Origin of the sequence: Rhodococcus sp. 114MFTsu3.1 (assembly GCF_000383555.1) — a bacterium.
GTDB classification, from domain to species: Bacteria; Actinomycetota; Actinomycetes; order Mycobacteriales; family Mycobacteriaceae; genus Rhodococcoides; species Rhodococcoides fascians_E.
The window spans coordinates 1-57302 of sequence record NZ_KB911557.1 but is presented as its reverse complement, the minus strand read 5'-3'; the positions used below and the strand labels follow the sequence as shown (position 1 = coordinate 57302).

The 57302-nt window shown below is 64.0% G+C and carries 57 protein-coding genes and 1 rRNA gene (1 of these 58 running past the window's edge); 33 read left to right on the top strand and 25 right to left on the bottom strand.

Annotated elements, in window-relative coordinates; genetic code table 11:
- Positions 1-634, top strand: partial view of a GolD/DthD family dehydrogenase gene (locus tag H292_RS0121730; RefSeq protein WP_020112714.1) — the 3' portion only. Its footprint begins 125 nt before the window's first position; the window shows 634 of its 759 coding nt (coding positions 126-759); its start codon lies off the left edge, out of view; it ends in the stop codon at positions 632-634.
- 18 nt (positions 635-652) lie between these two features.
- On the opposite strand, the gene sigJ is transcribed toward H292_RS0121730, so the two are convergent.
- The 4 genes from sigJ to H292_RS0121710 form a co-directional block, all read right to left on the bottom strand.
- Entirely contained in the window at positions 653-1570 is a 918-nt protein-coding gene (sigJ, locus tag H292_RS0121725; RefSeq protein ID WP_020112713.1) for an RNA polymerase sigma factor SigJ, read from the bottom strand.
- A 7-nt stretch (positions 1571-1577) separates the two neighbouring features.
- Positions 1578-2915 (bottom strand): NAD(P)/FAD-dependent oxidoreductase, encoded by a 1338-nt coding sequence (locus tag H292_RS0121720; protein ID WP_020112712.1) that lies wholly within the window; start codon positions 2913-2915, stop codon positions 1578-1580.
- An 83-nt stretch (positions 2916-2998) separates the two neighbouring features.
- Positions 2999-4228 (bottom strand): DUF4185 domain-containing protein, encoded by a 1230-nt coding sequence (locus H292_RS0121715; RefSeq protein ID WP_027498971.1) that lies wholly within the window; start codon positions 4226-4228, stop codon positions 2999-3001.
- 237 nt (positions 4229-4465) lie between these two features.
- Positions 4466-5221: a DUF559 domain-containing protein gene (locus H292_RS0121710; RefSeq protein ID WP_020112710.1), complete on the bottom strand. Its 756-nt coding sequence runs from the start codon at positions 5219-5221 to the stop codon at positions 4466-4468.
- Between the two features lie 240 nt (positions 5222-5461).
- Between H292_RS0121710 and H292_RS0121705 the strand changes: the two genes are divergently transcribed.
- Entirely contained in the window at positions 5462-6118 is a 657-nt protein-coding gene (locus H292_RS0121705) for a hypothetical protein (protein WP_020112709.1), read from the top strand.
- 12 nt (positions 6119-6130) lie between these two features.
- Complete coding sequence (locus tag H292_RS0121700) at positions 6131-7057, top strand: ABC transporter substrate-binding protein (RefSeq protein ID WP_020112708.1); 927 nt, start codon at positions 6131-6133, stop codon at positions 7055-7057.
- On the opposite strand, the gene H292_RS0121695 is transcribed toward H292_RS0121700, so the two are convergent.
- From H292_RS0121695 to H292_RS27305, 10 genes are read right to left on the bottom strand one after another with little or no spacing between them, the layout of a single operon-like run.
- Entirely contained in the window at positions 7054-9117 is a 2064-nt protein-coding gene (locus tag H292_RS0121695; RefSeq protein WP_027498969.1) for a helicase-associated domain-containing protein, read from the bottom strand. The two genes, H292_RS0121700 and H292_RS0121695, sit on opposite strands and share 4 nt — an antisense overlap.
- Before the next feature lie 46 nt (positions 9118-9163).
- Entirely contained in the window at positions 9164-10354 is a 1191-nt protein-coding gene (locus tag H292_RS0121690) for a CaiB/BaiF CoA transferase family protein (protein ID WP_020112706.1), read from the bottom strand.
- A complete protein-coding gene (locus H292_RS0121685; protein WP_020112705.1) occupies positions 10351-11814 on the bottom strand; it encodes a dihydroorotase in 1464 nt (487 codons plus the stop codon). The genes H292_RS0121690 and H292_RS0121685 overlap by 4 nt, the downstream gene beginning before the upstream one ends.
- Positions 11815-11838: 24 nt before the next feature.
- A complete protein-coding gene (locus tag H292_RS0121680) occupies positions 11839-13182 on the bottom strand; it encodes an FAD-dependent oxidoreductase (protein ID WP_020112704.1) in 1344 nt (447 codons plus the stop codon).
- The gene (locus H292_RS0121675; RefSeq protein ID WP_020112703.1) at positions 13179-13811 is read right to left on the bottom strand and encodes a hypothetical protein; all 633 of its coding nucleotides are present in this window, start codon (positions 13809-13811) and stop codon (positions 13179-13181) included. The genes H292_RS0121680 and H292_RS0121675 overlap by 4 nt, the downstream gene beginning before the upstream one ends.
- Before the next feature lie 13 nt (positions 13812-13824).
- Complete coding sequence (locus H292_RS0121670; protein ID WP_020112702.1) at positions 13825-14529, bottom strand: ABC transporter ATP-binding protein; 705 nt, start codon at positions 14527-14529, stop codon at positions 13825-13827.
- Positions 14526-15248, bottom strand: coding sequence for an ABC transporter ATP-binding protein (locus tag H292_RS0121665; protein ID WP_020112701.1), 723 nt, complete (start codon positions 15246-15248; stop codon positions 14526-14528). Before H292_RS0121665 ends, H292_RS0121670 begins: the two co-directional genes overlap by 4 nt.
- A complete protein-coding gene (locus tag H292_RS0121660) occupies positions 15245-16288 on the bottom strand; it encodes a branched-chain amino acid ABC transporter permease (RefSeq protein WP_037138575.1) in 1044 nt (347 codons plus the stop codon). Before H292_RS0121660 ends, H292_RS0121665 begins: the two co-directional genes overlap by 4 nt.
- A complete protein-coding gene (locus H292_RS0121655) occupies positions 16285-17274 on the bottom strand; it encodes a branched-chain amino acid ABC transporter permease (RefSeq protein WP_020112699.1) in 990 nt (329 codons plus the stop codon). The genes H292_RS0121660 and H292_RS0121655 overlap by 4 nt, the downstream gene beginning before the upstream one ends.
- Entirely contained in the window at positions 17271-18491 is a 1221-nt protein-coding gene (locus tag H292_RS27305; RefSeq protein WP_037138952.1) for an ABC transporter substrate-binding protein, read from the bottom strand. Before H292_RS27305 ends, H292_RS0121655 begins: the two co-directional genes overlap by 4 nt.
- A gap of 163 nt (positions 18492-18654) precedes the next feature.
- On the opposite strand from H292_RS27305, the gene H292_RS0121645 reads away from it, so the two are divergent.
- Together H292_RS0121645 and H292_RS0121640 are read left to right on the top strand one after the other, a co-directional pair.
- The gene (locus H292_RS0121645; RefSeq protein ID WP_331271175.1) at positions 18655-19554 is read left to right on the top strand and encodes an IclR family transcriptional regulator; all 900 of its coding nucleotides are present in this window, start codon (positions 18655-18657) and stop codon (positions 19552-19554) included.
- Positions 19551-20390 carry an HpcH/HpaI aldolase/citrate lyase family protein gene (locus tag H292_RS0121640; RefSeq protein WP_020112696.1) on the top strand — a complete coding sequence of 280 codons (840 nt, stop codon included), beginning with the start codon at positions 19551-19553 and terminating at the stop codon, positions 20388-20390. The genes H292_RS0121645 and H292_RS0121640 overlap by 4 nt, the downstream gene beginning before the upstream one ends.
- 42 nt (positions 20391-20432) lie before the next feature.
- Here the strand turns inward: H292_RS0121640 and H292_RS27300 are convergent, their stop codons facing one another.
- Both H292_RS27300 and H292_RS0121630 read right to left on the bottom strand, forming a co-directional pair.
- Positions 20433-21845, bottom strand: a complete 1413-nt coding sequence (locus H292_RS27300) for an MmgE/PrpD family protein (RefSeq protein ID WP_020112695.1) — start codon at positions 21843-21845, stop codon at positions 20433-20435.
- Positions 21842-22654 carry a cyclase family protein gene (locus H292_RS0121630; RefSeq protein ID WP_020112694.1) on the bottom strand — a complete coding sequence of 271 codons (813 nt, stop codon included), beginning with the start codon at positions 22652-22654 and terminating at the stop codon, positions 21842-21844. The genes H292_RS27300 and H292_RS0121630 overlap by 4 nt, the downstream gene beginning before the upstream one ends.
- Before the next feature lie 146 nt (positions 22655-22800).
- Between H292_RS0121630 and H292_RS27295 the strand changes: the two genes are divergently transcribed.
- A complete protein-coding gene (locus H292_RS27295; RefSeq protein WP_020112693.1) occupies positions 22801-24168 on the top strand; it encodes an MmgE/PrpD family protein in 1368 nt (455 codons plus the stop codon).
- Positions 24169-24176: 8 nt separating this feature from the next.
- Here the strand turns inward: H292_RS27295 and galK are convergent, their stop codons facing one another.
- The 3 genes from galK to H292_RS0121610 are packed head-to-tail and all read right to left on the bottom strand — an operon-like array spanning position 24177 to position 27132.
- Entirely contained in the window at positions 24177-25271 is a 1095-nt protein-coding gene (gene galK, locus H292_RS0121620; protein ID WP_020112692.1) for a galactokinase, read from the bottom strand.
- A complete protein-coding gene (galT, locus tag H292_RS0121615) occupies positions 25268-26353 on the bottom strand; it encodes a galactose-1-phosphate uridylyltransferase (protein WP_020112691.1) in 1086 nt (361 codons plus the stop codon). Before galT ends, galK begins: the two co-directional genes overlap by 4 nt.
- Entirely contained in the window at positions 26350-27132 is a 783-nt protein-coding gene (locus H292_RS0121610) for a DeoR/GlpR family DNA-binding transcription regulator (protein ID WP_019667681.1), read from the bottom strand. Before H292_RS0121610 ends, galT begins: the two co-directional genes overlap by 4 nt.
- A gap of 186 nt (positions 27133-27318) precedes the next feature.
- Here H292_RS0121610 and H292_RS0121605 point away from each other — a divergent pair, with 186 nt between their 5' ends.
- Together H292_RS0121605 and H292_RS0121600 are read left to right on the top strand one after the other, a co-directional pair.
- Positions 27319-29025 (top strand): sodium:solute symporter family protein, encoded by a 1707-nt coding sequence (locus tag H292_RS0121605; protein ID WP_371828052.1) that lies wholly within the window; start codon positions 27319-27321, stop codon positions 29023-29025.
- A 13-nt stretch (positions 29026-29038) separates the two neighbouring features.
- Entirely contained in the window at positions 29039-29326 is a 288-nt protein-coding gene (locus H292_RS0121600) for a hypothetical protein (RefSeq protein WP_020112690.1), read from the top strand.
- Between the two features lie 56 nt (positions 29327-29382).
- Here the strand turns inward: H292_RS0121600 and H292_RS28230 are convergent, their stop codons facing one another.
- Positions 29383-30183 carry an IclR family transcriptional regulator gene (locus tag H292_RS28230; protein ID WP_020112689.1) on the bottom strand — a complete coding sequence of 267 codons (801 nt, stop codon included), beginning with the start codon at positions 30181-30183 and terminating at the stop codon, positions 29383-29385.
- Positions 30180-31679 carry an APC family permease gene (locus H292_RS28225; RefSeq protein ID WP_027498966.1) on the bottom strand — a complete coding sequence of 500 codons (1500 nt, stop codon included), beginning with the start codon at positions 31677-31679 and terminating at the stop codon, positions 30180-30182. The genes H292_RS28230 and H292_RS28225 overlap by 4 nt, the downstream gene beginning before the upstream one ends.
- A gap of 321 nt (positions 31680-32000) precedes the next feature.
- Between H292_RS28225 and H292_RS0121585 the strand changes: the two genes are divergently transcribed.
- The 22 genes from H292_RS0121585 to H292_RS0121480 all read left to right on the top strand — a co-directional run bounded on the left by H292_RS0121585 (position 32001) and on the right by H292_RS0121480 (position 49975).
- Positions 32001-32582 (top strand): MauE/DoxX family redox-associated membrane protein, encoded by a 582-nt coding sequence (locus H292_RS0121585; RefSeq protein WP_020112687.1) that lies wholly within the window; start codon positions 32001-32003, stop codon positions 32580-32582.
- Positions 32583-32610: 28 nt separating this feature from the next.
- On the top strand, positions 32611-33222 hold the full coding sequence (locus H292_RS0121580) for a redoxin domain-containing protein (protein ID WP_020112686.1): 612 nt from the start codon (positions 32611-32613) through the stop codon (positions 33220-33222).
- A gap of 32 nt (positions 33223-33254) precedes the next feature.
- Positions 33255-33953, top strand: coding sequence for a methylamine dehydrogenase light chain (locus H292_RS0121575; protein ID WP_020112685.1), 699 nt, complete (start codon positions 33255-33257; stop codon positions 33951-33953).
- Positions 33950-35263: a hypothetical protein gene (locus tag H292_RS0121570; RefSeq protein ID WP_020112684.1), complete on the top strand. Its 1314-nt coding sequence runs from the start codon at positions 33950-33952 to the stop codon at positions 35261-35263. The genes H292_RS0121575 and H292_RS0121570 overlap by 4 nt, the downstream gene beginning before the upstream one ends.
- A gap of 20 nt (positions 35264-35283) precedes the next feature.
- Complete coding sequence (locus H292_RS0121565; protein WP_020112683.1) at positions 35284-36849, top strand: multicopper oxidase family protein; 1566 nt, start codon at positions 35284-35286, stop codon at positions 36847-36849.
- Positions 36850-36859: 10 nt separating this feature from the next.
- The gene (locus H292_RS0121560) at positions 36860-37198 is read left to right on the top strand and encodes a plastocyanin/azurin family copper-binding protein (protein ID WP_020112682.1); all 339 of its coding nucleotides are present in this window, start codon (positions 36860-36862) and stop codon (positions 37196-37198) included.
- A gap of 106 nt (positions 37199-37304) precedes the next feature.
- The gene (locus tag H292_RS27290) at positions 37305-37502 is read left to right on the top strand and encodes a hypothetical protein (RefSeq protein WP_331271174.1); all 198 of its coding nucleotides are present in this window, start codon (positions 37305-37307) and stop codon (positions 37500-37502) included.
- Positions 37503-37530: 28 nt separating this feature from the next.
- On the top strand, positions 37531-38367 hold the full coding sequence (locus tag H292_RS0121550; protein WP_020112680.1) for a hypothetical protein: 837 nt from the start codon (positions 37531-37533) through the stop codon (positions 38365-38367).
- A gap of 82 nt (positions 38368-38449) precedes the next feature.
- Positions 38450-38704 (top strand): hypothetical protein, encoded by a 255-nt coding sequence (locus H292_RS0121545; protein WP_019667678.1) that lies wholly within the window; start codon positions 38450-38452, stop codon positions 38702-38704.
- 5 nt (positions 38705-38709) lie between these two features.
- Entirely contained in the window at positions 38710-39960 is a 1251-nt protein-coding gene (locus H292_RS0121540; RefSeq protein WP_020112679.1) for a cupin domain-containing protein, read from the top strand.
- A gap of 27 nt (positions 39961-39987) precedes the next feature.
- Positions 39988-41112 (top strand): YbfB/YjiJ family MFS transporter, encoded by a 1125-nt coding sequence (locus H292_RS0121535; protein ID WP_020112678.1) that lies wholly within the window; start codon positions 39988-39990, stop codon positions 41110-41112.
- A 130-nt stretch (positions 41113-41242) separates the two neighbouring features.
- The gene (locus H292_RS0121530) at positions 41243-42229 is read left to right on the top strand and encodes a tripartite tricarboxylate transporter substrate binding protein (protein ID WP_230620844.1); all 987 of its coding nucleotides are present in this window, start codon (positions 41243-41245) and stop codon (positions 42227-42229) included.
- Positions 42226-42735 (top strand): tripartite tricarboxylate transporter TctB family protein, encoded by a 510-nt coding sequence (locus H292_RS0121525; RefSeq protein WP_020112677.1) that lies wholly within the window; start codon positions 42226-42228, stop codon positions 42733-42735. Before H292_RS0121530 ends, H292_RS0121525 begins: the two co-directional genes overlap by 4 nt.
- The gene (locus tag H292_RS0121520) at positions 42732-44237 is read left to right on the top strand and encodes a tripartite tricarboxylate transporter permease (protein ID WP_019667673.1); all 1506 of its coding nucleotides are present in this window, start codon (positions 42732-42734) and stop codon (positions 44235-44237) included. The genes H292_RS0121525 and H292_RS0121520 overlap by 4 nt, the downstream gene beginning before the upstream one ends.
- Positions 44230-45138 (top strand): sugar kinase, encoded by a 909-nt coding sequence (locus tag H292_RS0121515; protein WP_019667672.1) that lies wholly within the window; start codon positions 44230-44232, stop codon positions 45136-45138. The genes H292_RS0121520 and H292_RS0121515 overlap by 8 nt, the downstream gene beginning before the upstream one ends.
- A 26-nt stretch (positions 45139-45164) precedes the next feature.
- Positions 45165-45908 (top strand): IclR family transcriptional regulator, encoded by a 744-nt coding sequence (locus H292_RS0121510; RefSeq protein ID WP_019667671.1) that lies wholly within the window; start codon positions 45165-45167, stop codon positions 45906-45908.
- A complete protein-coding gene (locus H292_RS0121505; protein WP_019667670.1) occupies positions 45896-46507 on the top strand; it encodes a bifunctional 4-hydroxy-2-oxoglutarate aldolase/2-dehydro-3-deoxy-phosphogluconate aldolase in 612 nt (203 codons plus the stop codon). The genes H292_RS0121510 and H292_RS0121505 overlap by 13 nt, the downstream gene beginning before the upstream one ends.
- Before the next feature lie 13 nt (positions 46508-46520).
- Positions 46521-47573 carry an L-glyceraldehyde 3-phosphate reductase gene (mgrA, locus tag H292_RS0121500; protein ID WP_019667669.1) on the top strand — a complete coding sequence of 351 codons (1053 nt, stop codon included), beginning with the start codon at positions 46521-46523 and terminating at the stop codon, positions 47571-47573.
- The gene (locus H292_RS0121495; protein ID WP_230595454.1) at positions 47570-48037 is read left to right on the top strand and encodes a heme-degrading domain-containing protein; all 468 of its coding nucleotides are present in this window, start codon (positions 47570-47572) and stop codon (positions 48035-48037) included. The genes mgrA and H292_RS0121495 overlap by 4 nt, the downstream gene beginning before the upstream one ends.
- 49 nt (positions 48038-48086) lie before the next feature.
- The gene (locus H292_RS0121490; protein ID WP_020112676.1) at positions 48087-48509 is read left to right on the top strand and encodes a DoxX family protein; all 423 of its coding nucleotides are present in this window, start codon (positions 48087-48089) and stop codon (positions 48507-48509) included.
- A complete protein-coding gene (locus tag H292_RS0121485; protein WP_020112675.1) occupies positions 48479-48886 on the top strand; it encodes a CoA-binding protein in 408 nt (135 codons plus the stop codon). Before H292_RS0121490 ends, H292_RS0121485 begins: the two co-directional genes overlap by 31 nt.
- A gap of 93 nt (positions 48887-48979) precedes the next feature.
- Positions 48980-49975, top strand: a complete 996-nt coding sequence (locus H292_RS0121480) for an MBL fold metallo-hydrolase (RefSeq protein WP_020112674.1) — start codon at positions 48980-48982, stop codon at positions 49973-49975.
- Here H292_RS0121480 and H292_RS0121475 read toward each other — a convergent pair.
- On the bottom strand, positions 49949-51022 hold the full coding sequence (locus H292_RS0121475) for a DNA polymerase IV (protein WP_026348231.1): 1074 nt from the start codon (positions 51020-51022) through the stop codon (positions 49949-49951). The genes H292_RS0121480 and H292_RS0121475 overlap by 27 nt on opposite strands.
- A gap of 126 nt (positions 51023-51148) precedes the next feature.
- Between H292_RS0121475 and H292_RS0121470 the strand changes: the two genes are divergently transcribed.
- A complete protein-coding gene (locus tag H292_RS0121470; RefSeq protein WP_020112673.1) occupies positions 51149-51814 on the top strand; it encodes an SIMPL domain-containing protein in 666 nt (221 codons plus the stop codon).
- A 46-nt stretch (positions 51815-51860) separates the two neighbouring features.
- Here the strand turns inward: H292_RS0121470 and H292_RS0121465 are convergent, their stop codons facing one another.
- Positions 51861-52535, bottom strand: coding sequence for a GntR family transcriptional regulator (locus H292_RS0121465; protein ID WP_019667662.1), 675 nt, complete (start codon positions 52533-52535; stop codon positions 51861-51863).
- Positions 52536-52797: 262 nt separating this feature from the next.
- Here H292_RS0121465 and H292_RS0121460 point away from each other — a divergent pair, with 262 nt between their 5' ends.
- Together H292_RS0121460 and H292_RS0121455 are read left to right on the top strand one after the other, a co-directional pair.
- On the top strand, positions 52798-54213 hold the full coding sequence (locus H292_RS0121460) for an MFS transporter (RefSeq protein ID WP_019667661.1): 1416 nt from the start codon (positions 52798-52800) through the stop codon (positions 54211-54213).
- 3 nt (positions 54214-54216) lie between these two features.
- Positions 54217-54939 (top strand): aspartate/glutamate racemase family protein, encoded by a 723-nt coding sequence (locus tag H292_RS0121455; protein ID WP_020112672.1) that lies wholly within the window; start codon positions 54217-54219, stop codon positions 54937-54939.
- Here the strand turns inward: H292_RS0121455 and H292_RS0121450 are convergent.
- Together H292_RS0121450 and rrf are read right to left on the bottom strand one after the other, a co-directional pair.
- Positions 54894-56633: a metallophosphoesterase gene (locus H292_RS0121450; protein WP_442978574.1), complete on the bottom strand. Its 1740-nt coding sequence runs from the start codon at positions 56631-56633 to the stop codon at positions 54894-54896. The two genes, H292_RS0121455 and H292_RS0121450, sit on opposite strands and share 46 nt — an antisense overlap.
- A gap of 388 nt (positions 56634-57021) precedes the next feature.
- Positions 57022-57138, bottom strand: a 5S ribosomal RNA gene (rrf, locus tag H292_RS0121445).
- Positions 57139-57302: the final 164 nt, after the last annotated feature.

Sequence of the window (57302 nt, the reverse complement as noted above, 5' to 3'; positions counted from 1 at the left end):
CCTGCTCGATCGCGACGGAGATGCGGCAGCGAAGCAGGCCGCCGACATCGGCGCGCACAGCGTCGAGTGCGATGTAGCCGACCGATCGTCCGTTGCACACGCCGCACACAAGGTCGTCGAAGACTTCGGACGCGTGGACATCCTGGTCAATTCAGCTGGAGTCGCCCGACTCGCTGCCGCCGAGGATCTCTCCGACGACTTCTGGAACCTGACGATGAACGTCAACCTCACCGGAACGTTCCTCGTATGTCAGGAATTCGGGCGCGTCATGCTGGATGCAGGCAGCGGCCGGATAGTCAACATCGCGTCCCAGGCGGCAACTGTCGCCATCGAAGAACATGCGGCCTACTGCGCGTCGAAATTCGGCGTACTGGGTTTGACGAAAGTCCTCGCTGCCGAATGGGCGGGCCGCGGCGTCACCGTCAACACCATCTCCCCCACCGTCGTGATGACACCGCTGGGCCGAGACGCGTGGACCAATCCGAAGGGCGACGCTCTCCGGGCGCGTATCCCGGTGGGCCGCTTCGCCGAGACCGACGACATCACCACGGTGGCCGTCTTCCTGGCTTCCCCTGGCGCGGCCATGATCAACGGCGCCGACATCCTCGTGGACGGCGGTTACACGATTCTGTGACCCGAAGACGGTGACGGGTCAGATCTTTCGCGGCAGCCAGCTGGTCAACTTCTCCGGGTTCAGCATGAACCAGACGTCGACGATGCGGCCGTCCACCACGCGGAAGCTGGCCGTCCCGACTGTCCGGTCATCCGCTACGAGACGGTAACCGAGGCCGTCCGCCATCCGGGCCTCCTCGACACGCAGAGCGGGCTGCTTCGCGACGACACCGAGCACGAAGCGCGCCACGCGATCGGAGCCGAGAACCGGCCGTCTGGCAGCACTGACGAATCCTCCACCGTCGGAACGCAAGGTCACGTCGGGCGCCAGCACCTCCATCAACTCGCCGATGTCGCCGCCGCGGCTGGCCGCCAGAAACGAACGAACCGCAGCGTCGTGGTCGGATTCCGCCACGAGAGTCGAGCGTCGCTCGCGCACATGCCGTCGAGCGGCCGACGCCAATTGCCGGGTTGCCGCAGGCGAGCGGCCGACGATCCCCGCGATCTCGTCGAACGGCACCGCGAACACGTCGTGCAGTACGAACGCCACCCGTTCGGCAGGAGTCATCGCTTCGAGCACCACCAGAAGCGCCGTGCCGACGGCGTCGTCGAGGGTGACACGGTCGGCCGGATCGATCTCCGCAGCAGTGCCCTCGAACAGGTCGGCCGGCACCGGTTCCGGAAGCCACTCTCCGACATAGCGTTCACGCCTCGCTCGTGCAGAACCGAGGAGATCGAGAGCCACCCGACTCCCGACGCGCGTCAACCACGCCGCCGGATTCGCGATCTCCGCCCGTTCCTCCTCGCTCAGTCGATACCACCGCAGATACGTCTCCTGCACCACGTCCTCGGCGTCGGACAGCGTCCCGGTCATCCGATAGGCCATCGACAGCAACCTGCGTCGCTCGTCGTGGACGTCGCCGAGATGTGCAGGCAAGAACTCGGTCTCGTCGTCCATCACCGGATCATGCCACTTCCCCGTCGACGTTCGCGCGCGGTTGCCCGGCCCTCGTGAATGCATCCCGCGGGGCCACGGTCGCCGCGAGCGAGGCAATGTCGCGGCGACCGACGAACGCGCCGACCCAGCCGAGCAGAACCCGAATCTTGCGCTCCCACGTCGGTACCGCAAGGACGTGGTACCCGCGGTGCATCGCCCATGCGGGCCATCCCTTGACGACGATCCACTTGTACTGGAACAGACCGTGTCCCCGGCCGAGAGTCGCGACCACCCCGAGGCTGCTGTGCACGTAATTCTTCGGTTCGCGGCCGCGCACAGTTGCAACGATGTTGGACGCCAGCCTTTTTGCTTGCCGAACCGCGTGCTGCGCATTGGGAACCGTCGTCGCGCCGTGCCCGACGGCGAGGTCCGGCACCACCGCGTTGTCGCCTGCCGCCCAGGCGTCGGCGACGGTCTCTTCCTCGGTTCCGACGCGCAGGTCCGCACGTGTCACAAGGAATCCTCGTGCGTCGACGGGGAGGTCCGTGTGCCGTGCGACGACGCCGTTCGCAGCGTTGCCCGCAGTCCAGACGATCAGATCCGAGTCGAACTCTTCCCCCGTCGACAACACGACGTGGCCGCCGACGGCCGACACCATCTGGGCGTTCAGGTGCACGTGCGCGCCGCGACCCCGCAGATGCCGGACGACCCAGCGTCCCGGCCCGTCGCTCACCTCGGGCAGAATCCTGCCCTGCGCCTCGACGAGGTGGAACGCAAGCTCGCGGGCCCCGATCTCCGGGTAGTACGTCAGCTGCTCGGTCGCGAGAGACAGCGCCTCCGCGAAACCTTCGACTCCCGAGAATCCACCGCCGACGAACGTCACGGTCAGCAGGCGGGCACGCTCGGGGCCGTCGGGCAGAGCAGCTGCCCGGTCGAACGCGGTGAGCAGCCTGTCCCGGATCGCGACGGCCTCCTCGACGTTCTTCATGCCGATCGCCTCGTCGACGAGACCCGGAATCGGGAACGTCCGCGTGACGGCACCCGCCGTGACCACGACGATGTCGTAGTTCAGTTCGATGTCGCGGCCGTCGAGGCCGTGGGCTCGGACGAGCTTTCGTGCGTGATCGATCCGGTCCACGGTGGCGGCAACGAGGGTGGTGCGGCGCAGGTGCCGACGCAGCGACACGACGGTGTGCCTCGGCTCGATCGCGCCGGAGACCACCTCGGGCAGAAACGGCTGGTAGGTCATGTAGGGGCGAGGATCCACCAGAGTCACGTGCGCCTCGTCGCGGTGAAGCTTCTTCTCGAGATTCAGCGCTGTGTAGAGCCCGGCATACCCGCCGCCGACGATGAGGATCTCCGTCATGTCCCGCCTCCGATTGTGTCTGTACCTCTACGACGACACAGCCGACTCATATGTGAGGAGGCATCAAGTGGTGCGGGACTCGGCTACTTCAAAACGTCGACCTTGGTCCGCAGCAGCAGCACGTTGTAGTCCGACCACCGAGACGCGGTGAAGTAGAGGTCGTTGCCGCTGGACAGTGGGTGGATGTACGGCGCGTAGATTCCGCCGCTGGTCTGCCGGCTGTTCAGGAGCGTCTTCGGCGCACTCCACGGCCCTTCGGGCTTCTCCGACGTGCGGGCCACGATGGTCCTGTCGACCTCGTTGCCGTACAACATGACATACCGCTTCAGAGTGTCGTTCCAGGCCACCGACAATTCGCTGACGGGTTCCGTCACCACCGACTTCGAATCGGCCACATTCGTCGACCAGGGCTTGGCCTGATCCTGCGTCGAGTACTCGTACTTCGTCAGGTCGAGGATCTCCTCCGGCTTCACGCGGGCAACGAACGCGGCGCCGAAACGACCGTTGGGCGTACCGAATTGGTAGACGTAGCCGTCCTGACCTTCCGCGTAGGCGTTCATCTGGTACTTGCCGTTGCTCTCCTCGACCTGAGGGAACGCCGGAATCGTGATGCCTGCGTTGACCCGGATCGTCGCGGCCGCAGTCTGCCAGCTCTGCCCGTTGTCCTTCGACGTCGCGATCGCGGAGAAGTTGGTGACCCACCGACCGGGTGCTCCCCACGAGCGCACCGACATGTAGTTCATGTACTGCACACCGCCGATCGAGATGGCTGCAGTAGGAATGACGGTGTCCTCGACGCCTGCGACGCCCAGACTGGGTACGACCTCGCTGGCGAATCCTGCTGGTTCGACGACCGCGCCCGACGTGGAATCGCCCGGCACTCCGTCGGCTACGGTGATGCCGTCGGCGAGGTTCTTGTCGTCCGACCGCAGCAGAACGTTGCTTCGCCACTGCGCCCCGGTCACCGAGCAATTACCGAACGTGTCACCGAACGCCATCAGCGTCTGCCCGGACCCGTTGTCCCAGCTGATGCCCAGATCCGTCCCGGAGATGCCGAACCGGTCGTAGGTGTTGTTGGGGCTCAACGGCCCGGTGACCCATGCAACCGACGTCGCGTTGCCGGAGATCGCGGGAAGCTGGCCCTGCGGTCCACGCGGATTCTTCTCGGGTCCACCACCCGCGCTACCCGAGGACCCGAACAGCGGCGACGAGCCCGGCCCGCCGATGCCTCCACACGGTTCCGCACTGGCGGTGGGTGACGAGAGAACGGTGAGTCCACTCGCCGCGAGGGTAAGAACAGCGCCGATCGCCATCTGCCGAGTACGTGCGCGCATGAACGCTCCCACCGTGTCGTGTGACTCGTGTTACTCATGAGACTGATGGGGTGAGTGTTACGTAAATCCTCACTTCTCGCAAGGCGTCCGGGCACGACAAATACACAAGCAGCAGAATGACATCCGTGTAAGTTGGCCCAGTTCAGGCCCGATCCTGACGCTCCACTATCGACTCGAATGCGCGGAAAACCGCAGATTCGTCCAAGGAATGGAGCGTCAGGCACCCCTGCTGCGTCTACGGCGCCGCACAACGCCGACAATCTGATCCGCCACGGCGTCGACATCGCGGTACACCGTTGCAGCGGAGTAGCGGAGCACCAACCAGTCGTCGAGGATCATCCGGTTTTGTCTGACCCTGTCGTTGTCGAAAGGCCCCGGCGCGATGTGGTACTCGCGCCCGTCGATCTCCACGTCGACCTTGGCGTGATAGTCCACGAGATCTCCGAGGTACGGGCCGATGGGTGCGTTGATGTTCATCCGAACACCGCGAGCCCGGACGGCCCTGGCAACCATCCGCTCCGGTTCGGAGAATGTGCCTGGGCAACAGTGTTCCAACTGACGACGAACCTCACGCATGCCCTTCATTCCTTTCGTGGCAACGATGTGGTCGGTGACCGCTCGCCACGACACCCGTGCGCCGATATTGCGGTCGAAGAACTGGTCGAGCGGATCACCGGTCAGTGTGGACGCGACATCCACGAAGCACTGGGCGGCGAATACCACCGGTAGGCCGTGCCTTTCGGTCGACGACACGGACCGGCGGTGCAGCACGAATCCGTCGACACTGCTGACCCGTACCGATACCGGCACGGTCGCGTGAACCGTCGACGGCTCGTCGTCGAGCAGGCCCCAGAGCCACGCTGCGCTGTCGTGACTGAGTACTGCATCGCTCCGCCACAGGGTGAGGGCGGTGCACAGGTCGAAGTAGGACGGTTCGGGATCCGAATAGATCCGAGGAAGGACCCTGAACAAGCGACCCGTCCGTACCCTCCGTGCGATGCCAGACCGTGCAATCCCCTGACTCTCCAGTTGTGCACGCGTGTAGACCCCCATGGCTCGTCACTCTGCACTGCCGGCCGCGCGCCCAACCCTCGGCGAACACCCGCCTGTGGATAACGAGAACGCCTGTGGATGAACCAGCTGCAGTCGAATTTCGTACCGACAGGACGATCGATTGGGAATGGTTGCCCGCATGTAGTTGGATCGTCAGTCATGGCGGCAACCGAGCGTTTCACCTTTCCGACCGAACGAGCCCAGCGCACGACGGTGCTGACCGGCACGGCGTCCGGCCACCGAACCAGGTACTGGGAACTGTCCGATCACATCGCCTATCCCGACATCCGCAACATCGTCGCGGACTACATCAACGCCACGATCTCCGACCCGGCGAACACCGTCCGGCACGGGTGGACCGTCACCGCGCTTCCCTCGGCAGACTCACCCGCCCACGAGCGTCGACTCCTGACCCTCACCTGCGGCGGCGTCGACACCCTCGTCGTCACCGAATTCAGCAACGACGAAGACGACTCGATCGAACTGGAAATGCTCGTCAACACCGACACTGCGAACGGGTACTCCGACGAGCAACTCGACTTCTCCACCGAATTGGTCACCGCCACACGAGAAACGGCAGACACCGCGGACGTCTGGTCGTGGCGAATCGACATCGGCGCACTCCTCACCGACGACGCCGACATCGACTTCGGAATCTCCGACGACGAATTCGACGACCTGGCCTACGCACTCAACTCACGTTCGATGGCCGACCGCGCACCCGACACCAGCGACCACAGCGACGATCTTGCCGGCGACCTGCTCGCCGAGGCCTATCGGCAGCTGCGGGACGCCGACGACGCTACCGTCGACTGACACGTCGAAGGAATGGGGAACATGACACATCGACCGGTGCGCATACCGACAGTTCTGGCCGTGATGGCGGCGACCGTTGCCTTGACTGTCTCGGGGTGTGGGAGCGATACGACCGACGAACAACCCGCGGATAAGGCCGCCGGTGACGGGACGTTTCCCAGGACCGTTGCGTCCGACGTCGGGATCGAGTCGAGGCCGACGTCCATCGTCTCACTGAGCCCGACTGCGACGGAGACGTTGTTCGCCGTCGGTGCAGGCGAGCAGGTGGTCGCGGTGGACAGTCAGTCCGACTTCCCGACCGACGCACCCAGAACCGAGCTGTCCGCGTACACACCGAGCTTGGAGGCGATCATCGGCTACGACCCGGATCTGGTGGTTGCCTCCGACGACATCGACGGCCTCGTCGCCGGTCTGGACGCAGCCGATATACCGGTACTGCTCCTTCCCGCCGCGACGAGCATCGACGACACCTACGCCCAGATCGAGACCATCGCCGACGCCACCGGTCACGACACCGAAGGTGACGCAGTGGTCGCGGACATGCGCACACGCATCGATGCCGCGGTGGCGAGCGTTCCCCAGTCGAACGCGACCTACTTCCACGAACTCGATTCGATGCTCTACACCGTGACGAGCGAGAGCTTCATCGGCCGAATCTACGGCCTGTTCGGCTTGACTAGTATCGCCGACGGTGCCGGCACCGATTATCCGCAGATGTCCGACGAAGGTGTTGTCGCGGCCGACCCCGACATCGTCTTCCTGGCCGACTCGCAGTGTTGCGGGGTGACGGCGGAAACCGTTGCAGCTCGGCCGGGTTGGGCGTCGACCACCGCGGTACGTGACGGTGCGATCATCACGATGGACGAGGATCTGTCGAGCCGGTGGGGTCCGCGCGTCGCGGATCAGGTCGAAGCCGTCGCCACTGCGCTCAGCAGCTAGTCACCGGCCGACGCGAGCGCCTCGGCCAGTTCGTCGTACGACGGTGCCGTACCGAGAGCGTAGGACGGCGCCGGCTCTGCGTTCGGTGCCACCTGCGTGCGCCCGATGATCACCTGGCCGTCCGAATCACGATGCACAGGCGCATACCCCGCTGATCGAAGCGCCTCCAGCGACGCCTCGATCGGCGCGGTGAACCCGACAACCGTGGGCGCGAGAACAACCGGACCGAGCTTCGACAACCGTCTGTTCGCCGTGATCTCCGAGATCAACGCTTCGTCGGGCGCCACCACTGCACAGGCAAGCGTGTAGGCACCGATGCTGCCGTGCGTGCGGGCTACATCGTTCACCAGATAGGTCAACGCCTGCGGGATGCCGCCGGTCGAGAACCTGTCGAGACCCTCGAGCACCTCGGTGACGGAGAGGCCGTCGTCGAAAGCCTCACGGACACTGGCCTGATCGAATCGCCACGTCGTCGCGGCCCCGGTCGCCTCGCGTACCGCGACACTGTCGAAGAAGTGGGCCAGCGTGGTTCCGGGTGGCCCGAACACCACTGCCGTCAGATCCGCGCCGACGGTCGCGCGCATGTGCGCTGTGGACACGGCCCGCTCCACTGCGTCGAATACGTTCTCGGACAACAAAGCTCGACCCAGTTCGGTGCCGGCGCCCAGCGCCCGGGCGCCGACGAGTTCCGCCTCACGCTGCGTCATCTGCAGTATGTCCAGGCCCTCCTCGACGGGAAAGCACGGGAACGTCCACCCGAGCATCGTCACCACTGCCCCGTCGTCGGCAAAGGCGTGTCCCGCCTGAACGAGTTCGTGTGCCGACACGACCGCGCGGCGCAACAATCTCGGCGGGATCTCGCGCGATTCGTCGGCAACGCCTTCGTACTCCGCGAGATACACGGCGTCGGCGTTCCACCATGTCTGGAGCAATGATGCAGCCTGGGTACCCGGATCACTTGCCAACCACTGGACCGATCGGTCCGTCGCGACCAGAACATGCGAGGCCGGAGCGTGCCTTCGGCCCTTCGGCGCCGGCAGAGCTTCGAAGTCGAGCAGACGGTCGCCCAACGCGAGTTCCAGAGCCATCTGGACGGCGTCGACCTCGCCGTGTAGATTCTTGGCCATCGCACGCACCGTGCGCACGCCGACGGCATTGGATTTGAGCAGCTGGATCGGCGTGGTCGATGCAGATTCGATCACCCCGGTCACGAGCTCCACCATGCGAAGAACGCGCGCCGACGCTTCCGCCTCCACGTGCCCTGCGTCGACCGGTTCGGAATCGACCTCGGGCGGAGTCGGGCTGAACGGTAGAACGAAATAGGCACCGAGAAGCGCCCGGGTCACCTGTACCGGCATCGACACCGGCCCGTTCGCGACCTGCCATGCCAATCCCCGCTGCACTGCCCATGCGCCGGAACGCGCGGCCGTCAGATACACCGGATCCGCGTAGAGGATCGAGTCTCGGCGGGCAGCGTCGTACAGAAACTCTTTTTCGCCATCCGGCGCAGACTCCACCACACTCCGCAATGCATCGGGGTCGTCGAACAACGACACGAGCTGTTCCACCACCTCGGGCCGGGCCCCGTCTCCGCGGAGACCCAGCTTCGTCGAGACCGAACGCAGCACCGGAAGCGCAGCCGCATCCAAGGACCGGCGAACATCGGTGCCGTAACTCCGAACCGCGTACACCGGGAGAGGATGTACCGCTGTCAGCACCCCATCCGACACCCACGCGATCTGCAGTTCGGCCAGATCCTCCACTACAGCCTCGAAGCCCGACTCCGGATCTCCCAGCAACCGACGGACGGCATCGACCGTCGCCGGCATCCGCAACTGCTTGCACAACGCAACCGCGGACAGCACCTCCACCGCCGGCCGCGGCAGCGTCAGGTAGACATCTGCGAACGAATCGCCCCCGACCAGATGACGTGCCAGCTCGTCGAGATCCTCGGGAGCATCCGTCCGCGCCACATGACGGCGCCGCAGCAGTAACGCCAGCGCATCCACGTCCAAAGCCGCAATTCGCTCGCGAACGGACTCCTCGACAGCGGTAAGCATGACCGCAACCCTAGTTCTCCTGCGGAGTGACCTGTAGGCGCCGGGTCTACACGACTCCTGCAGTCCGTAGCTCTGCGATGTTCGCCGCCGAACAGCCCAACTCTTCGAGCACGCTGTCGGTATCCGCACCGTGGGCCCGGCCGGTGTGCCGAATACTGCCGGGACTGTCCCCCATCCGCCACATGACGTTCTGCATCCGTACGGGGCCGAGGTCGTCGTCCTCCACGGTCGTCACCATGTCGATGGCCAGTACCTGTGGATCGTCGAGCAGTTCGCTCGGCTTGTAGACGGGAGCCACTGCGGCACCGGCCTTTTCGAACTCTGCAACGACGTCCTCGCGAGTACGTTCCCCGATCCATCCGCCGACGTAACCGTCGAGCAGGTCGGCGTGCGCGGCACGTTGTCGGCCTGTGGCGAACCACGGCTCGTCGATGACCTCGGGGTGCCCGACCAGTGTCAGGACGCGTTCGGCAATGGAGTTCGCACTCGTGGAGATCGCCAGCCAGTGCCCGTCCGATGTCTTGTACAGGTTCCGGGGTGCATTGTTGCTCGACCGATTCCCGGTGCGTTCCTGGTCGATGCCCAGCTGATCTGCATAGATGATGCCGGGACCGACTGCGGCCATGATCGGGCTCAGCAGGTCCAGGTCGATGACCTGCCCCTTGCCGCCGTTGTTCGTTCGGTGCAGCAGAGCCATCGACACCGCCGAGGATCCGGCAATTCCCGCGAGCGAATCGGCCAAACCGAAGGCAGGCAACGTCGGCGGGCCGTCGGCCGCACCGGTCAGATGCGCGAACCCACTCATCGACTCCACCAACGTGCCGAACGCCGGTCGTGTTGCATACGGCCCGGTCTGACCGAAACCCGTCACGCGCAGGAGAATCAGACCCGGGTTGGCTTCGGACAGAACGTCGTATCCGAGCCCCCACCGCTCGAGGGTGCCCGGTCGAAAATTCTCGACCACGACGTCGGCCTCCGCGGCGAGCTTTCGAAAAAGATCCGCGCCCTGCTCGTTGCCGAGATTCAGCGTCATCGTCCGCTTGTTGCGACTGACCATCGTCCACCACAGCGGGTGGCCGTCCTTGTCCAACCCGTGCCCGCGCATACCGTCGGGCTTGGCCGGGTGCTCGATCTTGATGACTTCGGCACCGAAATCTCCCAGAATCTGCGCGACGAGCGGACCGGCAAGGATCGTCGAGATATCGAGGACCTTGATGCCCTCGAGTGGGCCGGTCACTTGTACGGGCGGTGCAGGTAGCGACCGGCCGGCGCACCCGACACCGTGCCGTCGGACAGCACGCGCTGACCGCGCACGAACGTATCGGTCACCTTCGCACCCAACTCGAAGCCCTGGAACGGCGTGTACTCCTGCGCCGATTCGGAATCCTCCGGCTGCACCGTCCACGTGTGGTCGGGATCGACCAGCGCAAGGTCGGCGTCCATACCGACGGCGATGTCGCCCTTACCCGGCAGCCCGTACCGCGAGGCGGGATTGAGCGAGGTCAGCTGGGCGATCCGACGCCAGCTCAACCCACGCTTACGGCCCTCGCTGACCAAGCCCGGCAACAGGTACTCCGCGCCACCGAATCCGGACTTGGCGGCAAAGATGTCGCCACGATCCTCCGCGAATTTCTTCTCGTCCTTGCAGCACGCGTGATCGCTGACGACCCAGTCGATGTCCCCGGCGACCAGATGCTCCCACAGTGCCTCGACGTCGTCACGCGGCCGCAGAGGCGGATTCACTTTTCCTCCGAGTCCGTACGCGGTGTCGATGTCGGCCAGCAGGTGCCCGATGGTGACCTCGCGACGAAAGTTCACGTGCGGGAACGCCTTCGCCATTCGCATCGCTGCCGTCAGCGCCTTGCGCGACGACAGATGCAGCAGGTTGATGTTGGGCAACTGAGTCTCGTCCGCCAGGAACGACGCGATGGTGACGGCGAGCCCCTCAGAGTGCGGCGGCCGCGACGCGCTGTACGCGGCGAGCCCCTGCAGCGTCCCTTCCTCCTCGACGATCTTGGTGTATGCGCTCATGATCTCTGCGGTCTCACAGTGCAGTGACAGCGAAATGTGTTCGGCTTTGTCGCCCAACTGTTCCCGAGCAGCTTGAATGCCGCGCATGACGAACTCGAAGTGCGCCAGGTCGTAGCGCTCACCCTCGGGCGTCATCAGAAATTCACTCTGGTCCGTGGAACGGCCGTGCAGTCCGTGACTGCCGTAGAACATGAAGATCTTGAACGACGTCACACCGTGATCGGCGATGAGCGACGGGATCTCCTGGATGTGCTCCCTGGACATCGGCGCGAGGTGGTACGCGTAATCGACGTACGGGCGTCCTTCGGTCGCGTCGAGCACCTTCGGGAACACGTCGGCATAGGAACCGCCCGTGTTCATGTAGTACTGGCCGGTGCGCATGTACGACAGTGACGTCGTGACGCCGCCCTGCACACAGGCCCGCGACTCGGTCTCGGCGTCGTCACCGAGCGGGTTGTAGATGCCCCAGTGCTGGTGCGCGTCCACCACTCCGGGGAACGCCACCTTTCCCGACGCATCGATCACGGAGTCGGCAACGTCGGCGGGGATACCGGCCTCGATGCGGGTGAACTTACCGTCTTCGATCAGAAGGTCGACGAACTCTCCGTCCTCGGGTGCATCCGAGCCGGGACGAACGACGCGTGCATTGGTGATCAACGTGGACATGATGGATCCTTTCGAAACGGAAAATCAGATGTAATCGGCAGCAAGGTAGGCGAGTCCGAGAGCGGGCAACAAGCCATTACCCGCAAGATATCCAGCGGCGCCGTGCCCTGAAATACCGATGGCAGCACCGCCGGAGGCGAACAGACCCTCGATCGGCTTGCCGGAGGGCCTCAGGACGCGGGCATCACCGTCGACGACGAGCCCGCCCTGGGTGTGAAACAGCGCGGGAACAATCTTGATCGCGGCGTACGGGGCAGTCAACTCGTGCTCGAACGACGTTCGGCCGAAGCGATCCTCGGCCGCGCCACGCAACGCGGCAAGCTCTTCCTCGACCGCGTCCGCAGGCAAACCCGTCGCCTCCGCGAGTTCGGTGATGCTGTCCGCCCACACCGCAGCACCGGAGTCGACCGTCTGACGAAAATCGGTGAAAGCCATGCACTTCTCGTGGATGTCACGGTCGATGACGATCCATCCTTCCGAGTTCGGCTGCGCAGCAAGCGCTGCCGCGTATTCGGAGTAGCCGGTGGTCTCGTCACCGAAACGCCTGCCGTCGAGGTTCAGCACGACGCCACCGTGCATCACCGTTGCCCACCCGACGAGCGTGGTCGCCTTCTTCGACAGTGCCGCATGCCCCTGGTAGGAATCGAGATACTTCGAGTCGGCGCCCAGACGTGCACCGATCGTCAATGCATCGCCCATCGAATGCTCGCTGCCGTGATACCGCGCGGATGCGATTTCCGGCACGTGATCCGAGACCAGCTTCGTGTTGGCGCCGTATCCGTTGGTAGCCAGCAAGACTGCCCTTGTCGGTATCGACTCGGTAGCCCCGTCGGGCAACGTCACGACGGCACCGTCGACCACGCCGTTTTCGTCTACGGTGACATCGGTGAGCCGGGCAGGCATCATCAGGTCGATACGAGGCTCGTCGCCGACGGCGCGCACCAAGTGATCGAGCAGAGCACTACCGTGCCTGCCGTCGACCGTATGACAACGCAGTTGCGAATGACCGGGATAGGCGAAGTCGGTGACCAGATCGAGCGGCATCCGCAGATGATCGGCCATCCATTCCACCAACGGGGCACTGACGTTCGCCAACGCGCGAGCGAGCCGTTCATCCGCACTGCCCCCGGTCTTACGCATCACGTCGTCGACGAACTGCTGCGGCGAGTCGGCTATCCCCGACTCCCGCTGCCAACGCGAACCCGCGCCGGGAATCATGGCCGTCGACATCGCGGTGTTGTTTCCGCGTCTGAAGTGTTCGCTCGCCTCGACCACGAGCACATCGAGGCCTCGCTCGGCCGCACGAAGGGCCGCAACGAGGCCACCGCCTGCCCCTGCCACGACGAGGTCGGGACCGTCCTCGCTCATCTCGAAGCCTCCATCGTGGCCTGTAACCCCAACAGTGCGAGCGCGGTTGCCGTCGGGTCGACGACCCGCGGCCTACGGGGTGGATCGACGAGTTCCACCGCCGAGCAGGCGTTGATCGCTACATCGCACGTCATCGAGGCAGCCTGGTCGGTCACAGCCCGGCCCCACGCCTCGGCGTCGGCGATGTCGTGAACATCCAGTCCGAGAACCTTCGTGGCATCGGCCAGAATGTCGTACGACGCCAGTCGGCGATCCAGTTCTGCAGCGATGGCGTCGTTGCGTGCCAGCGCGCCGAGGTGGAGGCCCTGCGACGAGAAGAACGAGGCCGTCAATCGGGACAGACCGTACAGCGGCAGCGAGAAGGTGTCTGCTTCGTCCGCACACGGATCCAACACGCAATCGGGCAGGAAGCCGTCGTAGCCGTCCGGGTCGACAGCTCGGAAAGCATCGGCCAGAACTGCTTCCGATGACCTGATCTCGGCCTCGGTGTCGAGCGCACTCGGCGCAGTCGAACCGATGTTCCGTAGTTCGACGGTGACGGTCGACGGCACCAGTTCGTTGTAGCGTTCCTGCCTGCGACGCAGTTCGGCGTCGTCGACGTCGATGGGTGTGAAAGCCAAGAGGCGCATAGAGGTAGAACTCCTAAATACCGAGGTAGGCAGCCTTGACGCGATCGTCGTGTGCGAGCTCGGAACCCGTACCGGTCAGCACGATCGAGCCGCTCTCGATCACGTACGCGCGATCCGAGATGTCCAGAGCCTGGGCCGCATTCTGCTCGACGATCAGCACGGTCACTCCGGTGTCTCGGATCCGTACGATCGCCTCGAGAACTTGTGCTGCCAGTTTGGGGGCGAGACCGACCGACGGTTCGTCGAGCGTGAGCACTCGCGGTTTCGCCATCAGCGCCCGGCCGATCGCCAACATCTGTTGCTGACCGCCGGACATGGTGTCGGCACGTTGGCCGCGACGCTCGGCGAGGATGGGAAACAGGTCGAACACCTGGTCCATCGACGCCTTCACCGATGCGCGTTTCTGCGTGTAAGCACCCATCTCGAGGTTCTCGACGACCGGCAGGCTCCCGAACAGCGCGCGGTCCTGCGCGACGTGAACCAGGCCCGCCTGCACGATACGATCGGCGCGCATTCCATGAATGGGTGTGCTGTCGAGCATGATTCGACCCGCAGTCGGCGCGACCAGTCCCGACAGTGCGCGCAGCGTCGTCGTCTTTCCCGCACCGTTCGCCCCGATGAGCGACACTATCTCGTTCTGCTCGATGGACAGGTCGAGTCCGTGCAGGATCTCCAGTCGTCGGTAGCCGGCGTGCAGGTTGTCGATCTCGAGCATCATGCGGTTTTCTCCTCACCGAGATATGCCTCGACGACGCGACTGTCCTCGACGACGGTCCGTGGATCTCCTGACGTCAGCACTGCTCCCTCGTGCATCACCACGAGCCGCTCCGACAGGGCCATGACGGCGGCCATGATGTGCTCCACGAAGAGGACGGTCTGCCCCTCGCTGTGCAGGGTTCGAAGCAGCTCGATCATCGGCGCCCGCTCCGCCGGCACCAGACCGGCGAGAACCTCGTCGAGCAGCACCACGCGGGGTTCCACCGCCAGCGCCCGGGCCAGTTCGAGGCGCTTGAGGCCGGCCGTCGACATCGCCGACACCTTGCCACCGACGTGGTCCGAGAGCTGCACTCGATCGAGTACCTCGAGAGCGTGCTTGCGGGCATCCTTGCGTGAGCGACGCTTGGACAATGCTGCGACAGTGACGTTTTCCAGCACCGACATGGACTCGAACGGTCGCATCAACTGGAACGTGCGTACGAGTCCGCTGCGCGCGATCTTGTTGGCGGGCCACCCCGTGATGTCGGTACCGTCGAAGATCACGCGACCTTCGGTGGGCGGCTGTTCGCCGGAGAGCAGCGAGAACAGGGTGGTCTTTCCGGCTCCGTTCGGTCCGATGATGCCCAGGAACTCGTGCTCCGGGACGTCGAGAGTGACGTCGCGGACGGCATGGATACCCGAGAACGACTTACTCAAGCCCTCGATGGACAGCAGGCTCATCGAAACCACCTCTCTCGGACAGTGCCGAAGATGCCCTTGGGCAGGAAGATGACGATCAGAATCAGGATCACCGAGTAGACGGCCACGTCCAGACCGATGGCACCGTCGAGGAATCCGAGGAACTCCGGTGGGTTGCGCAGGAGCTCGTTGATGACCTCGGACAGTGGACCGATCACGGCCGCGCCGATGACCGGCCCCCAAATGGTGCCGATTCCACCGATGACGGCCGGGACGATGGCCTCGACCGAGACCGCAGAGCCGAACGCCTGCTCCGGCCCGACGAAGAAGTAATACTGCACGTAATAGACACCGGCTACGGCGGTGAGTGCGCAACTGGCTGCGACGGCGATCAGTCGGTACTTCATGGTGTCGATGCCCAACGACGCAGCGGCAGTGGCGTCGTCACGGACGGCCTGCACGAACTGCCCGGCACGCGAACGCACGTAGAAGATCGTGCCGAGCACGGCGAGCGCGAGGATGACCAACGGGATCCAGATGTAGTTGGCGCTGCCCTTCTCGAACTGCAACATCCACCACGAATCACGCGGCAGAATCGGTACATTGAAGCCCTCGGTCTTGTTGAAGACGTCGAGGTTCTGCACGAGCAGCAAGAACATCTGCGCGAAGGCGAACGTGGCCAATGCGAAGTAGGACCCGGCGAGTCGGTACCGCAGGCACAGATAGGCAAGCAGAGTGCCGACGGATGCCGAGAGCGCAGCAGCGACAACCATCGAGATCCATGGTGAAATGCCGTGATCGACCAGCAGGTAGGCGCCGGTGTATGCGCCGATGCCGAAGAATGCTGCGTGGCCGAAGCTGAACATGCCACCGAAGCCGCTCATGATGTTCCATGCGACGGCCATGATGCCGAAGATGAGCGTGCGCACGGCAACGGTCTGCGCTTGCTCGCCGAGGACGAGCGGAAGTGCGGCGACGACGACGAATCCGACGGCGAGAGTGATCACTTGGCGTCGCAGCCAGGTGTCCTTCAGCCGGACGTCGTCGGGTGCATTCATGGGTGCTGACACAGTGGCTGTCATCGGCGGGCTCCGTACAATCCTTCGGGCTTGAGAAACAGGACGAGGATGAAGACCGCGAACACCAGGATGAGCGAACCGGTTCCAGGGAGGTAGAGCGCGCCGACCGTCTGTACCAATCCGATGACCAGTCCTCCGACAACCGCACCGACGACGCTTCCGAGCCCGCCGAGCACGACGATGACGAACGCCAGGATGGTGAACTGCTCACCCACGGACGGCGTGAGACTGGTGAACGGAGTCATCAATCCCCCGGCAACGGCAACGCAGGCGGCACCGATACCGAAGGTCAGCGCGTAGACACGGCCGATGTCGACGCCGACAAGTTTGGCACCCTCGGAGTTCGACGCCACGGCCCGGATCGACAATCCGAGAGGAGTGCGTTTGAGCACGGCGGTCAGCGCTACCGCGACCATGGCGGCCCCGATGAAGGCGAGCACCCGCGGCCACGATGCGACGGCGCCGAGAATCGACAACGAGCCGTCGATCGGCGCCTGCACGGACTGTGGCCGACCGCCGAAGACCATGAGCAACACGTTGATGATGAGGAGCGAGAGGCCCAGAGTCACGAGGAGCGGTCCGTCGTGGCTACCGCTGATCGTGAGCTTGGTCAGCAGCGTCGCCTGCACGATCATGCCGAAGACGAACATCACCGGCACTGCGAGAACGGTGGCCAGATAGACAGGCATACCCGCCGTCGACAGTACATAGACGATGTACATCGCCATCGTCAGCATTGCACCCTGAGCGAAGTTGACGATGCCGAGAACACCGAAGATCAGGGTCAGACCGACCGAGATCAATGCGTACACGCCGCCGAGAAGGAGGCCCGAAACGACGGACTGTGTGACGAGTCCCTGGTCCTTTCCACCCACCAGATAGATGACGGCCATGATCACGACGATGGCGCCACCCACGGTGACCGCAGGGTTGGAACCGACGAGGCCGCTGCGCTTCGTGGCGGCGCTGGTCGTGGGTGCCGCAGTCACTGTCCGGCTCCTACCGGGAACTGGATTGCGTCCGTCGCGAATTCCTCCGGGAAGACCTGCGCGATGGCACCGTCTCGAACCTGCATCACGATGACGGTCGCGTTCTTGTTCTGACCGGTCTCGTCGAACTCGATCGGTCCGTCGAATGCGAGCAGCGGATCCTCGATGGAGATGCCCGCGATCGCCTCGCGCAGTGCTTCGGGATCGGCGTCTGCGCCGCCTTCGAGTCCGGCCGCAATGACCTCGACAGCCTGATAGGACAACATCGAGGCGGTCTCCATCGGGCGACCGAATTGTTCCTCGAATCGAGCTCGAATCTCGTTGGTGCGCTCGCTCGTTGCGTCGTAGTGATAGTTGGCACTCAGCACACCGTCACCCGCCGTTGCCGCGTCGGCAGGGAACGAGCTGTCGTCGAACGCGCCGTTGGCGATTCCGTACACGCCCTTGACGTTCAAGCCGAGCTGCTCGACCGCTCTGGCGATGAGGAGTCCGTCCGGATAGTAGCCGGTGGCCACGATGACGTCGGGATTGCTCACCGCGGCTTCGCGAACCTGAGTGGTTGCGTCCGAGAAGTTGGTTGCGGGATAGGTGATTTCCTGCACCGAGGAGATGCCCTGGTTGGCAGCTTCTGCTTCGAAGGCATCGAAGACGCTGTCTCCGAACGATCCCTCGATGTGCAAGTAGGACACCTTGTCGATGGTCTGGCCGGTCTGCTCTTCGATTGCGGCCAGTGCCTTCGCCCCGTCGGTACCCATGCTGGAAGCGTTGGGCTGCATACGGAACGAGTACTGATACCCCTGATCGAGAATCTTGTCGTCGACTGCGACGTCGATGACGAGCGGCACGCGAGATCGCTCGGCGACGGATGCGACGTTCTGAGTCACGTCGCTCTGGTACGTACCGATCAGTGCAACGGCCCCGTCGTCGATGAGGCGCTGAGCCTCGCTCTGCCCGACCTCTGCCTTGCCCTGACTGTCACCGGAAACGAGCTCCAACTGGCGTCCGTCGAGCGAGGCGATGCCGCCGGCCGCGTTGATGTCCGCCACTGCCAGTGCCGCACCGTCGTTCATCAACCCGCCGACACCCGCAAGGGCGCCGGTCGTGGGATGAACGGACCCGATCTTGATGGCGCCGGAGTCGTCGGACCCCGACGACGATCCGCACGCTGCTGCTCCCACTACCGCGACGGCTGTCAACACGCCTACGAGCTTCTTCATTGCGATTCTGCCTTTCGCGCCCACTAGGCACCGAGTCGAACCGCTGCCCGTCGCTCAGAGCGTTCCGCTCAGCGCACCGGACCAACGGTGATCAAATTCCCTGCGTCCGAGTATGGCACGCGTCACGGCCTTACAACAGGGTCTATCGTGACTTTCTTGTTAAGTGTATGGTTCGCTCAGCGGAACGGACAGGGCACCTCGTACCGTATCGCCGCACGTTCCCCTCCAATCGGGAAGGATGGCCCGCATGGTCATGCCGCCGAGCCACAACAGACCGAGTGCACGACACCTTGCCGAAACATCAACCGGCACAGAGTCGGCAGATCGTGTTGCCGACGTGTTGCTGGCCTTCGCCCAATCCGATCGCGCGCTGGGCGTATCCGAGATTGCTCGACGCCTGCACCTGAGCAAGGCCGTCGTACACCGCATCTTGCAGTCCCTCGCTTCGCGATCGATCGTTCAGCCCATGGCAGGCGAGTCGACGTATTCACTGGGACCCGCGGCAATCGGTTTGGGTACGAAGGCATGGAGTCAGCTCGACGTCCGAACGATTGCGGCACCGGTGCTGCGAGCACTCCGCGCGGAAACCCGCGAAACGGCGACGTTGTCCGCGCTCGTCGGTCACCGACGGGTTTACCTCGACCAATACGAGAGCCCGCAGGAAGTCAAGATGGTCGTCGAGATCGGGCCTCAGTACCCGCTGCACTCGGGCGCCTCCAGCCGCGCGATCCTTGCATTTCTTCCCGAACACTTCGCCGTCGAAGCACTGGGTGAACTCTCGAGCAGCAACCCCGATACCGACGCGGATGCATTCTTCTCCCGGCTCGCCGAGATCCGCGACCTCGGGTATGCGACGTCGATCAACGAACGCAAGACCGGGGCTGCGTCCATCGCAGCGCCGTTCTTCGACGGCGCTGCACACGTTCTCGGGTCGGTGAGCTCCTCCGGACCCGCCTTCCGTTACTCGTCCACCGCCGACGACGAGCACTTCGCCCATGCCCGCCAGGTTGTCAATGCCGCGCGGTCGATCACTCACCTACTGGAAGCTCGAGCCGCTCGATGACTCTCACCGTTCCACGGTCGTTCCTCTACGTTCCCGCGGTCAAGCCGTCACTCTTCGACAAGGGGATCGACGGCGAGTCCGATGCAATCATTCTCGATCTGGAGGATGCGGTTCCACTGGATCGGAAAGACAGTGCACGACGCGACGTCGCGAAGTGGCTGAAGTCTCGACGATTCACGGGCACGCAGGTGTGGGTACGCGTCACGCCTGAGTTTCTGGCCGCCGATCTCGATGCCGCGGCCAGGACCGGCGTCGACGGGATCATGATCGCCAAGTGTTCGGTCGACGCAGTGGCGCAGGCGGATTCGATGCTCACCGAACTCGAAGAGAAGCGGGGTCTCGATCACCTCGGAGTCATCGGGCTGATCGAAACTGCGGGTGCACTGCGGTCACTCCCCCGGATGGCCGAGCGCGGCAGGGTGCGGACCTTCGGTATCGGCGAGGTGGACCTGCTCGCCGACCTGAGGATAGCCCGAACGCCCGAGACTGCAGGTGTGATCGACGGCTTGCGGTCGGAAGTCGTCGTGGGATGCGCCGCTGCAGCTCTCGCAGCACCGGTTGCCCCGACGTCGACGGACTTCCGTGACCTCGACGGCTTCGTCGAAACTACAGCGCACTTCGTGAACATGGGTTTTCGCGCACGAACTGCCCTGCACCCCAAGCAGGTTCCGGTCATCAACGCAGCGCTGACTCCGTCCGGGGACGACGTCGCCCGAGCGCACCGCCTGATCGAGCTGTTCGATCTGGCTCAGGGCGGTCCGACGGTGGACGACCAGGGCCGATTCGTGGACGAGGCCGTCGTGCGCGGAGCTCGCGAGATCCTGGACCGCGCGTGAAGCCCGGTGGCACGGTCGACGGGCAGACCGTGCCACCGGAGATCAGACCACCCGAGTCAACGGCTCGAGCAGCGTTCCGACATCGGTGAGCTCGGACAAAGCCTGACACCGAGCGGCGAGTTCCGTCAGCTCCGATTCCGACAAGTACGGCCCGGCGTTCGCGCGGAACTTCGCTGACACCTCGTCGAAGGACAACGGCCGCTGCGGACCACCGCGGGTAGTGAGGACCTCCTCCACCACGATCGATCCATCCGTCAGCGTCGCCGTCAGCACCGCCGGGAACTGATGCGGAAAGATGGCGTCGCACTGCGGATCCGGCACGACGTCGACCTTGGCCATCAAGTCGCGACGATCCGCCGCGTTGGCGTGGGCGTCCGAGTAGTCCTCGAGCGCGGCGCCTAGACCGCCGCCGCCGAACATACCGACGGCCACTGCATACGGTCCGCTGAACTGCGCCATGTACCCCGTTGTGGGCGTGCGCTTGACGTCGATGGGTTCACCGATGGTCCGCAGATTCGCCGCGGGCACACCGAGAACCAACTTCGTGACATCCGACGGCGTGATCCCGCGTCGGCGAAGCGCGGCACCTGCGTCGACAGCGGCGTGCGTGAAGTGGTTCGCTGGGTACGGCTTGAAGAAGATGGCCGGAACCGCCCACTCCTCGCCGAGACCGTCGACGATCTCGGAGGCCCTGGCAGGCTGGTGCAGCCACGCTTCGTAGAACCCGAATCGACCTTCCAACACGGTCGGAGGGCCCGTGATCCCGTGTCGCGCGAGACCTGCCGCGGCAAGTGCGGAATGCGCCGCCCACCCGCAATGCATGCGCTTGACGGTTCCACCGGTGCGATTCGCCTCGATGATTCCCGACGCCATCGACGCGGCGATTCCGAGAGTGTCGACGATCGTGTCCTCCGATGCCCCGCCTATGACCGCCGCCGCGACGGCGCCGCCCATCGCGCCGCAGATCGACGTCGCATGTTGGCCGTGTTCGAAGAACACAGAGTTCTTCGTTTCGGGATCGAATCCCGCCATACCGAGTCGAACACAGACTTCCAGCCCGATGGCGATGCCGCGGACCAGGGTTCTTCCGTCGGCGCCGTGCTGCTGAGCGGCGGCCAGAGCTGCGGGGACAACGCTGGCACTGGGGTGCAGGATCGACGGCAGATGGGTGTCGTCGAAGTCGAGCGAGTGGGCGAGGACCCCGTTGACGAACGCCGCCATCGGTCCTGGCAGTGCGCTCTCGACCCCGATTGCGAAAGCGGCTGCCGCACCGCCCTGCTCGGTTGCCCAGGCGATGGCCGCCCGTGACGTGTCGAGGTCCGTCGCGGCAATCGCGATGCCCAACGTGTCCAGAACGCGCATGCCGACACTGCTGATCACATCGTCGGGCAGGTCGTCGACATCGGTGTTCGCCGCGAACCGCGCGATGTGCTGCGCCAAGGTTGAATCGGTCATGCGTTGCTCACCGCCAGCGGACGGACCGGAGATCCGGTTGCGCCGAAGATGTTCAATGGCACGAGAACGAACGTGAACTCGAACGTCTTCTTCGCCGACAGCTCTTCGAGATCGAGTGCCTCGACGATGTAGATGCCGCTCTCGACGAGCAGCACTCGGTGCGCAGGCAACAGGGCGTGGCCGCCACCCGGCGCGAGTCGCTCGAACGCAATCGTGTCTGCTCCGGCAGCGTGAATCTTTCTGGCAGCGAGCCACTGCGCGCCGGCTTCACCGACTCCCGGCACGCCGGACGGTCCGCCGACGTAGGCCTGCCCCTCGTCGAAGAGCTGTCCCCAGCCGCTCCGGATCAAGACGACGTCACCTTCGGTGACCTCGATTCCCTCGGCGTCACATGCTGCGTCCAGGTCTGCGACCGTGATCTCGTAGCCGCCGTCGCATCGGCCGACCCCGAGCACCGCGGGGATGTCCAACAGAACGCCGCGCCGCATCATCGGAGCGATCGTATGGACACCGTGCTCGACATACTTCCCGCCGAGGCACGACTGGCCGGCATCGGCACCCCCGTGCAACTTCCCGTCGTGCGACACGTGCGCGAGTGCGTCGATATGTGTTCCGACGTGCGTACCCGTCGTGATCATGTCGTTGGCGGCACTGCCACCGTCGGACCGCGTCATGTCACCGTGCCGCCTGGGCAACGTGTGCCAGAACTGCGGATGGTTGGGAGATTGCGGCATTCCTACCCGCAGTTGCCTTCCCAGGTCGACGATCTGCACCCCGGCCTGAACGGCCTGGAGGAGTTGATCGGGCATCGCCTTGTCTCCTTCGATCGAGCTCTACGTCTTCGATGACCGTTCCGCTCAACGAAACACAATTTCGAAGAGGGTTGCGGTAAAACTCAGGCTAGCACCGCAGATCGTCCCTGGACAGACCGTAATCGACTTCGTACGGTTCGAAGATGACCGATGAGACTACGTTTCTTTCAGCGGAACGCAACGAGCAACTGGCGATCATGGTGTGCCATCTACGCGATGGCGGGCTTCCGCCTGCACTTGCCGACCGAGGCCGGACGATCCTCCTGGACCTCCTCGGTGTCACCGTCGCTGGTGCACGCACGACAGAGATGAAGGCACTGACGTCGGCCTGGCACACGGACGCCGGCAGAACGATCCCGCTGGGGAGCACGAACGCCACCACCGTCGAGTCGGCCGCAGAACTCGACGCCATCGCGTCGTGCTGTCTCGAACTCGACGAGGGGAACAAGTATGCGGCGGGGCATCCTGCTGCCCACGTCGTTCCGGCCGCCATCGCGGCGGCGCGCCTGTCCCCTGCTGCGGTCGACGGTCAGGCGTTCCTGGCCGCAGTCCTGGCGGGATACGAGGTGGCTGCCCGCTTCGGTTACGCACTCACCCGCGACCCTCGCTGGCATACGCACGGCCACTGGGGCGCGACGGGAGCCGCCGCCGCCGCCGCTTCGATCCGCGGAGCCGACACGAACCGCGTTGCCGCAGCGATCGATGCGTCGTCGGCCCTCGTGCACGTTGCCCCGTGGGCCGTCGTGCTCGACGGGAACTTCGCGCGAAACTTGTGGATGGCCGGGGCCGTACGAGCTGGGCTCGACGCATCGCGACTGGCGTCCGCCGGCCTCGTGCACAACTCCGGTGCCGTGGCGCACACACTCGGTGACATCGTGGGCACGCTCGATCTGGATCGTCTCACGGAGGGGCTCGGCGATCGGTGGCTCACGCTCGAGGGATATGCGAAACAGCATGCAAGCTGCTCCTACACGCACGCGGCCGTCGACGCCGTACAAAGTCTGCGGTCGACCGCATCCTGGACAGCCGACGACGTCGAATCGGTCCGGGTGCGCACTCATTCACTCGCCGAGCCGTTGTTCCAGCGACACCCGAACACGCGCCTCGGTGCCATGTTCTCGTTGCCCTTCGTCGTTGCTGCGGCGTTCGTCAGCGACGCGATCGACAGCGAGGCCCTCGATCCCGACGGGCGAACGTTCCGCGAGGCCGGGCGATTCAGCGCCCGCGTCAGCGTGAACTCGGCCGACGAATTGGACGTCCTGCTCCCCCAGCGACGGGCCGCCGAGGTGACGGTGGTGCTGCGCAGCGGCGACGTCGTCAGCGCCTCCACACCCAATCCCGTCGGCGACGTCGACCATTTCCCGATGGACTACGACGCCGTCCACGGCAAGATCGCACGGCTCATCGGCTCGACCGATGCCGACCGACTCGCCGCTCTCGTCGACCGCCTACCAGCCACCGACGATATCGCCGCGCTGCTGTCCACCATCCCTTTGTGCGGGGAAATGTAGGCTACCGCCTACATTTCCGCGCACACCGACGCGCCCGCTCCGGCCCGGGCGGTGAAGATCGTCGGGTCCGGGAAACCCCGCTCGGCGATGTCGGACGTCACCGATGTGGTGATGCGGTCGACGTCGGGTGCCGGAACGAGTGCGATCACGCATCCTCCGAAGCCGCCCCCGGTCATGCGTGCGCCGAGAGCTCCGTGTACACCGAGTGATTCGGCGATGAGATCGATGTGGGGTGTGGTGATCTCGAAGTCGTCGCGCATCGAGGCATGGGACTGGTCCATCAGAGTTCCGACTCGACGAAAATCACCGCTCGCCATGGCTTTCGCGCACTCGAGTACGCGTTGATTCTCGCTGAGGACGTGACGAACTCTCGCCCGGTCGACCGAATCCCCTATCCGCTCCAGAACGTCCTCGCCCTGCACGTCTCGCAGTGTTTCGACACCCAGCTCCCGCGCCGCGCGGGTACACGACTCGCGACGTGCCCGGTACTCCCCGGTCGAGTGCTGATGCGCTGCATTGGAATTGACAACCAGCAGTACCAGATCGTGCGCGTCGAGCTCGAACGCAACCGGTTCGACGGACGAGGTCTCGAAGTCGATGAGCAGCGCCCGGTCGACCTCGCCGCCCAGAGACGCCAACTGATCCATCAGGCCCGTCGGCGCACCGACGAAATCGTTCTCACCGCGCTGCGCGAGCCGTGCGACGTCCAGACGGTCGAGTTCGGTGCCGGTGGCCGCGTTCATACTCAGGAGCACGGCGCATTCGAGGGCCGCCGAGGAGGACAGACCCGCTCCGATGGGCACGTCGCTGTGAACGCTCATCGCGCCTCCGACGACGGGGTGTCCCGCCTGCGCGAGCGCCCAGACCACACCGGCCGCGTAGGACGCCCAGCCGTCGACGTCGCCGGGCTGCGCGGTCACGTCGAACGCGGAACCGACGCCCTCTTCGTCGCTGGCCAGCGTGATTCGGTCCGACCCGTCCGGCTCGAACGTCACCGTGGTGCGTTCCTCGAGCGCGATGGGCATCGCGAAACCGAGGTTGTAATCGGTGTGCTCGCCGATCAGGTTGATCCGCCCGGGCGCGTACGCCGTGTGCGTGGTCACAATGCCTTCAATCTGTCGGCCATCTGCTCGGGGGTGACGTCGGTGATGAACGCGTCCATGGCCGATTCGGATCCGGCCAGGTACTTGAGTTTGGTCTCCGACCGTCGCACCGACATCAGCTCGATGTGAAAGTACCCGTCCGCCTGGATTCCGTCGGACCGATACTGGTGCAGGGCCGAGATGTACGGCAGCGGTGCCGGATACATCCTGTCGAAACGGCCCAGAACGTCGAGGTAGACGCCGGTCAGCGAGTCGAGTTCGTCCTCGGTCAGATCCAACAGACTGTGGACGTGTCGATTCGGGTAGATGTGCACCTCGACGGGCCAGCGAGCCGCGAACGGAACGAATGCCGTGAAGTGCTCGCCGGACACCAGCACCCTACGACCGTCGGCGATCTCCTGCCCGAGAATGTCGGCGAACAAGTTGCGTCCGTGGACCGCGGCGAACTCGCGAGCCTGACGCAGCATCGACGTCGTCCGCGGCGTCAGGTACGGGTACCCGTAGATCTGCCCGTGCGGATGAGACAACGTGACGCCGATGTCCTCCCCTCGGTTCTCGAAACAGAAGACCTGTTCGATACCGTCGCGTCCCAACAGATCTGCGGTTCGCTCGCGCCACACGTCGACGACAAGACGTGCATGGTCGTGAGACAGATCAGCGAATGACGCGGTGTGATCACTGGAGAAGCAGATGACCTCGCAGCGCCCGATTCCGGGAGCCTGCAGATCACCGTCGTGCAGAATCGGTGCATCGGGGCCTGCGTGCGACAGGCTCGGAAAGCGATTCTCGAACACGACCACGTCGTAATCCGCTGCGGGAACTTCACTTCGGTCTCCGCCCGGCGACGGACACAGAGGGCACTGATCTGCGGGCGGCTTGTACGTGCGGTCCTGCCGCAACGCCGCGATCGCAACCCAATCACCGGTCTGACGGTCACGCCGTACCTCCGACTGCGCCCCGTTCGGTCGCGCGGCCAGAGGTCGAACGTCCGGAACCGGGTGAGCGACGTGGCCGGGCAACGAGAAGAAGAGGATCTCCCGGCCGTCGGCGAGATCGGCTCGAACGGGGTGCTGCGTGGTCATGATTTCTCCGTCTCGGCTACCAGGATGTTCTCCACGTGCGGCGCCAGCGCGGCCCTGTCGGCCACGTCGAGACCGTCGTCGACGACGAGTGTGTCGATGTCCGACATTCGCCCGAACACGTTGGTGCCCACTTCTCGATACTTGGTGTTGTCCGCCAACACGAACAATCGTCGACTGGTTGCGATGAGCCGACGATTGGTCTCGGCCTCGGCGATGTTCGGTGTGGTCAAGCCGGATTCGATGTCGAAACCGTGCACACCGAGGAACACTGCGTCGACGCGGAACACGTCGAGAGCTGCGTTGGCGATCGGCCCGACGAGCGCGTCCGACGGGGTGCGTGAGCCGCCGGTGAGGTAGACGACAGGATTGGGCTCGTCGGGGTGCCCGGTGAGCTCCTGGAAGATCGAAATCGAGTTGGTGACAACGGTGATGGCGTCGCGGCCCCTGAGCAGTCTCGCCAGTTCCAGCGTCGTGGTGCCGGCACTGACGGCGATGGTCATTCCGTCCTCGACTGCTCCGAGGGCGGCACGGCCGATAGCGACCTTCTCGGCGTGCTGCCGTGCTGCCTTCGCCGTCGACGGTGGCTCGATACCTCGGTTCCCTCGCACGATCGCACCGCCGTGGACCTTGCGCAGCACTTGACGCTCGTCCAGAACGTCCAGATCACGCCGGATCGTCATCTCCGAGACGCCCAGGAGATCGGCCAGTTCGACCACCTTGACTGCGCCGTCGGTATGCAGCGCCGCCAGGATCGCGGAGTGTCGTTCCGCTGCCAGCATCGGCACCTACCTCTGATTTCGGGGCACGACTGAATCGGTGCACCAGCGACCTTGATGAATCGAACATTACCAAACAGAACCGGACACAAATGCGGGAACGGATGTACGTAATTGTTTGAACCTGTTACTTTGTGTTCACATCGCTCACACCAGTGAGCCAGCTCACTCAACCAGGGAGGTTGACGCGTGACGTCGACTCTTGCGGCAGAAGGCGTGCTTTCGTTCAACACGAACGCGCTGGACTACGTGCTCATCGCCGTGTACTTCGTGTTCGTTCTCGGGATCGGCTACGTCGCCCGCCGACAGCTCTCCACCAGCTTGGACTTCTTCCTTTCGGGACGCAGACTCCCCGCGTGGGTCACCGGCATCGCCTTCGTGTCCGCGAACCTCGGCGCCGTCGAGATCATGGGCATGTCCGCGAACGGCGCCCAGCTGGGCCTCGCCACCATGCATTACTACTGGATCGGTGCGATCCCCGCGATGCTGTTCCTCGGCATCGTGATGATGCCGTTCTACTACGGCTCCAAGGTGCGCAGCGTCCCCGAGTTCATGCGCAAACGATTCGACACCAAAGCCCACCTCGTCAACGCCATCAGTTTCGCCGTCGCACAGATTCTCATCGCGGGCGTCAACCTGTTCCTGCTGGCCACCGTCGTGAAAGTCCTTCTCGGATGGTCACTGTGGGTCTCACTCATCGTGGCCGCAGCCATCGTGCTCACCTACACCGTCCTCGGTGGCCTCTCCGCAGCGATCTACAACGAGGTGCTGCAGTTCTTCGTCATCCTCGCCGCCCTGGTTCCGCTGACGGTGATCGGTTTGATCAAGATCGGCGGGTGGTCCGGCCTCAAGGACAAGGTCGTACCGACGGTCACCGACGGCACCGTCACTGCATCGGCGGGAGAACAACTCTCGTCGTGGCCGGGGCAAGCGCTGAGCGGGTTCGACTCACCGATCCTGTCCGTGATCGGCATCGTGTTCGGTCTCGGATTCGTCCTGTCCTTCGGATACTGGACGACCAACTTCGTCGAGGTACAGCGCGCGATGGCGTCGAGCTCGATGTCCGCAGCGCGGCGCGCACCGATCATCGGTGCGATCCCGAAGATGCTGGTGCCCTTCGTCGTCGTGGTCCCCGGCATGATCGCTGCCGCCGCGATCGGGGACATGATCAACCTGAAGGAGAACGGAACCGGCGACATCACGTACAACGACGCGATGCTGCTGATGATGCGAGACATCCTCCCCAACGGCCTACTGGGCGTGGCCGTCGCCGGCTTGATGGCTGCCTTCATGGCAGGTATGGCCGCGAACATCTCCGCCTTCAACACCGTCTTCAGTTACGACCTGTGGCAGCAATACATCGTCAAGAACCGCGAGGACGGTTACTACATCACCGTCGGTCGCGTCGCGACTGTCGCCGCAACGATTCTCGCGATCTTCACCGCGCTCATCGCGTCGGGCTACTCCAACTTGATGGACTACCTGCAGACGCTGTTCGGGTTCTTCAACGCTCCCCTGTTCGCCACCTTCATCCTCGGTATGTTCTGGAAGAAGATGACGCCCGCAGCCGGATGGATCGGACTTGTCTCGGGCACGTCGGCAGCGGTCCTCGTCTTCATTCTGTCCGAAGTCGGCGTGATCAACCTTCCAGGACAGGGCATGCCGTTCGTCGCGGCGTCGGCTGCATTCGTCGTCGACATCGTGGTCAGCATCGGCGTCAGCATGGTGACACAGCCGAAACCGGTGAAGGAACTCGTCGGATTCGTCTACTCGGAAACTCCGCGAGACATGTTCACCGACCCCGAAGACGCCACGAACCCCTGGTACAAGCGACCGGTTCCCCTGGCAGGCTTCGCGCTCGGCCTCGTCGTCGTCCTCAACATCGTCTTCCACTAGAGGAGAACCGGAAATGACTACACCCGACAAGAATCCCGGCCTGGTGGCGCGGTTGTTCGACATCCGCTCCGTCATCGGCGCACTGCTCGGCATCTACGGGATCCTGCTGACCCTCGCCGGCCTGTTTCCATCTGTCTTCGGTAACAAGACCCACTCGTCGCCGTCTAACAACGTCGTCGACATGAGCGTCGGTACCAGCGCCAACCTGTGGGTCGGACTGGTGATGCTCGCAATCGCACTGATCTTCGGCGGCTGGGCAATCGCCCGTCCCGCAGTCGTGGGCGACGCACCGGGCGAATAGCGCCCCGGGTGAGTGGGGACGCGTCTCGACGGACACGTCCCCACTCACCCGCAGGGTCACAACAGACCCCTCAACTCGGCCGCGCCTGCTCTGAGAAAACGCACGAGCGCGTCGTTGTCCGGCGATACTCGGCCCGCAATTCCTTGCAAACACAGACCGCCGACGACCTCGGACCCCGCATCACGGACCGGAACCGCGAGGGCCGCTCGGCCGATGCGCGATTCCTCGTTCTCGAACGACAATTCGGCCGCAAGGATTTGCGCAATATCGGCGTGCAACGACAACCCATCCACGACGGTACGAGCGGTGACGGATCTCAGTTCGAGGCCGTCCAGGCACCGAGGCCGGTAGGCCAACATCAGCTTGCCCGCAGCGTGTGCGTGCAGGTTTCGGGAAATCGTCGCTGCGGAGACCACCTCGTGATCCGGATCGGTGTCGACGGTCCGCAATGTTCCACCCCGAAACGATGTGACGTACAAGCCGTGCCGTGTCTCGCCGCGCATGGCGTCGACCACCTGGGCGACGGAACGAACCGGCTCGGTGCCGGTCGCCGCGTATGCGAGTTCGGACGTCCGGCGACCCAATGCGAAACCCGACAGGTCCGGGGTTCGCGCCAGGAAGCCGTCGGCGACGAGGTAATTGAGCATTCGATACGCCGTGGCCGGAGGCACGTCCGTGTGTGCAGCGATCTGTTTGGCGGTCACGCCCGCTCCGAGATATGCCACCGCCTCGAGCATCGCGAGCGCTTTCTGAACAGCCTTCGGCTGCTGTCCTCCGAAGCCCGTCCCCGAACCTCGTTGTCTCTCGGCCCGGCCCGATGCACCCAACGCCTCACGTCGTTCGGTCGCCACGGTCACCGCCCGCGAGGACTCGGCGTGAGGACGGGCCGACCGGTGTCGTCGATTTCGAGTGATGCCGATCCCGGCAAAAGATCCTCGGTCTGCACGCTGTCGAAAACGCCGATGGCATCGATACTTCCGGGACGGAAACGACGGAGGATCGCGAACCACACCGATCCCGACGCCGCCAGACCGACGCACCAGAGGATGTACAGCCAGGCGCCCAGCCGACCGGTGTCGATGACGGTGACCACCAGCAGACCCGCACCGGCCGCGGCGGCGAGTACCCCGCACGATCTGGTGAAGGCGGTGTGTTCGTCGATGCGTTCGAGGAAACGCAGAGCCGCTACGGCCAGCATCGTGTAGCCGAGGATGAGCGCGATCTCGACCACCACGTCGTAGTTGTCCGGGGCGTGATCCGGGTCGTGCCACACAGAACCGATCAACGACGCCACGACGAAGAGGGCGACGGCGGCGTGAGGCGTACGGAATCTCGCGTGCACACGCTCGAACATTCCGGGGATGACTCGTTCGAGGCTCATCGAGAACAGCAGACGTGAACCTGCCTGCGCGAAACCGAGAGTCGACGCGATCCACGACGAACACACTCCGACGTTCACCGCCAACACCAGAGCTGCGCTCGCGCCGGACTCGGTGCCGCCGAAGTACGCGCCGAGCAGCACTCCCGCGTGTCCGGTCATTCCTGCCCATCCCGCGAAAACGTAGAGTGCCCCGACGAGCATCGGCGTCACCAGAACAGTGGATGTCACCGTCCGCAACGGTTTTCGTGCTTCCGGACCGAAAAACGCGGCGCTCTCGAACCCAGCCAGGCTCAGAATCGTCTGCATTGCCAGAAACAGCACGAACCCGATCGGCGCGGACGCGGACGAGGTGCCCACCGCTGTTTCGACAGGTGCCTGCAGCATGAGGACGGATATGAGCACCAACGTGCACACCTCGATGACGAGAATCGTTCGCGCCGCGAAGCGAACACCCCGGATCGCAACGAGTCCGACGGCCGCCGCCACGACCACACAGGCGCCCGTCGACGACCATGACGGCAACGAGAGCCCCACTTCGTCGCCCAGCTTGACCAGGTTGGCACCCGCGTTGGACAACACCGAGATGGACACTCCGACGTATCCCACGAGCAACGCGGCTCCCGCTGTCAGAGTCGCACGCTTGCCCAGTCCGTGCGCCACGAAGCTGTACAACGAACCCGACGCTGCGAGCCTGCAGGTGAACTGACGGATGCACAGCGACACCAGAGCCATCACGAGGGTCGCGCCGACGATCGCGGCCATCCCGCCGACCCCGTTGTGAGCCGACGACATCCACAACGCGATGAAGACCATGCACGTCGCGGGCGCCATCGTCGACATGGATTGCCCGACCAGGTCGAACGGCGTCAGCTGCCTCCGACCTAGTGCGCTCAGAGGTGACCGAACGACATCGGTCGGCCGCTCGGTGAGCGCGGCCTCCCGTAGAGCTGCGCTCAGTGCGCTTGTGTTCATGTGCATCCTGGTGGAGAGGTGGACCTGTCCGGAGAAATGTACGACCACCCGGTTGCACCCGTGTTTCGTCGATGACGGTTGTGCAACGTTCAAGTGAGAATCTCACCGAAGAATCTGCGCCGGGCGAACTCGTTATGTGTCCTGCGCCACTTCCCCACCGCCGGCGCTTCGTCTACCAGGGGCATCCCGAGGTTTCTTGTTTCACACGGGGCAGACGAGCACGTAACGCAGCAGAAGCAACCGCGTCGCATCGCACTCCCATGCTGTGAACCGACCACTCGAACAACTCGGGTCGGTGCAAGGAGAAAGTGAGGGCGCACGATGGTCTGGGCAGCTCTTTCCAGCGTGATCGGTGCGGTTCTGTTGGTGGCCGGGCTTCCGAAGGTACGTGACCGCGCGCGGATGATCCGTGTCGTCCGCGGATACAAGGTCCTGCCCGACGGCATGGCCGCGGTGGTCGGAAGCGCCCTGCCGTACGTCGAGATCCTTCTCGGGATCGCGCTGATCCTCGGTATCGTTCCGGCCCTGACCGGGTCGCTGTCGGCACTGTTGTTCGCGGCCTTCTTCGTCGGCCTGACCATCAACCTGATCCGCGGACGTCGAGAACTCGATTGCGGGTGCTTCGCGTTCGGAGGCGGTACCGACGAGATCGAACACATCGGGTGGTGGCATTCGACGCGCGCAGCAACGCTCGCGATTGCCGGTTCGGCTGTTGCGCTCGCTCCCTCCATCACCGTCGTGGAACGCATCACCGGTGCAGGGGTCGGCGTGTTCGCCGTGACCGTCGTGTGTGTCGGTCTGTACGTCCGCTCGTTCATGTCGTTCGGTCGCCGCCCCATCGACGACTACCTGACCAACGCCGCCATCGAGATGCGCGCCGTCTCGACCATCAGCCGTTACTGACCACCACCACTCGAAAGGCCCACTCCTCATGACCGTCTTCCTCACCACCATGGTCGTCCTGCTGGCCGCGGCCGTCGTCGGACTTCTGCTGATGATTCTCGGGCTCGCCCGCGAAATCGGGCGCGTACAAGTACGTCTCGGTCCTCTGGGCGCCCGCATGATGGACACCGGACCCAAGATCGAGCAGGTCGGCCCGACGTTCCACGGCCTGAAAGATCATGTCGGGCGAACGGTCAGCGTCGCAGGCCACCGGGACCGTCCACAGCTCTTGTTGTTCACCGCACCAGGGTGCTCGACATGCAAGTCGTTGCTTCCCGGTATGAAGGCAATGGCGAAGGGCGAGAGCGACGTAGACATCGTCGTGATCTCCGACGGTACGCCGGAAGAACACGCGGAATTCCTCGCCGGCGCCGGCATCGGAAGTGAGATGAGCTACGTCGACGGACGCGACGTCGGCATCGCCTACCAGGTCGGAACCACTCCCTTCGGAGTCATGCTCGACGAGCACGGCAAGATCAAGGCCAAGGGCCTGTGCAATCACATGGCGCAGGTCGAAAGCTTGCTCAACGCACTGGAATCCGGCACACCTTCCCTGCAGCACCTTCACACCCAGGCCGCTGCCAACCGCGGCGTCGCTTGATTTTTCGCCAACCGAACAAGGACGGAGAACACATGGATCATCAGGACCACGACCACAGCGATCACGCGAACCCCACCGAACAGCGATATCCCGTTGACGAAAGCGTCGTCGCAGAGCAAGCCGAGTGGATGGCAGGCCGCGGCGGTAGTTTCGCGAGTCGATCAGGGCGCAAGCTTTCCGAGCGTGTCTCACGCCGATCGATGATCTCCCGTATCGGGCGCTGGACCCTCGGCGCATCAGGAGTGGCCATCGTCAGCTCGCTCCCGGTGTCGCGTGCGTACGCCCAAGAAACACCGTCGGCCCCGACCCCGGAGCCCCAGGTTCCCGAGTACGACGGCAGCAACCCGGCCGAGTGCGACTACTGGCGCTGGTGTTCGATGGACGGAACGTCCTGTGCTGCATGTCAAGGCGGCGGATTGACCACGTGCGCACCGGGATCCAAGCCCGGCGCGGAGTTCTGGGTCGGCTGCTGCACCAACCCGGCAGACGGAAAGACTTACCTCATCGCGTACTACGACTGCTGCGGAGCCCCCAGCTGCTCCAACGCATTCTGCGGCGAGCCGGACATGCAAGCATCGATGTACAACCCCGTCAGCGGCAGCTACGACCAGGAAATCATCTGGTGTGTCTCGGACGAGTCTCAGGCATACACCTGCACCATGGCTCCGATCGTCGGCGCCGACTGCCAGGCACGCCCCGCTGCGCGCCCGAAGGTGGGTGCGGGCTCGTGACACGACACAGCCGCAGAGCAGCCATCGCGGTCGTTCCGGTCGCGGCACTGCTCGCCGTCACCTCCTGCAGTTCTTCCAGCGAGGACACCGAGGAGTCCGCATCGTCGACCGAGGTGACCTACCCCACCGTCGAATTCACCGTTCCAGGTGAGGGGATCGGCCTCGGGGAGGAAGACCAGGAGATCACCGGCCAGATTCCCGAACCGTTGCACGTCGCAGAGATCACCCCGATCGGCGCCGATCAGATCCTCGGCATAGAAGGCGGCTTCGGCAAACTCGAGATGACCGTCAACGCGCTCGATCCGGCAACGGGTGAAGTCACGACACGAATCACGGTCGGACCAGGCATCTGGGATCCAGTCGTACACGGATTCGTCGGAGACAGCGCGAGCGACCCCGCCGTCATCGCCGCCGAAGTGTGGCGCCCACGCGGATCACGAGGAGCAGCGGACTTCACCGTGAGCACCTACTCCGGGAATCTCCTCGAGCCGAAGGAAGCCTCGCTCCCCGACGTTGCCCGTGTGCACTCCCGCGAAGGATCGAACGCGGTCACCTCCGACGGCAAGTACTTCGTCAGCTGGGACGACGGCCTGTACGGAATCCGAGTCGTCGACCTCGAAGCGGGCACGGAATCCGGTGCCATCCGCATCGTCGGGTGCGGCCCGTTCACCTGGATGGTCGGGCACGACCTGTACAGCGTCTGCGAAGACACCCGGGAACTGTTGCACGTCAACATCGGCGAGGACGGCGTACCGACCGAAGTCGGACGCGACAAGGTGCTACCGGACGACTTCGTCAGTGCCCGGAAGACCACGTTCGCCGAGGAAGCCAAGAAGGCATTGCTGGTCAGCGAGAACGGTGACGTGTACCTCTTCGACGTGTCGGGCGGACTGCCCACCGACACCGTTCCGCCGATCGGCAACGCGGGCGACCCGTCGGGACGGTTCTCGGAGAACGTCGTCAACGCCGACGCCAGCCGAATTGCCATCAGTTACACCGACAGCATCGTCCATCCGGACTCCGCGCGCGGGGGGTCCGTCGCCAAGGTCGTACTCTTCGACGCCGCCAACCTTGCACCGGTGAAGTCGTTGGCCCTGGCGGACATGGGTATCGAGAGTTTCTCGTCCATGGCGTACAGCGTCGACGGCAAGACGTTCTACGTACTCGGCGACGGGCAGGAGGTCGACGGCGAAGCACCACAGAAGCTCGTCGGGTTCGACGCCTCGACCGGCGCGCAGGTCAGTTCGGTGGACATCGACGGCGCCGTCACGCCGATCACCGACCTGATCACACCCGAGGTGATGGAGTGACTCGACCGGACCCCCGGTTGATGCTAGGCCGACGCCGATTCCTGTCCCTGGCGACAGCAGGCGTCGGCCTGGCGGGAATCGGCGTACTCGGAGCGACCGGATGCAGCTCCTCGTCGGACGCTGCATCCGGCACGACCGACAAGCTCGACTACATCAAGCCCACCGACCCGGAGGTCGCAGCAGCGGAGGCTGCGCGGTCGTCCACCGGCAGAACGGTTGCGTACGCACTTGCTGCCGGGTTCGGGACCGTCGACCTGGGTGGCCGGTTCGTCGACACCTGGACTTACGGGACCGGTGCGCTCGCTCCCGAGATCCGATCGACCGCAGGCGACACCGTGCGCGTGTCGGTGACGAACTCGCTGCCGTCCGACACCAGCATCCACTGGCACGGAATCCGCATCCGTAACGACATGGACGGCGTGCCGCCGGTAACGCAGGACGCCATCGTGCCCGGTTCGACGTTCGACTACTCGTTCGTTGCACCGGATCCTGGAACATATTGGTATCACTCGCATTCCGGACTTCAGGCCGACCGCGGCTTGTTCGGTGCACTGATCGTGGAGGATCCCGACGACACATCCGGGGCCGACGCCGATGCCGTCCTCGTGCTCGACGACTGGGTGGACGGCATGGGGACGAGCCCGGACGCGGTCATGGCTGCACTGAACCCCGATCTGCACGGCGGTGGCCATGCCGGACACGGCGGCGCGAACGCTCCGATTCCTGTCGGCGCCGACGAAGCCACCGTTGCAACTGCATTGACGTCGACAGGCCACGGAGATTCGCAGGCGCTCGGCGGGATGACGCAGCACATCGCTTACCCGATGCACCTGATCAACGGTCGACCGCCCAACGACCCCGCAGTGGTCGAGGCTGCACCGGGTTCGCGCCTGCGTTTACGCATAGTCAACGCGGGAGCGGAGACGCCGTACAGATTCGCAGTTGCCGGTCACCGTATGACGATCATCGCGGTCGACGGTTACGACGTCGTGCCCACCGAGGCCGACGCCATCCTCGTCGGGATGGCGCAACGCTACGACGTGATGGTCACAGTGGCGTCGGGTGCATGGCCGATCGTCGCTGCGGTGGAGGGCCGCCCGGGATATGCGTCGACGGTGCTGCGCACTACTGATGCGGCGCCTCTGACCGATCCCGATGTGGGAGGGTCCATCCCCGAACTCGGCCGCGAGCTCGTGCTCGAGAGCTCGCTGCGTCCTGCCGCGAAGACCGTACTGACCCCCAAGTCTCCCGACCGCGACTATCGGGTCGACCTGTTGCAGGCCGGCGACCGGTACGTGTGGGCAATGGCCGGGGCAGACGCAGGCAAACTCGTGATGAAACAGGGTGAACGCGTTCGAATCACGATGAACAACACGTCGACCATGTGGCATCCGATGCACACACACGGTCACACGTTCGCGGTGCCCGAGTACGGCGGACTCCGCCGAGACACCGTCAACGTACTGCCCGGCACATCGCTCGCCATCGAATTCGACGCCGACAACCCTGGCGAGTGGATGTTCCACTGCCACAACGCTTACCACTTCGAAGCCGGTATGACGGCCAACTTGATGTACATCCGATGAGAGGTAACCCATGAAGAAATTTCTGATTCTGACACTCGCGCTGGCGGCCCTGTTCGGATTCACCGCCTGCAGCAGTGATTCCGGGAGCGACGAGCCGGCTGCCACCGTCCGCGTCGAGAACATGAGCTACAGCCCGGCGTCGGTGACCATCAAGAAGGGCGAGACGGTCAAGTGGGTATTCGACGACAACGGGCTACCCCACGACGTCGTCGAATCGAGCAACGAGACATTCAAGAGTGAACTGCTCACCGAGGGCAGCTACACCTACACCTTCGAGGAGGCAGGCACATTCGACTACCACTGCACCCCGCACCCGATGATGCTCGGCACCGTCGTCGTCGAGGACTGAGAACCGCCGTGTCGATCTCGATTCTGCTGCTCGCCTCCGGGTGTGCGTCCGAACCCGACATCGACGCGACCGTGCTCGTGAGCAACGTCGATTCGAACCGCAGGAGGTGTTCGTTCCCGTCGGGGGCACCGTCGAATGGCAGTTCGACGATGGAGGACTTCTTCACGAGGTTCACGCCGACGGTGTCTTCGACAGTGGTGTCAACGGCGACAGCACATTTCGATTCACGTTCGACACGCCTGGTGACGTGGAGTACCACTGCTCGATTCACCCGTACATGTCCGGAACGGTTCACGTCGGTTGACGCGAGCCATGCACCGAGGAGGTAACAGATGACCACCATGATCGATCACACCGCACTGCAGCAGGATATGCCGCAGATCAGGCCGCCGCTCAGGGCGTCGGTAGGTCTCGGAAGCCGCACCCTTCTCGCGTCCGCCGCCGCGGCACTCGGCGCAGGCTCAGCACTTGTGTTCTCGCCCACGCCGGCAGCAAGCCTGACGGGCGCGGTCGTCGCGGCGGGAGCGATCACCGCTCTTGCGGCCAATTGGTCGACGTGCGGGATGTCCGTCGCCGGTGTCGTCGTGGCGCCCAAGCAGCCCGGACGCAGGGGTGCGTCGACTCCTGCGCGTCGGCTCGCCTGGCACGCACTGGGTTCCGTGACGACGGGGTCGATCACGGGTGCCGCCCTCGGCGCCGTCGGCGGATTCGTACTGGGCGTAGTGCCCGTCGCGCTTGTGCTCGGCGTGTGGGCTGCGCTGTCGTTGGCCTACGGTCTGCACGAAACGGGACTGCTGAAGATGCCGACACCGATGCGTCGACAGCAACTCCCTCGGCACCTTCGACGCAGCATGGAACCGTGGAAGGTGTCGTTGCTGTTCGGCGCCATCATCGGACCTGGTTTCCTGATCTACATCAGGTCCAGCGCGTACTACCTTCTGGCACTGGGAGTAGCGGCTGTGGGATCGCCCGCCCTGGGGGCTGCGATGTTCGTGACGGTATCGCTCGGTCGATGCATGCCCAGCCTGTTCGCCCTGCTGTACACCCGTCGAGGCGGTTCGATGCCCGGTTTCCTCTCCTTGATGTGCATCGTGGATCGGCGAGTCCAGGCCATCACCGGCGCTGTGTTGATCGGTCTCGCTGCCTTCGCCACCGTGGGGATTGTTTAGAAGCCCGTCGAACCGTCAATCCACGACTTCGAGCGGGGACAGCCCCTCGTTCCCAGAAGTCAGGTCGACCGGAAGGTTTTCGATGAGCATCAACGACGACGACATCACCACCAGCGGATCCGGCGGAGAAGGCCCCGCTGACGGTGGATCCAACCCCAACGGCCACGACGGCGGAGCCGACGGCACCGCAGGCCCGGGTGAAGGACCCGCAGACGGCGGATCCAACCCCAACGGCCACGACGGCGGAGCCGACGGCACCGCAGGTCCGGGTGAAGGACCCGCGGACGGCGGTTCCAACCCGAACGGACACGACGGCGGTGCGGACGGCTCGGCTTGAGCGACATGCACGCAGACCAGCGCGGACCGGAATTCCGGTCCGCGCTCGGTCGTCTGATATCCATTCCCGAGCGCGCTTTCTCCGACGAGGTGTGGGGGCGCACGCCGTTGCTCACCCGCGCCTCGGAACTCGACCGCACATTCGAGGATCTGCTGACTCCGTCCGACGTCGACGAGCTGGTGTCGCACCGCGGCGTCCGCACTCCCTTCGCACGGATGGCCAAGGACGGCGCGCTGCTGGACAAGTCCGAGTTCACGTCGTCGGCCGGCTTCGGGGCCGAGATGCCGGATCAGCTCGACTCGTCCGCGGTGTTGTCCGCGTTCGCCGACGGACACACGCTGGTGTTGCAAGGACTTCATCGCCTGTGGCCGCCGCTGATCGACTTCACCCGTGATCTGGTGGACGACCTCGGTCATCCGAGTCAGGTCAATGCGTACATCACCCCCGCCGCCTCGACGGGGTTCTCGCCGCACTACGACGTGCACGACGTGTTCGTCCTTCAGATCAGTGGCGAGAAGCGGTGGATGATTCACCCTCCCGTTCATACGCATCCCTTGTCGAACCAACCGTGGTCCGACCGGCGCGAAGCCGTCGAGAAGCAGGCCAGCAACACGCCGTACCTCGACACAATCCTGACGCCGGGTGACGTCCTCTATCTGCCGCGGGGATGGATTCATTCCGCGGAAGCATTGGGCGACACGACGATTCATCTCACCATCGGCGTGGCGTCGTTCAACAACTACGACATCGCACATCGCGTTCTCGGCGCGCTCCAGGACGACGCGCGCATCCGCGAGCCATTGCCCGCGGGACTGGACCTGACGGATCCGGACTCGACCGCACCACACGTGGACCGCGTACTCGACGACGTCGCAGCGGCATTGGAACGCATCCGATCGGATCCGGATGCCCGCCGTGCGATCGCCGACGAATTGGCCGCGCGCCTGGTCGCGATCACTCGACCGGCACCGGTCGATCCGCTGCGCACGGTCGCGTTCATCGCCGCCCTCGACGCTGCTTCCGTGATCCGATGGAGGCAGGGGCTGTGCCCTCGCATCACCCGCAGCAACGGACGGATCCACATCGGCCTTCGCGACAAGACGATCTCCCTGCCCGACGAGTGCGCCGGTGCACTCGACGATCTCCGCAGCGGACAACCCCGCCGTGTCGCGGACATGCGCGGTCTCGACCCCGACAGCGCGCTGGTGGTGGTGAAACGGCTACTCAAAGAGGGCATCGTCGTGCCGTCGGAGTGATCTGCTCCCGCACGTATAGTTAGCCGAGTGAACGGAATCGCAGGTGGCCGCCGCGTCTCACTCACAGCAGCCGCGGGACTCGCCGCAGCGATGGGCGTCGGCCGGTTCGTCTTCACCCCGCTCCTACCGATCATGGTGGACTCCGCCGGAGTCACGCCGAGCAGCGGCGCAGTCATCGCGACGGCAAACTACACCGGTTACCTCGTGGGAGCGATACTTCTGTCGCTCCGCCCCACCCTCAACAGCACAACGGCGTTCCGTGCCTGGGTCGCCCTGCTCGTCGCCAGCGAGATCGCGATGGCGTTCGCCGACGGCACCCTCGTGTTCTCGATACTCAGGTTCGTCGCCGGTCTGGCGAGCGCCGCCGTGTTTCTCGGCTGCGCCAGCACCGTCGCGCGGCACGTCGGCGCGTCACCCGGCATCGCGTTCGGCGGTGTAGGAGCGGGAATCGCCGCGTCCGGCGTTCTCACTCTCGTTGCAGCACAACATCTTTCGTGGCAGGCATTGTGGATTGCGTCCGCCGCACTGACCGCCGTCGTGATCTCACCTACGTTCGCGCTCGAAATTCGCGCCGAGTCCAGGCGGCCCAGCGGCAACGTCGGGCCCTCGACGCAGGAACACCGAATCTGGCGAGTTCTGCTTGCTGCGTACTTCCTCGAAGGACTCGGATACATCATCGTCGGCACCTTCCTCGTCGCCGCCGTCGGCGGACACGGAAGCTCGTCCGTCGGCCCCGTGGTGTGGATCGTCGTCGGGTGCGCCGCAGTTCCGGCAACCGTGCTGTGGCACGCGGTCGCCCAACGCATTACACCGCCGCGAGCACTCGTCGCCGCCTTCGGCCTGCAGACGGTGTCCGCGATCCTGCCTGCAGTCAGCGACAGCCCCGCGGTCGCACTCGTCGCCGCAGTTCTCTTCGGCGGCACGTTCATGGGCATCACCATGCTGACCATGGGCATGGCCGCCGGGCTGCCCATCGGGAGAACGGCCGCAACACTGACGACCGTTTACGGCATCGGACAGGTCATGGGCCCCCTCGTCGTCGCCCCGGCGCTCGGCGACTCCTACTCCACCGCCTTCGTGGTGGCGGCCGTCGTGTTGGCACTGGGCAACATCGGCGCAGTCGCAGCGTCACGCCTCCAAGCTCGAGCCTGACGCTTCTGCCGACTCGATAGATCTGCATCACAGTAAAGATTTCCTATGCCACGGGTCACACGTGCGTTACTCTATGTGCACATAGAGCAACGGTGTTGCACACAGTGCAACAGATTCTTCGGAGGCACCCTTGAACAGAACAAGCACACGGACGTTGCGCCTGGTGATCGGGAGTGGCGCCGCAGCCCTGATGATCGGGACGATCACCGGCTGCGCAGACCGCTCCGGTGGCGGTTCGTCGGACGAGGACTTTCCCAGTGGGAACATCACGCTCCTGACCCCGACCGCCGCCGGAGGCGCGACCGACCTCACAGCACGCACCCTCGGCAAACAGATGGAAGCGGACCTCGGAGTGAGTGTCATCGTCGAGAATCGCCCTGGGGGCGCAGGATCCATCGGAATGCAATATCTCGCAGATCAGGACGCGAACGGCTACACCATCGGTGTTCTCCCCGTCGAAGTCAGCCTACTGGGACATCAGGGGTACTCCATCGACCCGGCCGCATACGACTTCCTCGGTCAGGTCAACTCGCAACCGGGAACCATCGCAGTGCCCGCGAACAGCCCGTTCCAGACTCTCGACGATCTCGTGACCGCAGCACGAAACGAACCCGGTGCCGTCACCGTCTCCAACGCAGGACCCGGATCCATCTGGGAAGCAGGCGCACTCGAACTCGGTCGTGTTGCGGATGTGCAATTCACCGGAGTCCCCTTCGACGGTGGCGCACCCGCGGTGACCGCAGCAGTCGGTTCCCAGGTGGACGCAGTCGTCGCCGGGATCGGGGAAACCGCCCCAGCGCACGCGGACGGACGCCTCCGCGTACTGGCGGTGTTCACCGATGAGCCTGCTCCCGCGCTACCCGGGGTGCCCACTGCCGGCGAACTGGGGCTCGACGTCGTGATCGGCAGTTGGGCTGCTGTCGCAGCACCTGCAGGACTTCCCGACGATGTGGCCTCCAAGCTCGAAAGTGCGATCGAGTCCGCCTCGGCCACGGACGAATACATCGATCTGATCGAATCCGGCGGCAACCTACCCCTCTACCGTTCCGCCGAGGAGACCACCACGTTCGTCGGAACCGAATCCGATCGCTTCGAACAACTGGCGGCTCAGGAATGACAACCCGAGATCTCCCCATCAGTCCCGGTGTTTCGGAAGATCGGACAGAGCCGGACGATCGGCCGCCGAACAGCAAGGCCTACGAGTGCACCATCGGGATCGTCGTGGTTGCTGTCGGCGTTGCCGTGTACTTCGCATCGGCGTCGATCGACATCGCTCGTGAAGGCCAGCAATTCGGGCCCCGGTGGTGGCCGACGGCTCTGGCCGTATCCATGGTCGCGATCGGACTCGTGCTGATCACCAGCGCGCTCCTCACCCGCATTTCCTCGGACGAACCTTCCATCACCAAATCCGGAACGGTGGCGCTCGCCGCGACACTCGCGGCGATTGTCGTGTACGGCTTCGCCTGGCAGTACTTCGATTTCCGTGTCGTCACGGTGCTATTGCTCGCCGCGATCACGGCTGTTTCCGGCGGGCGGGGAATCAAGGCGCTCGTACTGTTTCCGATCGTCACAACGCTGATCCTTTGGGCGATCTTCGGTCTGCTACTTCGGGTACCGCTGTGAGTGCCGTGACCGAGGGCTTGAGCGCCCTCCTCGACCCCAGCATCGGCCTGTGTCTGCTGGTAGGAGTTCTCCTCGGTACCCTCGTCGGCGCCGTACCCGGCATCACCGCGGCGATGGCAGTGGCGCTGGCGGCAGGTTTCACTCTGACGCTCGAACCGTTGCAGGGGCTGTCCGTTCTGCTGTCTATCTACGTGGCAGCGCAGTTCGGAGACCGAGTGCCGTCGATCCTGATCAACACGCCGGGGACACCCGCTTCGATCGCCACCACGTTCGACGGCTTCCCCATGGCACGGCAGGGTAGGGCAGGAATCGCGCTGACGAGCTCTGCACTGGTGTCAGCCGTGGGATCGGTCATCGGTATCTGCATCCTGATCTTCGCTGCTCAGCCGATAGCCAGCGTCGCGCTTCGATTCGGACCGGCCGAGATGTTCGCGCTCGTCGTGTTCGGAATGACGATGATGATCGGGGTTTCCGGAGGCCGCGTCGCAAAGGGCCTCGTCGCGGGCATTCTCGGGTTGTTACTGGGTACGATCGGCCGCGACCCGATCACCGGTGACGGACGCTTCACTTTCGGGCTGAACGAACTGAGCTCTGGAATACCTTTCATCGCAGCGATCGTCGGACTGTTCGGGATCGCGGAGGTGTTCAACCAGATGATCTGTCGGCACGCCACCCACACCCCCTCTCCGATAACGCAACTCGGCAAGTGGTGGCCGAACAGGGATGAACGTCGAGAACTGGTCAAACCGGCTCTCATCGGATCCGGTGTAGGTGCCGTCGTCGGAGTCGTACCGGCAGCAGGCGGCGACATCGCGGGCATCGTCTCGTGGGATCAGGCCCGTCGCGCGTCGAAGACGCCCGAGAAATTCGGCAAGGGATCACTCGAAGGACTCGCGGCTGCGGACACCGCCAGCACAGCGACCATGGGTGGGTCACTCACCACGACACTTGCACTGGGAGTACCCGGAGACGCCGTCATGGCCGTGATGATCGGTTCGATGGTCATCTGGGGACTGCAACCCGGACCCGCGCTGTTCATTGATTCACCCGATCTGGTCTACAGCCTCGCGGCGATCATGCTGCTGGCCACGTTCATTGCACTCGCACTGGCGTTGGTGCGAATGCGCGGGGTCATCAAGCTGCTCGACCTGCCGCAGAAGTACCTGTGGGCTGTCATCATCACTTTCTGCATGGTCGGTACCTACGCGGTCCAGAACTCAGCTTTCGACGTTGCCTTGATGCTCGTGTTCGGACTACTCGGACTGTTGCTGCGTCGAAACGGATTTCCCGCCGGACCGCTCGTCCTCGGCCTCATTCTCGGGCCGCTGGCCGAGAGCAACATCAGACGCGCATTCCTCATCGACGGGGCAGCAAGTATCTACACCAGCGGAATAGCCGTGGGTCTTCTGGTACTCAGCGCACTCGCAGTCCTCGGACCATATCTCCGTACCGGTATCAGGAAGGGCTTACGCCGGAAGCCGAAGGAGAGCATCGATGCCTGACATTCTGTGCATCGGAGAGACGATGACCCTGGTCGCTCCTGTCGACGCGGCACCACTGGTGTCAGCAGATCTGTTCTCGCTCCACATGGGTGGGGCAGAGTCCACGGTCGCGCTGTACCTAGCCGAGCAAGGCCACGACGTGGCGTGGGCAAGCCAGGTCGGCAGCGACCCTTTAGGTACCCGCATTGTCACCGACATAGCAGCGCACGGCGTCGACACCTCGTACGTCACCCTTGTCGATGCACCCACCGGCGTCTACTTCAAGGACCCGGACGACGGGGTGACGACGGTGCACTACTACCGGCGAGGCTCGGCAGCGTCACTCATGTCCCCTGCAACGCTCGAGACTCTGCCGCTCGCCGACGTGTCCTACGTGCACGTCTCGGGCATCAACGCCGGGCTCTCCGATTCGTGCGGAGCGATGATGCAGGCACTGTTCGACATCTGCGAGGACCTACCCACTCGAATTTCGTTCGACGTCAACTACCGGCGAGGGGTATGGGGAATCGAAAGCGCCTCCCCCATCCTCCTCGACCTGGCTCGACGGGCCGACATCGTTTTCGTCGGACGCGACGAAGCCGCCGAACTGTGGGGTACGACCGACGCATTGTCGGTCCGTACTTTGATCGGCGCTGGTCGACGCCATTCCGACAAGTTGGTCGTCAAGGACGGTGACGTCGGCGCCACCGAGTTCACCGCCTCGGGGTCGGTCTTCGTTCCCGCTCACGACGTACAGGTGATCGAAGTCGTCGGCGCCGGGGACGCATTCGCTGCCGGATACTTGTCGGGGTTGTCGACCGGAAAAGATTCGCACGGAAGGCTCACGATGGGCCACGATCTTGCTGCGCGAGCACTTACCAGTACCAACGATTTCGTCCCCGCAGCCGGACTCGATGTCTGATCCGGCCACATCCGAAGGAGCAGTCGATGTCGCAGAGCGTGGAACGCGCAGTGGAAATACTGGAATTCGTGGCGATTGCGCCTCGAACACAGAGCGAGATTGCCGCTCACCTCGACGTGCACCGCTCGACAGCACTGCGCGTTCTGCAGACCCTGACCGACTACGGCCTCACACGCAAGCGCGAGGACGGGAAGTACAGCGTCGGATACCGATTGGCCGGACTGGCGAACGCTGCGCGTGAGCAATTCGATTTCGCAAACGTGGCCAGGCCCTACCTCGTCGGGCTGGGTGAACAGTGCCTGCACACGATCCACCTCGCCGCTCTCGAAGGTCGACGAATCATCTATGTGGACAAGATCGAACAACCAGGAATGATAAAACTGTTCTCTCAGATCGGCGCACCGGTATGTCTGCACACTGCGGGCGTCAGCAAAGCCATTCTCGCGTTTCAAAGCCCGGACGTGGTCGATTCCGTGATGGCGGCAGCAGATTTCGAGAAACACACCTCGACGACGATCACCTCTCGAACCAGCTTCGACGAAGAGCTGGCGGTCGTCACCGAGCGCGGATGGTCCGTCGACGACGCGGAATACGAGGACTACGTCAACTGTGTCGCGATGCCGGTGCGCGACGCTAGCAACCGGGTCGTCGCTGCCGTGTCCATCACCGCGCTGAAAGGGCGTGCGGACCTCGCAGCCCTCGAACTACTACTGCCCGATCTACGCGCAGTGACCGACAACGTATCTAAGGAACTCGGATGGAGACCATGAACACCTGGTTCGACCAGGCATTCTCAGGAGCCCCGGTAATGGCAATCCTGCGGGGATTCACTCCCACCAGAACCGTCGAGCTCGCGCAGCGAGGTTGGGACGCCGGGATCACTTGTATCGAAGTACCCATCCAGTCCCCTGCCGCCGTCGCCGCGCTGGAAGCAGTGGCGAACGCTGCAGCAGATCGGGGATTCTCGGTGGGCGCGGGAACCGTGGTCAGTCCGGAACTCGTTGTTGCGGCCTATAATTCAGGTGCCGTATTCACCGTCGCTCCTGGCTTCGATCCCGCGGTCGCGAAAGCGAGCATGGACCTGTCGATGCCCCACCTGCCCGGTGTTGCCACCGGAACCGACGTGCAGCAGGCCGCGGGTTTCGGCATGAAATGGGTGAAGGCATTTCCTGCATCCGTTCTCGGTTCGGCCTGGTTCTCGGCAATGAAAGGGCCGTTCCCTGCGATGCGGTTCGTCGCTACCGGAGGAATGAACGCCCGCAACGCCGCCGAATACCTCCAGGCAGGCGCACACGTCGTCGCGGTCGGATCCGCGCTCGAGGACGACACCCAGATCGACCTTCTTACAAATCTTTTCGTATCTCGATAGGAGAATTTCGACCATGCCTTCTCTTCTCAACGATGTCTACCGGCCGGAAACGACGCGGTACGACTCGATGCAGTACCGCCCCGTCGGAACATCCGGGTTGTTGCTTCCCGCCCTGTCACTCGGCATGTGGCACAACTTCGGTGATGACACACCGATCCAGAAGCAGCGTGACATCGTCCGAGCCGCCTTCGATCTGGGAATCACGCATTTCGACCTCGCCAACGGATACGGTCCCCCGATGGGATCGGCCGAGAAGAACGTCGGACGCATCCTGGAAGAGGACTTCGCGAACCTACGTGACGAGATCGTCGTCTCCACGAAAGCCGGGTACGACTTCTTTCCCGGGCCGTACGGGCGAGGCGGCGGTTCCAAATATCTGCTCGGTAGCCTCGAACATTCGCTGCGCAGTTTGCGACTGGACTACGTCGACATCTTCTACAGCCATCGATTCGATCCGAACACACCACTCGAAGAAACGGCACGTGCCCTCGACGCGGCCGTGCGCTCCGGTAAGGCTCGCTACGCTGGAATCTCCTCGTACTCCGCAGCCCGCACTGCCGAAATGGCCGAACTGCTACGCGACCTCGGAACGCCGTTGGCCATCCACCAGCCGTCGTATTCTTTGCTGAACAGGTGGGTCGAGGATGGCGAACCTGCGTTGCTCGACGTTCTCGAAGCCCAGGGCATCGGATGTATCGCGTTCTCGGCACTCGCACAGGGATTGTTGACGGCGAAGTATCTCGACGGAATACCGGAGGGGTCCCGTGCGACACAGGGAAAGACGTTGCGCGACGGCATGCTGTCGGACAAGAATCTTCGAAACGTCGCAGCACTGAACAAGATCGCTGAGCGTCGCGGTCAATCGCTCGCTCAGATGGCACTCGCATGGGTACTGCGGAAGTCCCCCATTTCGTCCGTGCTGGTCGGCGCGTCCCGTCCGGGTCAACTGTCGGACAGTGTTCTCGCGCTGCAGAGCCCGGAATTCACAAGGGACGACCTCGCCGAGATCGATACATACGCGGTCGACGGCGAGCTGAATATATGGCTCGCGTCCTCGACGGCATGAGCACCCAAGGCCTGGACGCCATCACAGCCGACGAACAGGCGGTGGAATTGGACGCGTTCGATTACGACGACGTATGGGCCCTCGGCAGGCGGATGCGGGAGGTCGCCTCCGCCCGGAACCTGCCTTTGGTCATCGGGGTTGTGCACGGGGAGCAGCGCGCGTTCCACGCAGCGCTACCCGGGGCCTACCCGGAAAGTGATCATTGGTTGTCGCGAAAGCTGAATACCGCCCGTCGGTACGGGCGGAGCTCAATGGGTGTGCTCGAATTCTTCCTCGCGACGGGCCGTGACTTCGATACACAGTCCCACCTCCCCGCAGAGAAGTACGCAGCCGCAGGTGGCGTCGTACCGATCCGAGTCCGAGGTGTCGGGATCGTCGGCTACGTCGGGGTCTCCGGACTCCCGCACCGCGAGGACCATGCGTTCGTCATGGAGCAGCTCCGAGGATTCGCTGAGGCTGGTTGAGAAGGAGCCCCGGGTGGAGCGCGCGGCATCGTTCCGGCACGATCGACGGATGAAGACGATTGCGCGTGTGCTGCTCGGGGTCTTTCTCATGTTCGCTGGCTTCAGCCATCTGTTCTGGGCGCGCACAGAATTTGCCGCACAGGTGCCGACGTGGGTTCCTTTGGACACCGACTTCGTCGTTCTCGCGTCGGGCGTAGTGGAGATAGCCCTGGGACTGGCGCTCGTGTTCGTCCGTAGGCCGGCTGTGGGCTGGATCGTCGCGGCATTCTTCGTCGCGGTGTTTCCGGGAAACATCAGCCAGTTCCTGACGCACACCGACGCGTTCGGTCTCGATACCGACGCCGCACGCGGAGTCCGGTTGCTGTTCCAGCCACTGCTGATCGTGTGGGCGTTGTGGTGCACCGATGCGATCGGACGACGGCGAAGAGTAGCGTCGCGATCATGGCGTCCTGGCGGGAATCCGAGTCGGTGAATCTGATGCTCGACGACCTCGACACCTGGGCCGTCGTGGGCCTGTCCGGTAATCCGCAGCGCACCGCCTACGAGATTGCTTCCCTCCTTCAACGCAGAGGCAAACGTATCGTCCCGATTCACCCGGACGCGCCGACGGTTCTCGGCGAACAGGGATACGCGACGCTCGCCGAGGTGCCGTTTCCGATCGATGTCGTCGACGTGTTCCGTCGATCCGAGCAGGCAGGTCGGTTCGCCGACGAGGCCGTCGCGGTGGGCGCGAAAGGCGTGTGGTTTCAGCTGGGCGTCATCGACGAAGCCGCCTTCGCTCGGACTCTCGCCGCCGGGGTTCCCATGGTGATGGACACCTGCCCGGCCATCGAGTGGCGTCGCCGCTGAGCTCTCGATCGGTACCCCGATTTCCCTTGTGCTCCTCGCCGGGGTCAGTATGAAGAGAAGAACTGATTACTTGGACCAAGCAACGAGGTAGGCATGAGCGACGCAGCAGCGATCGGGGACGGCATCCTCCGGATCCCCGTCCCCATCACCGACAGTCCGCTCGGCCACACGCTTGTCTACGCCATGGAGTCTCCCGGCGGCCTGGTCCTCGTCGACGCGGGATGGGACGACGACAACGCTTGGGCCGGCCTCACCTCCGGTTTGGAAGCCGTCGGACGCTCGATCACCGACGTCGAGGGCGTGGTGCTGACGCACTTCCATCCTGATCACACCGGCCTGTGCGGCCGCGTCCGCGAGGCATCGGGAGCATGGATCGCGATGCACGAGGCCGACCACGCAGAGTTCGATTACATGACGACACCGCGAGGCCCCGAGTGGATCGAGCGCCAGCGCGCGAACATGACCGCCGCCGGCGCACCGAACGCCGACATCGCCGCATGGGAGGAACTCGAACTGCAACCGCCGACCGGGCCCGACTCGGCGCCCGATCGCATCCTTCGCGACGGCGAAACGATCGCGCTGACCGGACGGAATCTGCAGGCCGTGTTCACCCCCGGCCACACCCCGGGTCACGTGTGCTTTCATCTGCCCGACGCCGACGTCATGTTCACCGGCGATCACGTCCTGCAGAAGACGACACCTCACGTCGGCAACTTCGTCTACCCGCTCGAGGAGCGAGATGCGCTTGCAGAGTTCTTCGACTCGCTGCGCCACGTGCAGTCCATGAACGTGACGCGCGGACTGGGTTCCCACGGAATAGGCATCGACGACGTCGGAGTGCGCGCGGGCGAACTCATCGAGCACCACGAAGAACGACTCGACCATCTCTGTCAAGCATTCGCCGACGACGAGATCACCGTCTGGGAGGTCGCCGAACGCATGAAGTGGTACAAACCTTGGAGCGACATCTCCCCGTTCCACAAGACACTCGCACTGTCCGAGGCTGCCGCGCATCTTCGACACCTGGTGTCCCGCAACCAGGTTGTTCAGGTCGCCGGCTCGTCACCCGCGCTCTTCGCCAGGGCCTGAACCAGCGGGAGGCGTCATCTCGAGGCGCACGCCCATCAGGCGTACCTTGCGCGAGTGGTCCAACCTCTGCACCAACGCGGCCGCCGCGTCGGAAATGATCTGTGTGTCGAAGGTGGGCGGACCGTCGAGGGCAGCTGTGGTGGTGTGGGTTTCGAAAGGCGCGTAACGCACCTTCAGCGTTACCCGCACAGCAGGTCTGTCCTCTGCGACGAGGTCCTCACGCACCTTCAGCGCCAGAGCCCTCACCTCCTCGGTGATCGCCTCCCAATCCTCCAGGTTCTCCTGAAACGTGGTTTCCCGGCTGTGAGAACGAGCAATCCACGGCGCCGCGGACACCGGCGACAGGTCGACCCCTCGCCCTTTGGTTCCGATCCACGGCCCGGTTTTCGGACCGAACGCAGCTGCCAGCGCGGAATCGTCGGTTGCCGCCAACTCCGACACCGTGGTGATACCGAGACTCGCAAGCTTCTTCGCGGTCTTCTTCCCGATTCCCCACAACGCATCCGTCGGGCGGTCTCCCATCACCTCGAACCAGTTGGCGGACGTCAAGGTGTAGATACCCTGCGGCTTGCCGAAATCCGTTGCAATCTTCGCGCGTAACTTGTTGTCCCCGATGCCGACCGAACAATGCAGCCCGGACGCATCGAACACCGTGTCGTGAACCCTGCGTGCGAAGGACACCGGATCCTCGGTCTCGACGCCGAGAAACGCCTCGTCCCAACCCATCACTTCGACCACCACGTTCAAGCTTCGGAGTGCGTCCATCACGATGTTCGACGCCGCCGTATATGCCTCCCCGTCGACCGGCAGGAAGATCGCGTCGGGCAGCTTCTTGAACGCGACCCGCAACGGCATCCCCGATCCGACGCCGAACGCCCGCGCCTCGTAGGAGGCCGTCGACACCACTCCCCGTTCGGTCGGGTCCCCCCTACCGCCCACCACGACCTGCTTCCCCGCCAGCTCGGGATTTCGTAGCACCTCCACCGCCGCAATGAACTGGTCCATGTCCACATGCAGCACCCATCGTCGGCGCACAGATGCGGTCATGCCGCCCATTCTGCGCCAACCTCGCACCGCGCGTCGATCCCCCGGTCGTGGATGTCGCCGCGGGCCGGGTAGACACGCGTCGTTCGCTCGAATGAAGCGCTACCCCTTGTGTGCCACACTCCCATCATGGAGTCGAACCCTGTCGAGATCACGGTCGTCGGCCGAGGCCAGGCGACGTACCCGCCGGAGCGATGCACGGTGTCCCTGGCGGTTCGAACCGACGGCCGCACAGCCGAGGCTGCGGCCGAACCTGCTCACCGCCTGGTCAGAGAGCTGACCGGATTGATCGATCCGCTGTACAACCCTTCGAGCGGCCCGATCGACGCATGGGCTCTGGATCAAGTGCGGCACTCGCGGTCCAGGCCGTTCAACCACAACGGGGAACAGTTGCCGTACGTCTATCAGGCACTTGCGTCGATCGAGGTGAAATTCAGCCAGATCGACGTGGTCGACGCGTTCGTCTATGCGGTGTCGGCGCTCGACGGGGTCGACATCGGCCACTTCGATTGGTCGCTGACCGAGGCGACGTCGGCCGAGAACACCCGTCGAGTCCGCGCGAGTGCCGTCCAGGACGCACAGAGCAAGGCAGAGGTGTTCGCGCACAGCGTGGGCCGATCGACGGTCAGCGCCCGTGCGATAGCGGACCCGGGACTCCTCGGTGTTGCAGCAGCATCCCATCAGGACTATGTGGTCGCATCTCGAGCCTATGCCGCACCCGACGACGGATTCGAACTCAAACCACAGGACATCGTCATTCGCGCCGAGGTTCACGCACGGTTCGTCGCAACCTGACACCTCGATGCAGTCGTCGGGAGGTGGCCGTGACGCCCCACTGGCATCACGCCGTCGGATCGAATCCCGGAACCGAGGACAGTGTCTCGAATGTGCGCTGCCGACCCCATTCGACGTGTGAGTACGCAACGGCCGCAGCAAGTTCGGGATTACCTTCGGCTATCGCATCGACCAACGAGAGATGTTCGTTGTGCCTGACGCTGGGGTCGCGTTCCATGTTCGCGACGTTGAGCCGGTTGCTGCGTTCCCGCAAAGGTTCCATGATGACGACGAAAAGCCGGTTGCCTGCGAGTGATTCGATCGCGGCGTGAATGCCGCCACTCTCGCGATGGAACGACGGCAGGTCGCCTGCGTCCAACGCATCTCCGGCGCGCGTCACCGCACCGACGAGCGCCGACACATCAGCACCCACCGCGACCGCGGACGCAGCCTTTCGGGCCGCGAGCGGTTCCAGCGCTGAGCGCAGATCGTACAGTTCGTCCACTCCGCTCCGCGTCACCATTGTCACGACGGCGGGTCGACGCGGCGACAACGCAACGAGTCCGGCGGCCTCGAGCATAGGAAGCGCCTCACGGATCGGCACCCTGGACACATCGAGTTCGGCACTGAGATCCCGCTCGCGCAAGGGTTCACCGGCCGGGATTCGTCCATCGAGTATGCGCGCGCGAATCTCGTCGAACACACGGCGGGACAAACTCGCCGACGCTGCACCCTGTTCCATGCACTGTCCTCCATCATTGCTCGCCCATGTGTACCAGCACCAACAGCAACACCACCTCAGGTATACCAAGTGCCGAACTCGATGATGCAGTCCAACACGCGGCGACGTCAGCGAGCTCGTGTTACGCCATCTAGTCGCCGCTCTTACATGTGTTTAACAGAACGGAAACCCAACAGCGGACATCCGGCCGTAGATTCTCGCTCATCACTTGGTATACCAACGACGGTATCCATCGACCACCAGCCGCGAAAGGCACACCGGGATGAGCACCCTGCCCTCGTCGATGAACTCTCCACAGGATTCACCCGCCGAACGAACGACACTCGGCACACAGATCGAATCCGCGTACTCACGTATCGGCCTCACCTCCGCTCACATCGGGATCGTCGCCATGGTGTTGTTCGGCGTCTTCTTCGACGCCATCGAGCAGAACGCCGTCGGCATCTCCGGACCGGTCCTCCGCGCCGACTGGGGCCTCGGGGGCACCGAGATCGGGTTGCTCAACACCGCTACGTTCACAGCGGTTGCCCTCGGTCGCATTCTCGCAGGTGTCGTCATGGACCGTCTCGGCCGTCGAACTCTGTTGGGCGCCAACCTTCTGGTGTTCGCCTTCGGATCGCTTCTGTGCGCTGTCGCGCCCAACTATGAAGTTCTCGTCGCGGCGCGGTTCCTCGTCGGCCTGGGACTCGGCGGCGAAATAGCCGTTGCGGTCATCATGCTGTCGGAGTTCTTCTCGGCTCGGCACCGAGGGACAGCCGTCGGGCTGATCAACGTCGCCGCGGCAGGACTGGGCAACATGCTCGCCCCTCTCTTCGGCGTCATCGTGTTCGCCATCTTCACCGGCGAGGACCGCTGGCGATGGCTGTTCGGCATGCTGGTTCTGCCTGCACTCGCAGTGGTGTTCTATCGGAGGTCACTGCCGGAGACTCCCCGATACCTGGCGGCCACCGGACGAATCGACGAGGCCAACACCGTCATCAACCGCCTTGCTCAAGGCAAGCTCCGCGGAATTCTCGGCTCCGAGGAGGTCTATTTGGACAAGACAACGCTCGCAGCGGACACGGCTGCCCCCAAGGTTCGGTGGACCGAGATGTTCGGTGCGCGCTATCGCCGAAGCACGCTCGCCTTGGGTGTCGCAGTCTGCATGTCGTACGCCGCGCAAATCTCCATGCTGACGCTCATTCCCATCATTCTCACCGAACGTGGGATGTCGATCACGAGTGCACTCTGGTACACGCTCGTCATGCAGTCGGGTTCCTTGATCGGCGCGGTCACCGCGGCCCTGATCGCGCGAAAGCTTCCCCGCAAGATCACCCTGACGGCCGGTGCAAGCCTCGGTACCGCCGCGGCACTCGGTTTCGGTTTCTTCGCCACCGACATCGGACTGGTGTTGTTCTTCGGTGCACTCTTCAACTTCTCGGTGATTGTTCTGAACACCACCATCTGGCTGTTCGCCCCGGAGCAGTACCCGACTCGCATTCGCGGACTCGCCACCTCCGTCATCCTTGCCATCGGCTCTCTCTCGGGTGGTCTGTTCCCCTTGATCGCCGGAGCGGTACTGGACAGCTCAGGAGTCCCCGCGATGTTCGCCGTTCTCACCGCACTCTTCGTCGTATGCGCCGTCGCAGTTCAGTTCCCCCGAGAAACCTTCGGACACCCCATGCCAGAGGATGATTGATTCATGAGCAGCGTGCCCACGATTCTGGTGGTCAACCCCAACACCAACGCCTCGACCACCGACATGCTCGTCGCGGTTGCCGAGAAAGTTATGGACGGATCGAGATACGACGTCGTCGGAGTCACCGCAGCGGCGGGTCCGAGCATGATCGTCGACGCCGAAGCTCTCGACGAGGCGGCCGAACACACCGTTGCTGCAGCGCTCTCCGGTATCGACGTGCACAGGCCCTGCGCGGTGATCGTCGGCGCCTTCGGAGATCCTGGAGTCGCTGCCCTTCGGCAGCTCGTCGACATTCCCGTCGTCGGAATCGGGCAGGCCGCAGTGTCGACAGCAGCTTGCGGAGGGCGACGATTTGCCATCGCGACCACCACACCGCTGTTGGAGCCGTCGTTGCGGACGCTGGTACGACACTGCAGCCCCGATGCTGATTTCGCAGGAATCTTTCTGACGGATTCCGACCCGCTCGTCCTCGCCCGAGATCTCGACGCCACCGTGGACGAACTCGGCACAGCGGTCGACGACGCCGCCGCGGCGGGCGCCGAAGCAGTGATCATCGGCGGCGGTCCGCTCAGCGACTCAGCTCGGCAGCTCGCCCTCCGTACCGACGTGGTGATCGTGGAACCTGTTCCAAGCGCTGCATTGTGGGTGCTCGAACGCATGGAATCGAACCACGACCTCGATCAGGACGAACCGAACACACCGCTCATCGGGACATCTCGCCGATAGGTGACGCGATCGAACTCGCGGCCGTACTCGTCGATCGCGGAAATCTTCATCTCGCTCGGTGTGATTCCGGGAATCCCGGGAGCGACGTCGACGGAGACGAACGAGTAGTTTCTGAAGCGAACCCGAGACCACCCGACGGCTTCAGTGGCCTTCTCACCGTCGGGCGTCCAGACGTAGCTGTTCGGAACAGCGTTGTTCGGCAACTCGTTTCCTCTGTACGTCTCCTGCTCGGAGGGCTGAAATGTGTACCGAGGCCGGCCGCCACCGCCTACCGTGTAATACACCGTCCCGTCGGACTTCGGATACACGACGGCGTGGTCGGCCGCCGTCCGTGTCGGATGGCCGGCCCGGATGGGGTCGGTTCGTTCGAACACGTGATTGTGCCCTTGCAGAACCACATCCACCTCGTAGCGGTCGAACAACTTCGTCCATGCGTCGCGAACACCACCGTCGGATGCATGGGCTTCGGTAGTCGAGTAGGCACAGTGGTGGAAGAAGCACACCACGAAATCGATGTTCGGATCCGCCCTGAATCGTGCAAGGGACCTTTCCACCCATGTGTTCTGCCTGCCGCCGCTATAGCCGGTGTTGGCCTTGATCTCGTACGACACATCGTTGGCGTCGAGCGACAGCACGGCGACGTTGCCGTACACGAACGAATAGACCGAAGGGCAGCCAGCAGGACCGTTCTCGGGTTGATCGAGCCTGGCCGCATGTCCCCCGTACCCGTTCGCACCGTACAACGCTTCCATGTCGTGGTTACCCGTGGCGAAGAACCAGGGTGTGCTCGCCGCACTTCGCTCGATGGCTGCGAAGTAGCCGTCCCACACGAAAGGGTTGTACTTGTCGAAGCCTTTCGGCTGAGTCACCCCGCTGGGAGCGAACTGAGCAGGGAGGCCGGCGCCCGACGGATCCGCGTACGCGATGTCGCCCGCCAAAACATGAAAGTCCGGTCTGCGCGTCGCGATCTGCCCGACGATGTTCGCCGCATGACGAACGGATGGCTCGTTGTCGGCTTTGTAGTACAGATCGTCGTAATCCCCTGCCTTCAGGCCCGGCGGCCGAGAGGGTGTTTCATCGACACCTTGATCGCCCATCATCGTGAAGCGGAACGGAGCACTCCGTCCTGGAGGCAACGCTGTCCACACCGTCTGCACATCACTGACGTAGCCGTCGTTGGTACGCCAGCGATAGAAATGCGGAGTCTTGCAAGCCAGACCGTCGACGGGCACGTGAACGTAGAACTGCTCGGCACCGAGGATGCCGCCGTCGGTCTGCGGCACCTGACTGACCAGATTACGAACCTCCGCTGCAGTTGTCGCCCCCAGCGCCGGAGTCGGCCCATGATCGAGGAACACCCCCGTCACCCCGGGATTTCGCGACAACTGAGCCGAGAATCGGAGCTGCGTGGCCGAATCCACACCGAACGACGTGTGACGACCACCCACCGCCAGCGGCGCATCCTGCGCATACGCACGACCGGACCACGCTGCATTCCCAACGGCAGCCGCCGCAGCAGTCGCCGCCGAGCCAACCAGAAAGCGTCTCCGGGATACAGGATTCCGCTTCAGAAACGAACGAATCCAATCGTGCTGCTCCGCCATGGTCATATCAGCAGCAAGAGCCTCCGGAACCCCGGCGGCGACGGTTTCTCCTCGCGGATTCATCGGCATACCCCGACTGTTCCGCTGCAAAGAATACTTACCGACGCAAAAGATCGACCTGTCGATGAAGTCGACGTGAACAGCGAAGAAGAACGGGACGAACGAGTATCAAAAGGACCTTGCTCGACCTGCGTCTCAAACGCTCACCGTTGTGTCGGGTGCACGGCGTAGTGCTAGCACTGGGGTGAGGGTCCGGCACGTGGGTGACCGTCTGCGTCTCTACCTGGCGGCGGGGTGGTGGATTCACCGTCCTGTTGTGCGTGTGGTGGTGATGTCAGCGCACATTCGGGGGGTGTTTTTGCGGTGGGTGTGTCCTCGACGGGTGTCCGAGGGGGATGCACGGTGGAGTGTGTTTGGTGCGGGTATGCAGAACACCCCCGGGGACCGTGTGGTTCCCGGGGGTGTTCTGTGAAAGTGTGTTCGGCGGTGTCCTACTCTCCCACACCCTGTCGGGTGCAGTACCATCGGCGCTGGAGGGCTTAGCTTCCGGGTTCGGAATGGGACCGGGCGTTTCCCCTCCGCTATGGCCGCCGTAACTCTGTGAAACAGTGTCACGAACGAACCGAAGTCGGAGACACACACAGTGTGTGTGTTCGTTCTTGGTTTTCATGTAGTTGTGTACCTGAAAATACAACTTTCGTGTGTTGTTTCAGATATTGCACAGTGGACGCGTAGCTTCTTTGTGGTAAGTCCTCGGCC

Coding starts and splice junctions, on each gene's coding strand:
- galT (WP_020112691.1), bottom strand. CDS start 26,353: ATGACCACGCAGCACCCCGTTCGAGCCGATCTCGCCGACGGCCGGGAG.
- H292_RS0121695 (WP_027498969.1), bottom strand. CDS start 9,117: ATGCTTACCGCTGTCGAGGAGTCCGTTCGCGAGCGAATTGCGGCTTTG.
- H292_RS0121680 (WP_020112704.1), bottom strand. CDS start 13,182: ATGAGCGAGGACGGTCCCGACCTCGTCGTGGCAGGGGCAGGCGGTGGC.
- H292_RS0121465 (WP_019667662.1), bottom strand. CDS start 52,535: ATGGAACAGGGTGCAGCGTCGGCGAGTTTGTCCCGCCGTGTGTTCGAC.
- H292_RS27295 (WP_020112693.1), top strand. CDS start 22,801: ATGACCGATGAGACTACGTTTCTTTCAGCGGAACGCAACGAGCAACTG.
- H292_RS0121540 (WP_020112679.1), top strand. CDS start 38,710: ATGCACGCAGACCAGCGCGGACCGGAATTCCGGTCCGCGCTCGGTCGT.
- H292_RS0121585 (WP_020112687.1), top strand. CDS start 32,001: ATGGTCTGGGCAGCTCTTTCCAGCGTGATCGGTGCGGTTCTGTTGGTG.
- H292_RS0121485 (WP_020112675.1), top strand. CDS start 48,479: ATGGCGTCCTGGCGGGAATCCGAGTCGGTGAATCTGATGCTCGACGAC.
- H292_RS0121665 (WP_020112701.1), bottom strand. CDS start 15,248: ATGAGCCTGCTGTCCATCGAGGGCTTGAGTAAGTCGTTCTCGGGTATC.
- H292_RS28225 (WP_027498966.1), bottom strand. CDS start 31,679: ATGAACACAAGCGCACTGAGCGCAGCTCTACGGGAGGCCGCGCTCACC.
- H292_RS0121640 (WP_020112696.1), top strand. CDS start 19,551: ATGACTCTCACCGTTCCACGGTCGTTCCTCTACGTTCCCGCGGTCAAG.
- H292_RS0121545 (WP_019667678.1), top strand. CDS start 38,450: ATGAGCATCAACGACGACGACATCACCACCAGCGGATCCGGCGGAGAA.
- H292_RS0121720 (WP_020112712.1), bottom strand. CDS start 2,915: ATGACGGAGATCCTCATCGTCGGCGGCGGGTATGCCGGGCTCTACACA.
- H292_RS0121580 (WP_020112686.1), top strand. CDS start 32,611: ATGACCGTCTTCCTCACCACCATGGTCGTCCTGCTGGCCGCGGCCGTC.
- H292_RS0121505 (WP_019667670.1), top strand. CDS start 45,896: ATGGAGACCATGAACACCTGGTTCGACCAGGCATTCTCAGGAGCCCCG.
- H292_RS0121510 (WP_019667671.1), top strand. CDS start 45,165: ATGTCGCAGAGCGTGGAACGCGCAGTGGAAATACTGGAATTCGTGGCG.
- H292_RS0121630 (WP_020112694.1), bottom strand. CDS start 22,654: ATGCCCGATCAACTCCTCCAGGCCGTTCAGGCCGGGGTGCAGATCGTC.
- H292_RS0121550 (WP_020112680.1), top strand. CDS start 37,531: ATGACCACCATGATCGATCACACCGCACTGCAGCAGGATATGCCGCAG.
- H292_RS0121470 (WP_020112673.1), top strand. CDS start 51,149: ATGGAGTCGAACCCTGTCGAGATCACGGTCGTCGGCCGAGGCCAGGCG.
- H292_RS0121700 (WP_020112708.1), top strand. CDS start 6,131: ATGGGGAACATGACACATCGACCGGTGCGCATACCGACAGTTCTGGCC.
- H292_RS0121490 (WP_020112676.1), top strand. CDS start 48,087: ATGAAGACGATTGCGCGTGTGCTGCTCGGGGTCTTTCTCATGTTCGCT.
- H292_RS0121495 (WP_230595454.1), top strand. CDS start 47,570: ATGAGCACCCAAGGCCTGGACGCCATCACAGCCGACGAACAGGCGGTG.
- H292_RS0121455 (WP_020112672.1), top strand. CDS start 54,217: ATGAGCAGCGTGCCCACGATTCTGGTGGTCAACCCCAACACCAACGCC.
- sigJ (WP_020112713.1), bottom strand. CDS start 1,570: ATGGACGACGAGACCGAGTTCTTGCCTGCACATCTCGGCGACGTCCAC.
- H292_RS0121715 (WP_027498971.1), bottom strand. CDS start 4,228: ATGGCGATCGGCGCTGTTCTTACCCTCGCGGCGAGTGGACTCACCGTT.
- H292_RS0121670 (WP_020112702.1), bottom strand. CDS start 14,529: ATGATGCTCGAGATCGACAACCTGCACGCCGGCTACCGACGACTGGAG.
- H292_RS0121560 (WP_020112682.1), top strand. CDS start 36,860: ATGAAGAAATTTCTGATTCTGACACTCGCGCTGGCGGCCCTGTTCGGA.
- H292_RS0121660 (WP_037138575.1), bottom strand. CDS start 16,288: ATGACAGCCACTGTGTCAGCACCCATGAATGCACCCGACGACGTCCGG.
- H292_RS0121515 (WP_019667672.1), top strand. CDS start 44,230: ATGCCTGACATTCTGTGCATCGGAGAGACGATGACCCTGGTCGCTCCT.
- H292_RS0121675 (WP_020112703.1), bottom strand. CDS start 13,811: ATGCGCCTCTTGGCTTTCACACCCATCGACGTCGACGACGCCGAACTG.
- H292_RS0121460 (WP_019667661.1), top strand. CDS start 52,798: ATGAGCACCCTGCCCTCGTCGATGAACTCTCCACAGGATTCACCCGCC.
- H292_RS0121480 (WP_020112674.1), top strand. CDS start 48,980: ATGAGCGACGCAGCAGCGATCGGGGACGGCATCCTCCGGATCCCCGTC.
- mgrA (WP_019667669.1), top strand. CDS start 46,521: ATGCCTTCTCTTCTCAACGATGTCTACCGGCCGGAAACGACGCGGTAC.
- H292_RS0121525 (WP_020112677.1), top strand. CDS start 42,226: ATGACAACCCGAGATCTCCCCATCAGTCCCGGTGTTTCGGAAGATCGG.
- H292_RS0121475 (WP_026348231.1), bottom strand. CDS start 51,022: ATGACCGCATCTGTGCGCCGACGATGGGTGCTGCATGTGGACATGGAC.
- H292_RS0121610 (WP_019667681.1), bottom strand. CDS start 27,132: ATGCTGGCAGCGGAACGACACTCCGCGATCCTGGCGGCGCTGCATACC.
- H292_RS27305 (WP_037138952.1), bottom strand. CDS start 18,491: ATGAAGAAGCTCGTAGGCGTGTTGACAGCCGTCGCGGTAGTGGGAGCA.
- H292_RS0121600 (WP_020112690.1), top strand. CDS start 29,039: ATGACTACACCCGACAAGAATCCCGGCCTGGTGGCGCGGTTGTTCGAC.
- H292_RS0121705 (WP_020112709.1), top strand. CDS start 5,462: ATGGCGGCAACCGAGCGTTTCACCTTTCCGACCGAACGAGCCCAGCGC.
- H292_RS0121685 (WP_020112705.1), bottom strand. CDS start 11,814: ATGTCCACGTTGATCACCAATGCACGCGTCGTTCGTCCCGGCTCGGAT.
- H292_RS0121565 (WP_020112683.1), top strand. CDS start 35,284: ATGCTAGGCCGACGCCGATTCCTGTCCCTGGCGACAGCAGGCGTCGGC.
- H292_RS27300 (WP_020112695.1), bottom strand. CDS start 21,845: ATGACCGATTCAACCTTGGCGCAGCACATCGCGCGGTTCGCGGCGAAC.
- H292_RS0121575 (WP_020112685.1), top strand. CDS start 33,255: ATGGATCATCAGGACCACGACCACAGCGATCACGCGAACCCCACCGAA.